General features: G+C 41.1%; 52 protein-coding genes and 2 pseudogenes (1 of these 54 running past the window's edge). 9 read left to right on the forward strand and 45 right to left on the reverse strand.

The window, feature by feature from the left end:
- Positions 1-225: 225 nt before the first annotated feature.
- Positions 226-723: a GrpB family protein gene (locus G4V62_RS11930; protein ID WP_165202507.1), complete on the reverse strand. Its 498-nt coding sequence runs from the start codon at positions 721-723 to the stop codon at positions 226-228.
- 471 nt (positions 724-1,194) lie between these two features.
- Between G4V62_RS11930 and G4V62_RS11935 the strand changes: the two genes are divergently transcribed.
- The gene (locus G4V62_RS11935; RefSeq protein ID WP_165202509.1) at positions 1,195-2,499 is read left to right on the forward strand and encodes a DUF5068 domain-containing protein; all 1,305 of its coding nucleotides are present in this window, start codon (positions 1,195-1,197) and stop codon (positions 2,497-2,499) included.
- Between the two features lie 98 nt (positions 2,500-2,597).
- Here the strand turns inward: G4V62_RS11935 and G4V62_RS11940 are convergent, their stop codons facing one another.
- Positions 2,598-2,996, reverse strand: coding sequence for a hypothetical protein (locus G4V62_RS11940; protein ID WP_165202511.1), 399 nt, complete (start codon positions 2,994-2,996; stop codon positions 2,598-2,600).
- 196 nt (positions 2,997-3,192) lie between these two features.
- On the opposite strand from G4V62_RS11940, the gene G4V62_RS11945 reads away from it, so the two are divergent.
- Together G4V62_RS11945 and G4V62_RS11950 are read left to right on the forward strand one after the other, a co-directional pair.
- A complete protein-coding gene (locus tag G4V62_RS11945) occupies positions 3,193-3,768 on the forward strand; it encodes a TetR/AcrR family transcriptional regulator (RefSeq protein WP_165202513.1) in 576 nt (191 codons plus the stop codon).
- 50 nt (positions 3,769-3,818) lie between these two features.
- A complete protein-coding gene (locus G4V62_RS11950) occupies positions 3,819-5,639 on the forward strand; it encodes an alpha/beta fold hydrolase (protein ID WP_165202515.1) in 1,821 nt (606 codons plus the stop codon).
- A gap of 170 nt (positions 5,640-5,809) precedes the next feature.
- Here the strand turns inward: G4V62_RS11950 and G4V62_RS11955 are convergent, their stop codons facing one another.
- Positions 5,810-6,367, reverse strand: coding sequence for a TetR/AcrR family transcriptional regulator (locus G4V62_RS11955; RefSeq protein WP_165202517.1), 558 nt, complete (start codon positions 6,365-6,367; stop codon positions 5,810-5,812).
- Positions 6,368-6,516: 149 nt separating this feature from the next.
- Between G4V62_RS11955 and G4V62_RS11960 the strand changes: the two genes are divergently transcribed.
- Together G4V62_RS11960 and G4V62_RS11965 are read left to right on the forward strand one after the other, a co-directional pair.
- Complete coding sequence (locus G4V62_RS11960) at positions 6,517-7,074, forward strand: NADPH-dependent FMN reductase (protein WP_165202519.1); 558 nt, start codon at positions 6,517-6,519, stop codon at positions 7,072-7,074.
- Between the two features lie 31 nt (positions 7,075-7,105).
- Entirely contained in the window at positions 7,106-8,032 is a 927-nt protein-coding gene (locus G4V62_RS11965; RefSeq protein ID WP_165202521.1) for a DsbA family protein, read from the forward strand.
- A 94-nt stretch (positions 8,033-8,126) separates the two neighbouring features.
- On the opposite strand, the gene G4V62_RS11970 is transcribed toward G4V62_RS11965, so the two are convergent.
- From G4V62_RS11970 to G4V62_RS12125, 33 genes and pseudogenes are all read right to left on the reverse strand, one after another.
- Positions 8,127-9,182, reverse strand: coding sequence for an NAD(P)/FAD-dependent oxidoreductase (locus G4V62_RS11970; RefSeq protein WP_165202523.1), 1,056 nt, complete (start codon positions 9,180-9,182; stop codon positions 8,127-8,129).
- A 130-nt stretch (positions 9,183-9,312) separates the two neighbouring features.
- Positions 9,313-10,104, reverse strand: coding sequence for an ABC transporter ATP-binding protein (locus G4V62_RS11975; RefSeq protein ID WP_165202525.1), 792 nt, complete (start codon positions 10,102-10,104; stop codon positions 9,313-9,315).
- Between the two features lie 222 nt (positions 10,105-10,326).
- Complete coding sequence (locus G4V62_RS11980) at positions 10,327-11,037, reverse strand: class I SAM-dependent methyltransferase (RefSeq protein ID WP_165202527.1); 711 nt, start codon at positions 11,035-11,037, stop codon at positions 10,327-10,329.
- A gap of 332 nt (positions 11,038-11,369) precedes the next feature.
- Entirely contained in the window at positions 11,370-13,547 is a 2,178-nt protein-coding gene (locus G4V62_RS11985; protein WP_165202529.1) for an extracellular solute-binding protein, read from the reverse strand.
- Positions 13,548-13,779: 232 nt separating this feature from the next.
- On the reverse strand, positions 13,780-14,610 hold the full coding sequence (locus G4V62_RS11990) for a glycerophosphodiester phosphodiesterase family protein (protein ID WP_165202531.1): 831 nt from the start codon (positions 14,608-14,610) through the stop codon (positions 13,780-13,782).
- Between the two features lie 15 nt (positions 14,611-14,625).
- Positions 14,626-16,347: an ABC transporter permease gene (locus G4V62_RS11995; protein ID WP_165202533.1), complete on the reverse strand. Its 1,722-nt coding sequence runs from the start codon at positions 16,345-16,347 to the stop codon at positions 14,626-14,628.
- A gap of 5 nt (positions 16,348-16,352) precedes the next feature.
- Positions 16,353-17,366 carry an ABC transporter ATP-binding protein gene (locus tag G4V62_RS12000; protein ID WP_165202535.1) on the reverse strand — a complete coding sequence of 338 codons (1,014 nt, stop codon included), beginning with the start codon at positions 17,364-17,366 and terminating at the stop codon, positions 16,353-16,355.
- Between the two features lie 175 nt (positions 17,367-17,541).
- Positions 17,542-18,597, reverse strand: coding sequence for an extracellular solute-binding protein (locus tag G4V62_RS12005; RefSeq protein WP_246218416.1), 1,056 nt, complete (start codon positions 18,595-18,597; stop codon positions 17,542-17,544).
- Positions 18,598-19,465: 868 nt separating this feature from the next.
- Positions 19,466-19,714: a hypothetical protein gene (locus tag G4V62_RS12010; RefSeq protein WP_165202537.1), complete on the reverse strand. Its 249-nt coding sequence runs from the start codon at positions 19,712-19,714 to the stop codon at positions 19,466-19,468.
- A gap of 47 nt (positions 19,715-19,761) precedes the next feature.
- Entirely contained in the window at positions 19,762-19,980 is a 219-nt protein-coding gene (locus tag G4V62_RS12015) for a hypothetical protein (protein ID WP_165202539.1), read from the reverse strand.
- A 61-nt stretch (positions 19,981-20,041) separates the two neighbouring features.
- A complete protein-coding gene (locus G4V62_RS12020) occupies positions 20,042-20,998 on the reverse strand; it encodes a helix-turn-helix transcriptional regulator (RefSeq protein ID WP_165202541.1) in 957 nt (318 codons plus the stop codon).
- A 362-nt stretch (positions 20,999-21,360) separates the two neighbouring features.
- Positions 21,361-22,086, reverse strand: coding sequence for a MurR/RpiR family transcriptional regulator (locus tag G4V62_RS12025; RefSeq protein WP_165202543.1), 726 nt, complete (start codon positions 22,084-22,086; stop codon positions 21,361-21,363).
- A gap of 326 nt (positions 22,087-22,412) precedes the next feature.
- Positions 22,413-23,717, reverse strand: a complete 1,305-nt coding sequence (locus tag G4V62_RS12030) for an MFS transporter (protein ID WP_165202545.1) — start codon at positions 23,715-23,717, stop codon at positions 22,413-22,415.
- A 16-nt stretch (positions 23,718-23,733) separates the two neighbouring features.
- Positions 23,734-25,173: an FGGY-family carbohydrate kinase gene (locus G4V62_RS12035; RefSeq protein ID WP_246218417.1), complete on the reverse strand. Its 1,440-nt coding sequence runs from the start codon at positions 25,171-25,173 to the stop codon at positions 23,734-23,736.
- Positions 25,174-25,313: 140 nt separating this feature from the next.
- A complete protein-coding gene (locus G4V62_RS12040; RefSeq protein ID WP_165202547.1) occupies positions 25,314-26,789 on the reverse strand; it encodes an FAD-binding oxidoreductase in 1,476 nt (491 codons plus the stop codon).
- 36 nt (positions 26,790-26,825) lie between these two features.
- The gene (locus tag G4V62_RS12045; protein ID WP_212508763.1) at positions 26,826-27,620 is read right to left on the reverse strand and encodes an SDR family oxidoreductase; all 795 of its coding nucleotides are present in this window, start codon (positions 27,618-27,620) and stop codon (positions 26,826-26,828) included.
- A 560-nt stretch (positions 27,621-28,180) separates the two neighbouring features.
- Entirely contained in the window at positions 28,181-29,365 is a 1,185-nt protein-coding gene (locus tag G4V62_RS12050) for a sensor histidine kinase (protein WP_165202549.1), read from the reverse strand.
- The gene (locus G4V62_RS12055; protein ID WP_165202551.1) at positions 29,346-30,020 is read right to left on the reverse strand and encodes a response regulator transcription factor; all 675 of its coding nucleotides are present in this window, start codon (positions 30,018-30,020) and stop codon (positions 29,346-29,348) included. The genes G4V62_RS12050 and G4V62_RS12055 overlap by 20 nt, the downstream gene beginning before the upstream one ends.
- 168 nt (positions 30,021-30,188) lie before the next feature.
- Entirely contained in the window at positions 30,189-30,683 is a 495-nt protein-coding gene (locus G4V62_RS12060) for a hypothetical protein (protein WP_165202553.1), read from the reverse strand.
- A 158-nt stretch (positions 30,684-30,841) separates the two neighbouring features.
- A complete protein-coding gene (locus tag G4V62_RS12065) occupies positions 30,842-31,267 on the reverse strand; it encodes a DUF1801 domain-containing protein (RefSeq protein WP_165202555.1) in 426 nt (141 codons plus the stop codon).
- Between the two features lie 215 nt (positions 31,268-31,482).
- Positions 31,483-31,614 (reverse strand): annotated as a pseudogene (locus tag G4V62_RS19930) (IS200/IS605 family element RNA-guided endonuclease TnpB); the annotation flags it as partial.
- A gap of 3 nt (positions 31,615-31,617) precedes the next feature.
- The gene (locus tag G4V62_RS12075; protein ID WP_165202557.1) at positions 31,618-31,938 is read right to left on the reverse strand and encodes a hypothetical protein; all 321 of its coding nucleotides are present in this window, start codon (positions 31,936-31,938) and stop codon (positions 31,618-31,620) included.
- A gap of 300 nt (positions 31,939-32,238) precedes the next feature.
- The gene (locus G4V62_RS12080) at positions 32,239-33,351 is read right to left on the reverse strand and encodes a C45 family autoproteolytic acyltransferase/hydrolase (protein ID WP_165202559.1); all 1,113 of its coding nucleotides are present in this window, start codon (positions 33,349-33,351) and stop codon (positions 32,239-32,241) included.
- 84 nt (positions 33,352-33,435) lie between these two features.
- Complete coding sequence (locus G4V62_RS12085) at positions 33,436-34,299, reverse strand: MerR family transcriptional regulator (protein ID WP_165202561.1); 864 nt, start codon at positions 34,297-34,299, stop codon at positions 33,436-33,438.
- Between the two features lie 420 nt (positions 34,300-34,719).
- The gene (locus G4V62_RS12090; RefSeq protein WP_165202563.1) at positions 34,720-35,355 is read right to left on the reverse strand and encodes a Vat family streptogramin A O-acetyltransferase; all 636 of its coding nucleotides are present in this window, start codon (positions 35,353-35,355) and stop codon (positions 34,720-34,722) included.
- 1,020 nt (positions 35,356-36,375) lie between these two features.
- Positions 36,376-36,711, reverse strand: a complete 336-nt coding sequence (locus G4V62_RS12095) for a DUF4387 domain-containing protein (protein ID WP_165202565.1) — start codon at positions 36,709-36,711, stop codon at positions 36,376-36,378.
- Positions 36,704-38,077 (reverse strand): acyclic terpene utilization AtuA family protein, encoded by a 1,374-nt coding sequence (locus G4V62_RS12100; RefSeq protein ID WP_165202567.1) that lies wholly within the window; start codon positions 38,075-38,077, stop codon positions 36,704-36,706. The genes G4V62_RS12095 and G4V62_RS12100 overlap by 8 nt, the downstream gene beginning before the upstream one ends.
- Positions 38,078-38,137: 60 nt before the next feature.
- Entirely contained in the window at positions 38,138-38,656 is a 519-nt protein-coding gene (locus G4V62_RS20620) for a 2-hydroxycarboxylate transporter family protein (RefSeq protein WP_312855488.1), read from the reverse strand.
- 5 nt (positions 38,657-38,661) lie between these two features.
- Positions 38,662-39,444 carry a 2-hydroxycarboxylate transporter family protein gene (locus G4V62_RS20625; RefSeq protein ID WP_312855489.1) on the reverse strand — a complete coding sequence of 261 codons (783 nt, stop codon included), beginning with the start codon at positions 39,442-39,444 and terminating at the stop codon, positions 38,662-38,664.
- Between the two features lie 156 nt (positions 39,445-39,600).
- Entirely contained in the window at positions 39,601-40,257 is a 657-nt protein-coding gene (locus G4V62_RS12110; RefSeq protein ID WP_165202569.1) for a GntR family transcriptional regulator, read from the reverse strand.
- Positions 40,258-40,413: 156 nt separating this feature from the next.
- The gene (locus tag G4V62_RS12115) at positions 40,414-41,658 is read right to left on the reverse strand and encodes an MFS transporter (protein WP_312855490.1); all 1,245 of its coding nucleotides are present in this window, start codon (positions 41,656-41,658) and stop codon (positions 40,414-40,416) included.
- Positions 41,659-41,818: 160 nt separating this feature from the next.
- Positions 41,819-43,192 (reverse strand): FAD-dependent oxidoreductase, encoded by a 1,374-nt coding sequence (locus G4V62_RS12120; protein WP_165202573.1) that lies wholly within the window; start codon positions 43,190-43,192, stop codon positions 41,819-41,821.
- 210 nt (positions 43,193-43,402) lie between these two features.
- Positions 43,403-43,852: a MarR family winged helix-turn-helix transcriptional regulator gene (locus G4V62_RS12125; RefSeq protein ID WP_165202575.1), complete on the reverse strand. Its 450-nt coding sequence runs from the start codon at positions 43,850-43,852 to the stop codon at positions 43,403-43,405.
- Between the two features lie 108 nt (positions 43,853-43,960).
- Between G4V62_RS12125 and greA the strand changes: the two genes are divergently transcribed.
- Positions 43,961-44,428: a transcription elongation factor GreA gene (gene greA, locus G4V62_RS12130; protein WP_165202577.1), complete on the forward strand. Its 468-nt coding sequence runs from the start codon at positions 43,961-43,963 to the stop codon at positions 44,426-44,428.
- Between the two features lie 94 nt (positions 44,429-44,522).
- Here the strand turns inward: greA and G4V62_RS12135 are convergent, their stop codons facing one another.
- A complete protein-coding gene (locus G4V62_RS12135) occupies positions 44,523-45,650 on the reverse strand; it encodes a histone deacetylase-like amidohydrolase (protein ID WP_165202579.1) in 1,128 nt (375 codons plus the stop codon).
- Between the two features lie 206 nt (positions 45,651-45,856).
- On the opposite strand from G4V62_RS12135, the gene G4V62_RS12140 reads away from it, so the two are divergent.
- Both G4V62_RS12140 and G4V62_RS12145 read left to right on the forward strand, forming a co-directional pair.
- Entirely contained in the window at positions 45,857-46,876 is a 1,020-nt protein-coding gene (locus G4V62_RS12140; RefSeq protein WP_165202581.1) for a response regulator transcription factor, read from the forward strand.
- A 421-nt stretch (positions 46,877-47,297) separates the two neighbouring features.
- Complete coding sequence (locus G4V62_RS12145) at positions 47,298-47,888, forward strand: GNAT family N-acetyltransferase (protein WP_165202583.1); 591 nt, start codon at positions 47,298-47,300, stop codon at positions 47,886-47,888.
- Positions 47,889-48,043: 155 nt separating this feature from the next.
- On the opposite strand, the gene G4V62_RS12150 is transcribed toward G4V62_RS12145, so the two are convergent.
- The 5 genes from G4V62_RS12150 to G4V62_RS12170 form a co-directional block, all read right to left on the reverse strand.
- Positions 48,044-48,283 carry a copper ion binding protein gene (locus G4V62_RS12150; protein ID WP_165202585.1) on the reverse strand — a complete coding sequence of 80 codons (240 nt, stop codon included), beginning with the start codon at positions 48,281-48,283 and terminating at the stop codon, positions 48,044-48,046.
- Between the two features lie 127 nt (positions 48,284-48,410).
- Entirely contained in the window at positions 48,411-48,689 is a 279-nt protein-coding gene (locus tag G4V62_RS12155; protein WP_165202587.1) for a glutaredoxin family protein, read from the reverse strand.
- Between the two features lie 15 nt (positions 48,690-48,704).
- Positions 48,705-51,164 carry a heavy metal translocating P-type ATPase gene (locus G4V62_RS12160; protein ID WP_165202589.1) on the reverse strand — a complete coding sequence of 820 codons (2,460 nt, stop codon included), beginning with the start codon at positions 51,162-51,164 and terminating at the stop codon, positions 48,705-48,707.
- Entirely contained in the window at positions 51,165-51,392 is a 228-nt protein-coding gene (gene copZ / locus G4V62_RS12165) for a copper chaperone CopZ (protein WP_165202591.1), read from the reverse strand.
- Between the two features lie 38 nt (positions 51,393-51,430).
- On the reverse strand, positions 51,431-51,883 hold the full coding sequence (locus G4V62_RS12170; RefSeq protein WP_212508764.1) for a CopY/TcrY family copper transport repressor: 453 nt from the start codon (positions 51,881-51,883) through the stop codon (positions 51,431-51,433).
- A 765-nt stretch (positions 51,884-52,648) separates the two neighbouring features.
- On the opposite strand from G4V62_RS12170, the gene G4V62_RS12180 reads away from it, so the two are divergent.
- The gene (locus G4V62_RS12180; RefSeq protein ID WP_165202595.1) at positions 52,649-53,662 is read left to right on the forward strand and encodes a serine hydrolase domain-containing protein; all 1,014 of its coding nucleotides are present in this window, start codon (positions 52,649-52,651) and stop codon (positions 53,660-53,662) included.
- 221 nt (positions 53,663-53,883) lie between these two features.
- Here G4V62_RS12180 and G4V62_RS12185 read toward each other — a convergent pair.
- The 3 genes and pseudogenes from G4V62_RS12185 to glmM form a co-directional block, all read right to left on the reverse strand.
- Positions 53,884-54,415, reverse strand: a pseudogene (locus tag G4V62_RS12185) (GNAT family N-acetyltransferase).
- A gap of 429 nt (positions 54,416-54,844) precedes the next feature.
- Positions 54,845-56,647, reverse strand: a complete 1,803-nt coding sequence (glmS, locus tag G4V62_RS12190; protein ID WP_165202597.1) for a glutamine--fructose-6-phosphate transaminase (isomerizing) — start codon at positions 56,645-56,647, stop codon at positions 54,845-54,847.
- 378 nt (positions 56,648-57,025) lie between these two features.
- Positions 57,026-57,671 carry the final stretch of a phosphoglucosamine mutase gene (gene glmM / locus G4V62_RS12195; protein WP_165202599.1) on the reverse strand. 704 nt of this gene lie beyond the right edge of the window, so the window shows 646 of its 1,350 coding nt (coding positions 705-1,350); its start codon lies off the right edge, out of view; it ends in the stop codon at positions 57,026-57,028.

Consider the following 57,671-nt stretch of genomic DNA (forward strand, 5'->3'; position numbering starts at 1 on the left):
AAAAAGAGACAGCTTTTTGAATCACGCCTAACCGACATTCATCTCCCACTTACTCGTTGGACAACGTCCTAACAGTCCTTGATGTGGGAGTCTTCTGTCAGAAAACGATAAAGTTGTTTAATTCTTGTTCAACTAAAGCCCCTGTTTGTTTAAGTGCAATATTTAACAAATTCTATTATCATTTGAACTTAAAATAGTAATACAGGAAATCATCATATTAAACGATTAAAGCTTTTTAAATTCGGGAGTATTCATTAGTTTATTAAAAAAAATATTTTTATGATTCCTATACTCATCCATATCTTTTCCTTCAAATTCCCTCTTTAAGTCATCATATTCGATTCTATAAACTTCATTAAGTAATAAAACATCCCGAAATTTCCAAAAGAAATCATATTCAGAGCCGATTACTGTCAATTGAATTCCTAAAGGAGGATTGGTCAAATCATTTTTGAAGGCTCTAAAACAATCCGTTTTCACACTACCGTCATTACTTTCATACAACGATGAAAGTATCTGTACTGCCTTTGAGAAGTGTTCAGATGTGACACGTACTTGTATATCCAAATCACCTTTGGTCAAACTGTTAGGTATCGCAGTACTTCCAACGTGCTGAACATCGGCTTCTGGAAGATATTCTTTAATCATCTTTTTATGTACTTGAAAAGTTTTCTCTACATCTGCCGAAAAAAGACTACTTTCAAAAAATTCAACTTGTTCCATAGTACCTCCCCAGACATAATTACTCAACGAAAACTACATTTGAGTTAATAGCTCGTTTATGAGCATATCTATTTCATCAGCTTCATGATGTCTATTCTCTGGAATTTCTAAAATGATTACACTATCACTTTTAATATGGTGCACACCAACTCTTTGTAATGTTGAAGCAGTTTATCCATTTCATTTCACTCCTTCTTATACAATTCTTTACTTCCTTCAAATTTCCTTCTAGAGCTAACCTGCCCGTTAGCGGTTTATTATCTCTGCACATATATTGATGTCCAAGCACTCTTCACTAGAACATTTTACCTATCTGACCAACTTTCGACTAAAACTATCATGATTTTCAAAAAATAAACACAGGACCATAAGCGTTAACCATTTATGAAAATAGGTAACATTTCATATATGAAAATAATTCCAATATAGTAGTATAGTATCCAATTCTAATGTTTGGAGGTTCAATGAAAGATGCGCAAATCCATTTATCTGCTCTTCACCGCACTATTCTTGACGATCGTCATCAGTGGTTGCGGAAGTGAAACAAATAATGAGAGCGAGTCTACAGACACAAACGAAGAAACGGAACAGCAAGAAGATACAGAAAATGAAACCGACGAAAGCGATTCGGATTCAGATCATACAGAGTCAGAGGAAGCTGAAGAAGCAACCGCTTCCGACAATTCGAGCTCAGGTAGCTTTGCCGATGCCATCAGCTTTATGGAAGAACAAACTGAAGGTACAGCAAGCGTCATGTTTGAAAGTGCTGAACCACAATCCCATGACATGGAAGGTGTAACAGTCACTTTAGACGAATATGCCCTCGTCGAATTAACGGATTTCCATACGGACTTCAGTATTAAGTTTGACGACCAGACGAATGGCGGCGTGATTTTAGCGAAATATACCGTAAACAACGGTACCGACAGTGATGCTTATTACATGCCGATGCTTGACGCTTCTTACGTCGGCGGAGATCAGTTTGTTGGCAACTATAAAGATCTCCTTCCTGAAGAAGAACAGCTACCGACGAAGCTCTCACCGTCCAATGATTACTTAATCAAAGCCGGTGAGGAAGTCACTGGATACTACGCTTATCCATTTGGGGAAGAGCAATTGAACACAATAATGAGTCAAGGCAGCATCGATATTCAAGTCACTGAACCCCAGTCCGATAAAGACGATTTTGGATCTGTCTTCGGAGAAAAAGGTCTCTTTACCATTAGCCTTGACCAAGCAAGTGCAGACAAAGCCGAAGCAACAGCGAGTGAAGGCTTCTATGCTGACCGAATCACGTCCCAAAATATGGGCGAAAAAACGATGATTACCAACAAAGAAGGTATCGGTGACAGCCAAACCATCGGTGATTTCACTGTCGCATTAGACGGATATCAATTTACTGACTTCACACCGAACGAAGACGAAGCGCCACGCTTTGAGTCGTTTAACAATGGCATCGTCCTCTTAACGGTGAAATTTAATATTGATAACCAAAGCGACACAGAAGTCGCACATTCTTCTCTGACGTCTAAGCTCACAATGAACGACGGCTCGCAATATACGTTAAATGAAGGCATGCTTATGCCGTATTCCAACGATAAAATGATTGAGCCAGGTTCATCTGGTGAATTGCTCCAAGTGTACCCACTGGACAAAGAGCAATACGATAAAATTTGGAAAGACAAAGCCTTTGAAGTCGAGCTTGGACCGATGAAAGACAAAGAAGCAAATGACATTTCTAAAGGTAAAACAGCAACGTTTACATTGCCGAAGTAACAATAAGGAAAGCCTGCCCTTGAAATGAAAGGGGCAGGCTTTTATTTCTTTGATTTGGCACGTGAAAATTCAAACTGATGTGATTCCCTTTTCCTCTTCTACTTCTCAGCAAATGACGTTTGAATATATGTAAACCGCTCGTCCAGCATGTCGTGTGGCTGAATGTTTTTCGATTGCGCTGCCTTCGCTGCAAAGCTCGCAAAATTCAACCCTGCCCCAAACATCTGTAAAGCCCCATCGGCGCAATTCCCTTGCTTTATGGCTGCAATGCCATCCTCTAAGAAACTGTTGCTTTCATCCAGATGGCAATCCGCAATATACTTATTGCCTTCATGGAATAATTTCAAGTTTTCAATGATTTGCCGCGCTGTTTTTTCCGAAATATCCGCATCGATCTCCATCAGCATGTCATTGATCGGCTTGACGAGCTGTCCGTATAAGCTATTATATTGCTCGCAGCTTTCGTTGATTTTTTCTCTCCATTCTTTTGCATTCATTGTGTGCCCTCCTTTTGATCTCTTCCTGTACTATGATTTTAAACCACCTTTCGTAAATTTTACATTTTTCACTCTTTTGTTCGTATTTTTTCTTCTCTTCTGCTAGAGCAGGTATAGAACCTATTGAAGTCCGTCGTACACAAACCTTTAAATTAATCATTGACATCACATTGTTTAGTACTATATAGTTCTAAATATGAAAACGAATAAACAATCAAACAAAGATCACGTCATTCACACTGCCGCTGAGTTATTTATGAAACATGGTTACCATGTGACAAGCATGGATGAAGTCGTGAAAGTCAGTCAGGTGTCTAAGTCAAATATCTACTATCACTTCAAAACAAAAGAAAAGCTGGCTGTTGGAGTATTACAATGGCGCATGTCCCAATATGAACAACAATTTATCGACATTGTCACCGCATCCCACCAAACGTTTCATGAGAAATTAGAAAAAGTGTTTGATGACATTGTGAATCCAATGGGGGCAAAAGGAGGATGCCCGTTCATTTCGCTGTATCTTCAAGCTGCCGAACAGTCTGAAGAAATTAGGTCACTCGTCAGCCGTTTTTTACACGAGCAAATTCCATTGACAGAAAGGTTATTACAAGAAGCAATCGACAACAGGCAATTAAACAATCATATCAACATACAAAAAACAGCAAAGCTCATTGTCTCAAGCATTGAAGGTGCCCTAATGATGGCAGCCATTACGAATGACCCTTGCTATATTGCCGACTGCAAAGACTCATTACTGTTCTTCATGGAATAATTTTTTTTAACCTAAATTAGTACTTATTAGTACTAAAAGGAGTGAGACAGATGGCAAATATTTTTATGACCGGTGCAACAGGATTTATTGGCTATGAAGTTTTACAAGAACTACTTAAAGGCGATCATACAATTTACGCTCTAGTTCGGTCTCTTCGGGAGTTTGATGTTCTCAAAGGAAAATTGCCAAGTGGGCGCGGGCAAGTGCTCCCAGTGATAGGCGATTTACAAAAAGAGGCCCTAGGGATCAATGACCTCGGGATGCTACGTGACGTTGACACTATTATTCACGCGGGTGGGCCAATGGATATTGGCATGGATATGCAAACGGCTAAAACCTCATTCCTTCACGGAGCAAATGAAATGATGAAGGTCTCTGACGATCTTGTACAGCACGGGTCTCTTCGGCATTTTATTCATGTCGTCGGATACAAAAGCCCGTTTAATGAGGACAATTGGCGCGAAGGTCAGCAGCAGTGGACAGAGGAAAACTTTCTACCCTTAGAAGAGCCTTATGAACGAATGAAATTTTTAGCGGATTTAGTGGTACGGCAGCGAGCAGAAAAACTGCGGCTTCTCCTCTCCGTCGTCAACCCTTCAACTGTTATTGGTGACAAGCGTACAGGTGAAACAGAACAAACGAGTGGGCTTGGGATGCTTGTCGAGGGGGTACGGAAAAAACAAATGCTCTTCGTCCCGGGAGGACATGCGTACCGGCTTCCTTTAGTTACAAAGACCGATCTCGCATTATTGATCGCTCATCTTGTAACGACACAGCCAGCAAACAGTGATACATACTATGTATTGGCCAGCAAAGCTCATAGCCCTAATAATCAAGAACTCATTTCATCAATCGCCAAAGAGCTCCGAACGTTACAGCCAATAGGAAAACTATCGATTCGCTTCTTAGAAAGATTAGTGAACGCAGGGATAGGGAATAAACTAGGTATTCCAAAAGGGTCGTTAAATTTTTTTGTGAATGAAGAGTTTTCAACAGCTTCCGTGCAACGGTTTAGAGCAGAACCGTTTGCGGTCAAAGATATTTTGCCATACGTTATTGCAGACATCGACTTTCGTCTTTCTCATCCGAATCATCATTCTCCGCTGCAACGAAACCGAAGAGGAAAACTCGCTACAATTGAAAATATATTACCCGATGCAAAACAAACCGTTCTGTTGATTCACGGATTATTCAGCAGTGCCGACATGTGGACGCCCATCATCAAGGACATGCCCCACGTAAACTCGATCGCTGTTGACCTACCCGGATTTGGCCGATCACCTTACCACCACCAGCAAGACGCCTTACAGGGCATGGTGGATGCCATCATCGAGATCATTCAAGAACTCAATACCCCGGTGACGCTGATTGGCCATTCAATTGGCGGTTTTATCGCAGCTCGAGTACATGAAAAAATGCCACATCATATCAAACGGCTTATTTTATTGCAGCCTACGCTCCAAAAGGCAGCAAACAAGACGCCTTATTATCAATCGCCAGGACTTCTCGCACTCGGCCTTGGCTTTATGAAAGACAAGCAAATAAAAAACGTGCTTGTCAAACAACATTCGTTTAAAAATACTGCTGACATCCCCGAAGAATATGTGCAATTCGTTCGGCAAGACTTACAATCTTCAAGAATGAGGAAAACAACTGCTGAGATGATCGCTCTGCTCCATCAAACAAAAACGTTTGCAAAAGGTGTTCAATTGGACAAAGACAAAACATCCATCATTTGGGGAGAGTTTGATCAAACGTATTCCATCGAAGGGTTTCGAGATCAAGCAAACGTCACCTTATTACCGCTATTCCATTCTTTTCCGATCTCGCAACCGAAAGAAACCGCCGCTCGACTTAAAGACTTTATTTAAGAAAAGCAAAAAGCCGATGATTCCGCAATGAACTGCTCCGGAAGTCGGCTTTTTGCTGTTGTATTCCTCTTCGCATGCAAATCCCTCAAACGACCTCGTATATTTCAAAGTCCATAGCCATAAGAGCACCTTAATGAAGCGGATTGAACCGCTGTAGACGAACTGCACTCCTAGTGATCCGAACCAATTCCTTTTGTAAGAAATGGTAATACCGATTGAATATACGCTTCCGGCTGTAAGGTGCTCTCCTGTTTCCATTTAACTGAAGCGCCGTAAAGCCCCCAGCTCAGCACAACAGCAAGTGTGTTCAGCGCTTCTTCATCATCGGAATATTGCCTTTTCAGTATATCAAATAGAATGACTTCTAATTGCTCACGGATGATGCGGGCGATCGTTTCTTCATAACCGCGATGACACCGATTGGACAACGACTTTTGAAAGTTGGTGATCGCGACAAACATTGCTGTCAGCGTTTCTGCATTCAATGCTCTATCGGCAAAGTCAGCACCGTTCAAATTGACAAGTAAGACCTCAGACAATGCTTTTTCCAAAAGGTCGTAAATATCGGCAAAATGATAGTAAAACGTTGCACGGTTAATCATGGCCTCAGTTGTAATATCTTTCACTGTAATATCTCTAAATTCTTTCTCTCCGGACAGCTCAATAAACGCATCCATAATGAGTCTTCGTGTGCGCTGGACGCGCGGGTCGACCTTCGTTTCTTCCATGCTGTACCCCCTCCCGACATTTTCAACAATTGTGCCCATGTGTTGGATAAGCAACAGAAGCGCCGCTCTATTGGTATGAAGTAGTTCCATTATGTATTAAAATATCATCGTAAGGCAACGAACCAAAAACAACAAGAGGAGATATACACATGATCAAGATCGGAATTATTACTGGCAGTACACGAGATGCAAGGGTCAATCTTCAAGTCGCTGAGTGGGTCAAATCGATTGGAGACAAACGATCCGATGCTCAAGTTGAGGTTGTTGACATTAAAGATTATCAATTGCCTCCATACAATGAGCCAATGCCTGCTTTATTTTCACAAGGTTTCAAAGCACCGGAAGCGAAAGCTTGGTCGGAAAAAATAAATGAACTCGACGGATTTGTGTTTGTGACACCGGAATATAACCGCGGGATTACCTCAGCGCTAAAAGATGCCATTGATTACCTTTATACCGAGTGGAACAATAAAGCCGCTGGTATTGTGAGCTACGGTTCTTCAGGAGGAGTGACCGCGGCGCAATCGTTACGATTGATCCTAACTGTTCCTCAAATCGCGACTGTCGGAACGCAGCCGGCCTTAAACTTATTTACGGATTTTGTAGAGATGACGACCTTTCAGCCAGCAGACTTTCACGAAGAAACCGTACAAACGATGCTCAACCAAGTCGTGGCGTGGTCGACTGCTCTCAAAACCATTCGCTAACCGTTTGCCAAATCACTGAGGAGGATTGAGGATGACAAATAAGAACATGATGTGTGACCTTGAAACAGGGGTTTGTGGTCCAGCTGATGAGGAAGGGATGCAGATGATCGATTTCAATGAGCCGGTAAAAACGATCGACCTTTATTACGTCACTGACCCGATCTGTTCTCATTGTTGGGCACTGGAGCCTGTCCTACGTCGGTTTACAGCGCAATACGGTCATTATGTGAATGTCCACACCGTGATGGGCGGCTTGCTGGAAAAGTGGAGTGATACGCCTGTCGACCGGGCCAATGGCATTTCCAAGCCAGCAGACGTTGCGGCACATTGGCGTGAGGTGGGCGAGCATAGCCGCATGCCAATTGACGGGGGCTTATGGTATGACGATCCAGTACAATCATCCTTCCCCCCTTCACGTGTATATAAAGTGATTCAAAGCGAACACGGCGCCGAGCAAGCTGATGCCTTTTTACGACGTCTGCGCGAGGAGCTGTTTGCCTTTAACAACAACGTTATTCATTTTAACAAAATGAAAGATCTCGTAGATCAGCTCGGACTCGACGGAGAAGCGATGATCACTGCGTCTGAAGCCGAAAAAGCCCATCGTCTGCTCGATGAAGATTTCGCACTTCGGGGAAAACTCGGGGCACGAGGTTTTCCAACGGTTGTCATGATGAATGAGCACAAGCAAGGTGTAAAGATTGTCGGAGCTCGCTCCCTAGAGAACTATGTGGATGGCCTAAAGCAAATCATGAACACCGAAGCGCTTGAGCCGAAGCTGCAGCCAATGCTGTCCGATCTGTTAAAGAAGGAGAAACGGTTGTTTGCGAAAGAGATTGAAGTGATGTATGACATCCAGCCGAGCGAGGTTAAAAAGTTGATAGAGAAAGAGCTCACACCGCATACGTATCACGTCGGAGACATTCTTGGTGAAATATACGTGAGTGAAGCCGAATAACCTAGCTTTCCCACGAAAAACAGAGGTGACTGCAAACGAATTGCGGCTCACCTCTGTTTGATGTAACCTCTTTTTACTTCTAAGCAACAGTAGCTCATTCAGCCAGCGCACCATAAAGATATTTTTTATTCTTCTCAGCGAAAATGTGGTTGTGCGACGACACAAGCCCACGTTGATTGGCTTCTGGATCTAAATATTGTTTGGCGCAGTTGACCGCATTGACCGCGTCCTGGTAGGCACCCGCAATAAGGTTGAGCTTGCCTTCATGACTCAAAATATCGCCAGCACCGTAAAGGCCGGGGATACTCGACTCGCCATTTGGTGTCCCTTGAATAAAGTAACCATCCTTTAAGTCGATGTCTAGCTGACTTTCACGCAGCAGCGTTTGATCACGCTTATAGCCATGGTTGACGAGAACAGCATCGACAGCGATAGAAGTTGTTTCTTCGGTTTGGCTATTCAGCAATGTCGCCGCATGAATGTGCTGACCTTCTCCAACACATTCTACGATCTCTGTATGGGTCAAGAACTCAACCCCGTTTTTGCCTAGCTTCGTAATATCGGCCTCATGTGCCTTCAATGCATCTCCCCGATAAATGAGCGTCACTTGCTTCGCAATCGGCGCAAGCATATTCGCCCAATCGACAGCTGAACCGCTACCGCCTGAAATCAGTACACGCTTGTCTTTAAACGCTTGCATTTTCTTGACGCTATAATATAAATTACCGTGTTCATAAGCGTCAGCACCTTCCAGCTCCAGCTTTATGGGGTCGAGAATTCCACCGCCAACGGCAAGCATTAACGTTTTGGCATAGTGGACGTTATTTTGACTTGTTTCTATTTGAAAGACCCCAGCGTCATTTTTATCAATTTGAGTCACGGTCTCGCTTAATGACACAGTGGGATTAAACGTCAACCCTTGCTCGATCATTTGCTCAATCAGCTGCTGCCCTGTCACAGGCGTAAGCCCGCCGATATCCCAAATCATCTTCTCAGGATACACATGCACCTTTCCCCCGAGTCGTGGCTGACTTTCGATAATTTTCACGCTCATTTCACGCAGCCCTGCATAAAACGCAGCAAATAATCCCGCCGGACCGCTCCCGACAATGATCATGTCATACACTTCTTCATCGTGCTTTTTTATCATAGAAAGTGCCTCCTTTTTTATCCCCAGCATGATAGATACCAGAGGGCTAGCTCCTCTGTTGTGACAAAGCAAGCCAGGAACCTAGAAAAGTGTAAAAAAACCCCTTAGCCGAATCGTAGCGAAAACAAGATTAGGCAAACTTGCAAAGTTGGTACGATAAGCAAATTGGATGTGTGCTATACGGACAAACGGCTAAATCTGCATTGATCTGAAAGACGTTCTCAAGATTCTCTTGCGTCATGACAGCATGCGGATCGCCTTCTGTTAAAATCTTTCCTTCCCTCATCGCCACCATATAATCTGAAAAGCGGGAGGCATGGTTTAAATCGTGCAGCACCATGACAATGGTTTTTCCTTCTTCTTTGTTTAAGCGCTGTAACAACATTAAGATATCTAATTGGTGCGCTAAATCGAGATACGTCGTCGGCTCATCCAATATCAGCATATCCGTCCCTTGAGCGAGCGCCATGGCTATCCACACCCGTTGTCGCTGACCGCCTGAAAGCTCAGAAACGGGACGATCCTTTAAATCATTCAACCCCGTCACTTCTATCGCCCAGTTCATTTGTTCATAATCTTTTTCCGTTAACGATCCTATTCCTTTTCGATACGGAAAGCGTCCGTATGAAACCAATTCGGTCACGGTTAAACCCTCAGGCGCCTGTGCGGTTTGGGGTAAGATCGCCATCCGCTTGGCTACAGCTTTCGTATCCATTGAATGAATCGCTTTCCCCTCAAGAAACACTGCGCCATAGTTCGTCTTCAATATACGGGCAATGGTTTTAATCAAAGTAGACTTTCCACAACCATTTGGCCCAATAATCGTTGTCATTTTATTTTTGGGGATCGCCACACTTAAATCCTCAATAATTAAATCATTCATGTAGCCAACACCGATTTTATCTACGTTAAGAGCATCCACGACGGATTCTCCTTTCAATATAACGATCAAATAAACATATAAGCTGATATTTTCCAGAAGTTGATAATGGTTATCAATACAAAACTCATTATAATGATATTGATTCTCAATGTCAATTTCATATTGTAACTCATTCAGCTGCACAATCCCTTTCTCAAAAACAAAAAACCCACCTTCTCACGCGAAAGGCAGGCATTGCTTTGCTACACGGACCAATTGAACTTATTTTTTTGAACTCGCTTTGATGATCAAGAAATGCGGATGGGTCATTAAGTAATCATACGCTCGTTCGTTCACATCGTTCATTTTCGCTACTGGCTGCGGCTCTATCATTTCTTCTAAATAAAATATTTGGTTGGTATCGTTCACGATGTCTTGCATCGGCCTTCTGTAAAAATCTACATCAATGGTGATCGTCGGCTTCGTCCACGTATCTGTTAAAGGCTGCGTCTGAAAATAGCTGTCTCCGGAAAATTTTGTAAAGTCCATGAAAGGATGATGTACAGAATAGAGGAACGTCCCCCCTTTTTTCAACACACGGTTAAACTCTTGAAACACCTGTCCCCAATCCTCGATATAATGAAGCGTTAACGAGCTGACAATTAAATCAAATGAACTGTCGGCAAAAGGTAACGGCTCCTGAAGATCACAACATTCAAATGACGCATGAGCTCCACAGCGCGCTTTTGCAACCTTGATCATGTCGGGGCTGACATCAATCCCTGTGACGTCAGCCCCTCTCTTGGACAACTGTTCCGAGTACCAACCGGCAGCACAGCCCGCATCGAGCACGCTCATTTGATGGATCTGATTTGGGAGCTGGGCGAGCATCGCTGGACGTTCATATAAAGCATTGTAATGACTCGCCTCGTCTACATCCATTTTATATGTATTGGCTAACCGATTAAATGTTTCTCGAGTGTGCTGTGCCATAAAGAGCCTCCTTGACAACATATTTTAGTTTGTATTCACTCCTGCCGACGCTGTCTTCATATCATATCGCATCCATTTTCAAAAAGCTTTGAACTGTAGCAAATTTTCTCTACCTCGTAAACAGCGCGCTCAAAATTCAGCTTGCGACCGTCCTTAGATTAAATATTTTTGAAGTTCATCCGTTAATTATCTATGTACTTGTTGATGCGAGACATATTTGTGAACGGACTTTATCTTTCCCCATATTCTTTCTAATGATGATGCGAAAAAAGCTCTATTTTAAAGCTGCGATTACCCACAGCACTTAAAATAAAGCTTGGCTTCTCTCATATTCACATTTGCGTAATCAAGTCTGCCTGTTTGACTTGCAGCTCTTCATTCACCTTCTCGACATACCTTTCAAATTCAGGTTGCTCATCTGCTAACATGCTTAAAATATGTTTGCCGATAATTTCTTCGGCTTGTTTAATATCAATGCTTTCACCATTCTCAAACGCACTTTCCCTTTTTCCATTCATCATCGTTTTCTTTGCTTTATTTAACCACGGATACATCGAATGGACGACGGAACTGTTTGATAGAAAGTAACTCGACGTATTTCCGCCTAATAACGTGATCTGCTCGGAGATTTCATTGCTATTCAGCCAATTTAAAAATTCGATGCTTTCGTCTCGTTTATCCGTTGTTTTTGTGATTCCTAAAATGCCTCCCCCTAATAAAGGTGTATCTCCCGGCACATTCGCAATGCCAATGGAATCCCTAATACTGCTTTGCGAAACAATTGATAAGTGGTTCATAAAGCCAATAACCATGGCCGCCTTTCCCTCAACAAAATCTTTCACTTCTTCTCCCCACCAATTGCTTGAAACAACTTTCGAATGTTGATAATTGTCATATAGTAATGCCATCGCCTCCGTCGCAAGAGCAGGGTCTAGCTTGATCTCACCATCATTTAACAGGGCGCCCTTCAATGAGTAATAGCGCAGCAAATACTCTGCGACGATCGTTTCTGCTTTACCGGTAATCATCGAAGCACCATGAATTCCATTGACGAGATCAAAATCACTTTCATTAAAAAAAGTGAGAATTTGATTATACGTATGAAAATCGGTTGGGATTTTCAGCTCAGATTTCGTTTTCTCAAAATATTTCCGTTTGATCATCTCATTTTCAAAAAGATCTTTTCGATAAAAGAGCATTTGGATACTAATATCAAATGGCAAGGCATACGTAACATCATTAATGTTGGCATAGTCATCCTTTAGAAAATAAGGGAGCTGAGCTAAAACATGATCAAGCTGATCATCTAAGCCTTGCAAATATTGAAAGATTTTTTGCCCATACCAGGCTAAACCGACAACGTCTAAACGGATGATGTCGTAATTCTTCCACTGTTCATCATCTTTAATGACATCGAACAGCTCATCATTTCTGCACACATCCAGCTGAACACGTATCTTTGTATTTTTTTCAAAATGAGGGATGATTTTCTTTAATGCTCTTGTCGTTGGTGACTCAATTGTGAGTATCTTCAACTGCGTATCAGATGCTTGTTGATAGCTGACGACCTTATCTAAAAAACCTATGTTGCGGTAGGTTTTGGAATGGCTTTTATCTTTTAAATGTATATTAAGAATGACTTTTTTGACGGCATTTTCGCCTGCATAACCGTAATCTAAAAAATAGCGCTGAACTTCATTACTATATGTGTTTTGAAAAGGAGCTAAAGAGATGATAGGGGGTAAAGGCTCTGCTGCCCCATAGTGATATGCCTTAATGAGTTTTCCGGCTTTTGCAATGCTCGTCGTCACAATACAATCAAAAGAAGCGCGCTGGACCAACTCAAAGGAAGCTTCATACTCATGAGCCATATTGGACTGAGACATGACGAGGTGCTGATGATTCATTTGTTTTGCAAAAGAAGTGATAAAATCACGCTCGCTCGCGTAGTCTTCTTCATCCGTAAATAGACCTATTTTTTGAGCATCTAAGAGCATGACATATTCGGCAATATCTTCTCCAGCTTGCTTGAAATCAAATGTGATAAACTCTTCAGCATTTCTCGGCTGACGATTTACAAAAATAATATCACTCGGATACGTAGAAAGCTGATCATAATATTCGTTCGCATCCGCTAAAGAAGACACAGTAATAATGCCTGAAGGCCTCTCCTTAACAATCTCCTTAAGAATGTCTCGCTCTTTAAGCGGATTATCGTACGTGCAATACAATTTAATTTGATATTGTCTTGTAGATGATTCACGTAAGGCTCCTTCATAAAAAGCCGCATATTCATCTGCACAAATTGTCGGTAAAATCATAATAATCGTTTGACTTTTCCCTGAGCGTAACAGCTTGGCATTATTATTAAGGTTGTAGCCTAATTGTTCCGCAGCTTTTAAGACAAGCTCCATTTTTTTTGAGCTTACGTTTCCTTTGCCGTTTAATACGTTTGACACTGTTCCGTGTGAAACACCGGCCAGCTTAGCAATGTCTAAAATCGTCGCCATATTGTCCACTCCTAAAAACAAAAGGTCTTTTTCAGTTTATCAAACAACATTGACAGATTTAATGGTATTCGTAGTCGTTTGCTTAGTTTTTAAAGAGTCTTTTTAAAAAAACCTACCTTTATTACTGGTAGGCTCATGTGCAAAAAGACATACGGGTTCTAAATGCATTCTAATAGGATGCTGAAATACGCTTGTATGCGGAAAGTAATGACGACTCGTACCGAGACAGGTGTTACGTTGTAGACTTCATCCCTTCACGAAAATGGTACATCAGGCTTGGCCAATCGGTCTGGATGATATCCGCACCTTTGTCAATGAGCTGCTGCCAGCCATATTCCGGCCCCTCTATGATCGATGCGTCATCATCTCGTCCTGCAAATAAAATATTGTCGTCATCTAAACGAATCGCATTAAGCCAAATGAAGTAGCCATTGTCTTTAAAGGTTTGAATGGTTGTACTTTGAAACAACGGGCTCTCTTCGTTTCGGGCAATGAGCTCTAAACCGACCGTGTTCATGTCTTTGTATGTTTCCATCTCCTCTATGTCAGAAAGAGTATGAATAATGGGGATGAACGGATATTTGACCGGATGATCATTTAAGAGCGTTAACCATTCCTTTTTCACGGGCGACTTTAGTAGAATTTGCTCCTGCATATCAAATTGATCAAGATACGGTAGCAGTGTGTCCCAATATTCCCATGATCGATCTAAATTAATGATGACGTCGCCCTTAAAGGCAGAAAGTACATCTGCTAATTTCTCTACGTGGACATTAACGAGATGTCCAATATTGTTTCGATAGCGAAAAGCTTCAATTTCAGTTGAATGCATTGTTGTAATATTACGCTCAGCGCCTAAAAGCCTCTTTTCGTTGCCATCATGAAACACATAAAACTTACCGTCTGTTGAACGAACAACATCAATCTCTAACATATCGCCGCCGGATTGAACTGCTGCCTGAAAAGCAGGAATCGTATTTTCAACAATATTCCCCATACTGCTGCCTCGGTGGACAGCAATTAGAAATGGACTGTTTTGGAGTTTTTTTTGGATCAAGTTCATCGTCGAGTACCTCTTCTATAGTATATTTTTCTTACTGCTTCCTCTTCCATAAACAAAGTAAATGACCGCGGCTGAAATTACCATTAGGATGACCGAATAAACGAAGTTCATGGCTCTAGCATCAACGCCTGCGGTCGGATCGGTATTATTTCGAATGACAATCCCAAGTGGTTGAAAAAATGGATGATATAAAAAGACCGTCAAATCATAGTCTGCCAGTAAGCTATTAAAATTTAATGCGAGAATCGCAAGCGACGTCGGCAAGACAATCGGCAAAATGACCCGAATAAACGTATACAGCGGACGCGCCCCTAAATTTTTCGCCGCATCTTCAAGCGAGCTGTCGAAAGAATAATAGGCGGCTTTCATAATCCGTAGCGTAAACGGAATTTTGTCAATGATATAAGCGATTAACAGCAACACGAGCGTACCAGTTAACACGATATTACCCATAATCGGCATCGGCTTATCGTAAGTAATAATTAAACCTAAAGCCATTAAAATGCCTGGAATTAACCATGGGATATGAAGTAAGTATTCTAACGTCGTCGTTAAACGATTATTGTGCTTATGAATCAATCGGGCAATAAACAGCATCGCCAAAACGACAATAACAGCCGTTAAACCAGAATAAATGATACTAATAATAAAAGGCTCATATGCCGAAGCATCAAATAAAATTTTCCGATAATGATCTAATGTGAAATGCTCCCACGAAAGTGTTCCCGTACTAATACTATACGTATCGGTAAATGAGAAAATAATGACAGCTGCAATTGGTAATACATAAATGGCAAATAGCAGATACGCAAGCACATGAACGAAGACATTAACGAACTTATTGTTGATTTTTTGCTTAACAATTTTCGTTTTCACTTTGGACACCGACATATAAAAGCCTTTTTTCTCTGCCCTCGTAATGAAGTAGAGCAAGGTGATTTGTGACACCCCTAGGAAAATTGCCAGTAAAGCGGCTAAATCTCTTGAGCCTATACTATTGGCAAACGACAAAATCATCGGACTGATCGTCTGAAAACTTTCTCCTCCAACAATTAAAGGTGCAGAAAGAGCGCCAAGCCCCGTCGCAAACAACAACACCGACAGTGTCGTTAATACCGGTCGTAACACAGGAAATACCACTTGGCGAAGAATAGTCCAAGGCGATGCCCCCATATTCTTTGCGGCTTCCACTGTTTGAAAATCAATGCTTTTTACTGCATTAGAAAGAAAGAGAATATGATTCGTCGTACAGGCAAAGGTCATGACAAACAACACCGCGGGATAACCGATAAACCAATCTTCGTTCATCCCCGGAAAGATTGGCGCGAGAAAAGACGTTAACAAGCCATTGCTTCCATATATAAACTGGTAGCCAGCAACTAGAATCAATCCACCGTAAATTAAAGTCGTGAAATAACCGAGTTTTAACAGCTTCGCGCCTTTAATATCAAAATAATCGGTAACGAGGACTAAAAAAACCCCCACAATATTGACCGTAATGACTAAAGAAACGGCAAGGACAAAACTATTTAATAAGCTTTTCATCGCTCGCTCAGAAGATAATAGCTTTTCAAACGGCTCTAGTGAAAATGCACCGTCGACAAAAAAGGTCGTAGAAAGGATATTAATATTTGGCACGATGAGAAAGGCGGTGATAAACCAAGTCAGTAGAATACCTATGAGCCAAAGGGACAGCTTGTTATGAAGATGTGTTTTAAATATTTTATTCATCGTCATATCCCCTAATATTGCAAAATGTCTTTTGGATGTATATATAACGTCACATCGTCGCCAACCGCGTACTGAAAATTGCCATCTTCTTTCTCAATATTCGTAAGCAATGCGCCCATCACTTCGTACGTATATTGAGAATATGTGCCGTAAAATTCCTTTGAGATGACTTTTGCCGGCAAAGCGACCGATTGTTGGTCATCTTCACGAACGCTCGTCTTCAGCTTCTCTGTGCGGATATAGGAATTTTTTTCTAAATCGAGCGCAATCACCGATTTTTGCGCAATGGCTTGCACCATCTCTTGATTCATTTCATTGGCTTCTCCAATAAAATTACAAACAAACTCGGTTTTCGACTGATTGTAAATCTCCTCCGGTGTACCGACCTGTTCGACAATCCCATTATTAAAAACGGCCACACGGTCGGATAGCGTCAACGCCTCTTCCTGATCATGCGTGACATACACCGTTGTAATGCCTTGCTCCAGCTGCAGTTTCTTAAGCTCTTTGCGTAATTGCTTTCTCAGCTTCGCATCAAGGTTTGACAATGGTTCATCAAGCACGATAATTTTAGGTGCCAAAGCGAGCGCACGAGCAATCGCCACTCGCTGCTGCTGTCCACCGGATAGTTCTGAGACATTTTTCTGCAACTGCTCCTCTTTAAGATCAACGACTTGCGAAATTTCCTCCACGCGCTTTGGAATCGCCTCTTTTTTATACTTTTGCACCTTCAACCCGAAAGCGATATTTTCATAGACCGACATTGTCGGAAATAAAGCATAGCTTTGAAAGACCATGCCAATTTGCCGCTGTTCAATCGCCGTATTTGTAATATCTTCACCGTCGACGATAATTTTTCCATTCGCAGGGGTAATAAAGCCGACTAACGTACGCAAAGTCGTCGTTTTACCGCATCCAGATGGACCGAGAAACGTAAAAAACTCGCCTTCGTTAATGTGTAAATTCAACTGCTGGATCGCCACAAAGTCTGCAAACTTCACTTGAATATCTTGAAATGTGATCAATGGTCTTCCTCCTTTGGAAACCTTCTTTCTCGAGCGGCAGCCTTTACGTTTAATGTCCTGCCTTTTTAGACAGGCCTAACCAGAAGGCTGTCTATAAGGGGATTCCACTTCACCTTCTGATTAGGCCTGCCTTGATGAACGAAAGGCTCATCAAGGCACAAGCTGCTTTTTAAAACTATAAAATCTGCAATTCGATTTTTTCCACCCATTCGTCAATTTGCTCTGAAATGAACTGATAATCCATGTCTTGAATGGTCGTACTCTCAGCAATATCTTTCATACGGTCTGAAGCATTTTCAAGTGCCTTTGTATTTACTGGTAATGTGCCAAACTCTTCTGCCCAAGCACCTTGAATTTCTGCACTTCCGAACCAGTTAATAAATTCCTCAGCGACAGCCGTGTCTTTGTCGCCACCTTTGTTAATTATCCCAACCTGCTCTACAGTGGTTGGTACACCGATTTCCGGAGAAACGACGGCTGCTTCAAAGCCAAATTCTTCTTCTACACCAGGCAGTCCACTAGACCAAATATATGAGATCGGCACCTCTCCAGAGGCAAGATTTGCGTTGGCGTCTTCACCTTCTGGCGTCTTGTATCCATTGTCAAAAAACGTCTCGATTTGTTTCCAGCCTTCTTCAGAGATACCTAAGTCTCCATTTTCATCGACATGCCTCATAAGAATCCCGTAAACAATTGCACGGTTTGTTGCGCCACCGAGATCCGCTGGAACGTTGTATTTTCCTTTAAATTTTTCGTTTTCGATCAGGTCCGTCCAATCCTTGGGAGCAGTTTCTTCAGTAAACACGTCTTGGTTATACAGCATAATAATTCTCTGCTCTACAAGCGGATGAAAATAATTTTCCCTGTCACTTGTCCCTTCAGGAAGCTCGCTCATCCACGTTGGTTCGTAAGGAACGAGCAAGTCGTTTGACTTTAACGTTGCAAAATTCATTTGATTCAGACCAAAAACAACGTCTGCTAGCGGATTGTTCTTTTCTGACATAATCCGGTTAAATAACTCTCCGCCACCTGCTTCCACAATTTCAAGGTCAAACCCAGCTTCTGTGGCTTTCTCAGCTAACCAATCGCCACGGCCGTCAGATGCAGAATTCGTATATACGACGAGGGACTTTGAATCATCATTTGCTGAATTGCCGCCCATACAACCGGCTAAAATACTTACGACAAACATGAGTGACATGGTCAATAGGAATGATTTGTTTAATCTCATGACGTTTCTCCTTTTTGTAAGCAATTTGGTTGTTTCTCCGTTGTCAGTTTACTATCAGCATTAATACCAACAATTGTAATATTTCCTCCAGTCCCCCTTTTGTTTTTTTGGAACGTGTCAATTTTTTATTTCGGAATCATTATATGCCTCGTTAGTGGGCACGTCAACGACATTTACATAAGATTTACATGAATTTACACGACGAAAAAAGTGAGCAAATGATATTACTTTTGCAACGCGCGATCATGGTATAGCTAGCACCATCAATGTTTTACATAAAAAAGCTTGCCTCTGACATCACTTGTTTACGAGATGTCAGAGGCAAGCTGAGGAAATTATATATTTACATTTTGCAACCAGGTGACCTCTTTCTCTATTTGTGGTTCATACGCCTTCCCGCTCGGCATCCTCACCTTCATTCGATCCCCTAAATGGAATGTCCGATGATCATGTCCGCCCTGTTCAACCGGTTGGATGTCTAACGCCTTCCACTGGGGGAACTGCGTTGCAATTCATTTTTTAACGACCGCCACATCTATCTTCATCAAATCCTCCTGGCAAGTGATTTTGGTGTTCTCACAAATCTTAAAACCCCTTTTTGTTTTTAAAAAGGGAGACAATAATGAAGACAAGTCACGGTTATGGCAGACAGCGTATGCTCCGTTTGCGGGTTCAAAACATACGTATACTTTAGAACTTTATCGGCGGTGTCTTCTTGACGAGGTTTGTCGAGCGGTCTCCCGAGGAAAATCCGCAGAGTTGCTGTTGGCAATGAAGATGTATTGTGTTGAGTTCTTGGAAGAGTCACTAAAAGCTACTTCACACTGTCCAACCCCCTCATATGGATAGCAAAAGGAAACCATCAACTTTAATCCTCCCAGTAAAATATCGCGTCCAAGATCAAATAAGCTTGCGGATCACGGTAAATGGTAGAGATGTGCGTTTGGAACGACAACGGTTGATTGATCATTTCAGCTTCTAACAGCTCATAATCAAACTCGTTTAATGCTTGTGTCAATGCCTCTGCGATGGACCGGCATTGCTCAGTCACCTGCAAACGATGTGGTCCGTCTAGTAAAGTCCCATGACCGCCAGCAACTGCCTTATTCGTATCCATGCAGATTGTTCTAACCCTGACATCTTCCCCCATAATGGCTACGGGGGCTAAACGACAAATGTCCAGTATGATCCCCTCGATCTCTTCCTCACGGCGCCCGTTCTTTTCTTTAACGACGGAAACATCCTCTTTTCGATAACAAAAAAATTTGTCGTGACCACACTCAGCCCTGCTAAAGTAAAGGAAGGAAGTTCCTCTATACGATTCGGTTGCTTGATACCACTCATTTCCTCATCTGTTCTTCTTAAATCATTTTGTTTCATCACAAATCACTCTCCTTTGTTTTGAGTAATTTGAGTATAAGCGAACAAACTTGACACCTGTCTGTCAGGTTGTCTCGTTGTTTCGATATTTTTTTGCAATCTGTTCAGCGCGATGAGCAATGATCTCCCGTAAATGAGGCGGCTCAACGACTTCCGCATGGTGCGAGAGGCTGAGAATGAAGCTATAGAGCCATTCATCTTCGCGATACGCCTTCTTCACTTGCCAAGTGCCGTCTTCCATTGGCATCATTTCCTCAATACCGAACCATTCTTCCGCCACATGACGACTGTCATCATGAAATCGTAAAACGAATTCGGTCATCTGCTGGGAAGTGTCATGTGAACTTTTGTCTGCCGCCTGTTCTTGAGATGGAAGCTCTCTGCGCGTGAATGTCCGTTCTGCATCAACTTCCAGCGCCTTCATTCGATGGAGCTTAAACAGCCGAAACTGCTCTTTCGCCACACAATACGCTTTGACGTACCAGCTTTTCCCTTTAAAGATTAAGATGTGCGGTTCGACGATACGGTCTGTCACTTCTCCTTCGGCATTAGAATAAATGAACTTTACGACGAGACAACGATCGATCGCGTCGTTTAAGAGCTGTAGTTTAGATCGCAATCGTTCGATGCCATCCCAAGGCGAATAGTCGATCAACACTCGATTCGTCTTATGCTGGAATTCCTCAGCGTATGCCGGTGGCACAACGCTACTCATTTTCTCCATCAATCTCGCATGCTGCTCGTTACCATATGAAGTGGAGATGCTGCGAAGGGCCGTAACGATCGCCGCCAGCTCGTCGTTATTCAATACATTTCGATCCAAACGATAACCTTCCGCCAGACCAATACCACCGTTCGTCCCCTGATAGGTGACAATCGGAATGCCCGCCCCATTGATGGCTTCAATATCTCGATAGATCGTCCGCGTCGACACCTCAAACTGCTCCGCGAGGTCTTTCGCCTGCACCATCCGACGGTTTAACAGCAGGATAATGATTGATAAGAGCCTTTCTAACTTCACGTGAAGCGCCCTCCATTTCTTAGATAACCAAAACCGTTTGTCATTCGCATCACCATTTTTCTTAAACTCCCTGTCGTGATGATGTTCTCATTTCTAGCTCACTTTCATGTAAAAAAGCTTCCGAGGCCGATGACTTTCACCATAACGACATGTTTATACGTCATCAGACGCATTAAAAATTCAAACACACAATCAGTCGCAAAGACCATCAGTATGCCAGGACAATAAATTTGCGTGAAGATAAAAAGACTCTAGTTCATACCAGAGTCACGTTCTCTTCTACCCCTATTTAACCAATTCTATCTATTTGCATCGAAAAGCTTGCGGTGATTTACATCTATAGGGTTTACCTATCGTGTCACTCAATTTTCCATTTCATCTGACTTACGGTTTAATTTAGTAATAATCTCCTCAATAAAGATAAAAAAGATCGTTCTCGTTTTTTCAAATGCCAATAAGTCATCGCTTTGGTTGTATTTTGATAAATAAAAAATGTAATCCGCTTGGGAATCCCTTGTATTGATTTGCTCTTCTAAAATTAACATCGCTTGGGCACCTTTACTTTTTGCTGCCGAAAATAAGTTCTCAAATGAGGCAAATTTTCCTGTCACTGAAAACACAATCAATAATGTATCTTCATCAGCCAAGCGCTCTGCATAGTCTTCATGGTGCGTGACAAAGACATTTTTATCTGTGATCGTCGCAAGCTTATAGGCAAAATATTCCGCACTAATAAAGGAAGGACCAAGACCGAATAATATGACTTTGTTGAAGTTCTTAAAAACGGAAATAAAATGATCAACGATCTCTGGATCATAGTCCTCTAAGAATTGAATTAACCGTTCAATTTCGGTAGACTTCTGTCTAACCTCAACACTTGCTTGCTGACCACTAAAATATAACTTATATTGTTTAAAATTTTCAAAACCTAATTTCCGAACGAGCTTTGACACTTTAGATGGAGAAACGTCGCACAAATCTGCAGCTTCAATAATTTTTAGTTTACTATTCTCAGCAACAGCTTCTGACAAAGTGCTATGTATTTTCTTTTCTAATTCTGTTAAATTGTCCGTCCGTAATTTTAACATTGATTTATTCCTAACCCCTTGTCGTTTGCACTATTTGCAATACGCCTTTTGTTTCAAAACGTGTTTATATAAAAAGAGTACCATATTCTAACGCAAACTTCACATGGGGCTTTTATACAACACCCACGCGTAAGGACTGTTAACCCCCTCTCACATCACCGTACGACTCGTGATTTAATGGCAGGCTTCCCGAGGCGCTGACTTCGCGATCATTGCCTTGCGCTTTTTTAGTGGTTGGCAACCTCAGTCGTCGCTATCCTTGGCGCACGCAAAAAAACAACCAGCCCTTTATCATAAAGAACTGATTGTCCATAATGTACGATCACTTATTCAGTGACCGCATTCTTTTTGGCCGCCTGATTCTTTTTAACGATGCCTCCAAAAATAACTGTCAAGATGATTGCAATCACCCCGGCAATGGCGCTAAAGATAAAGTATGCATTGTACCCGCCTGTCTCTCCATATTGCGTCATTAACCCACTCACAATGAGCGGGAGAACGATATCTGGTAAATATCCGATAAATGACACAAAACCAATGGACAGCCCTAATACGTCTTCATCAATGTCACAATCACCTAGTAGTGCCCAATACAGACCGCGAATAGAGTAAACCGCTAGACCCATGAGTAGCACCAAGATCGTAAAATACATTTTCGGTACTTCTGAAGGTAACAGTGCCATGACAAATAACACAACCGTTCCAAGGACTAACGAGATACTTAATATTTTACTCTTACCAAATTTGTCTCCTAAATAACCGCCTAGGACACCGCCAATCGGACGCATCCATAGCATCGCTACAGTCACCGTCCCCACTGTCGCTGCGGTTACACCAATATTCGTTTGTAAAAATCCGCCGACGTAATACACCGTCCAGGCGACGATATAGGACATAAAGATAATACCGCCAAGCAGCAAGACAAATTTATTGGTAAACACTTTTTTGAAAGCGGTTAAATTTGTTTGCGTTTTTTTCTGCACCTTTTCCACTTTTTCTGCATTCTCCGCTTTTTCGGCGACCGGATCATCGACTTGGACAAAGATCATAATCAATATGGCTACGACGATGAGTACGCCTGAGTACATATAGATGATCGAAACTAACGCGTCTTGTTTATCGGCCGTCGCTGTACTTGCCCCTAATACTGCCGAAAATATCGTGACCGCGATACTCGCAAGAATGGCTTCAACAACACCTTTACCACCATCTAAAATCCCAAAGAAACGACCTTCTTCTTCTTTTTTGGAGATGAGCTTTACAAGCTTCAAGTGTGCCGACCAAAACGTGAGTACGGAGAATATGCCCCAAATAATGAAGATAATGATGACGTATGGATAGCTAGGAACTTGCGCAAACCAAATGCCCGCTAATCCGACCGCCAATAAAGATATAGAAAGCAATTTCTTCGCTGAAAAACGGTCAGCCATCCAGCCGCTCGGAAAATACCCAATGACATATGCAATTCCCAATGCAGAGAGAATAATATTTAAATCCGCTAATTGGAGCCCGTACACTTCGAGGATCGTCTCTTGGTAATTCGTTCTTAAATAAATCAGTGGAAATATCGAACCACCTGCTAAAACGATTAAAGCAAATTGAAAATATCGTTTAAAGTTGCTCGCTTGCATAGACTAACCTCTTTTCTTATTGGAATATAGGATAAGAACGCTTTAAAATCTCATCCGTGTACGTTCTAACGTGCTTCACGACGGTCTCATTGACATTGTTATAAAAATCGTGGTTACTTGCATCCGGGAAAAACGTTGTTTCATTTTTAACCAATTGATCGATGGCTTCGGAAAAATCATCATAAATATTCAAATAAGTGCATGCGCTAATGGCGGCGCCTAAACAAGCAACGCTACTTGCCTTTCTTCGATGCACAGGCAAGCCAAATAAATCTGCTAAAATTTGCATGATCACATCACTCTTCGATCCACCGCCTGTGACGACGACCTCATTGATGTCCGAATCGGTTTCGTTCAACAGATCATCAATATTGTTTTTGATGTTAAAAGCAATCGCTTCTAGGATAGAGCGATACATATGAAATTTCGTGTGCCTTTGATCAAAACCGATCATTACACCTTTTCGGTAAGGGACAGCAGGACTAGAAAGCCAGTCCAACATCGTAATGAGTCCATCACTTCCTGCTGGTACTTCCTCAGCTTTCTGATTTAAATACTCTTCTTCTGAAAGGCCGACACTGGATGCCTGCGAAACTAAGTCATCGCCAAGCAATTTTTTAAACCAGCTGACCGTCCACATTCCGCGCCTAATGCCGTTAGATTCGTACACATATTTGAAAGGAATCGCTGCAAGTGTTGGGAAGAAATTGTCAGCGTTTTCATAATCACTCTCCCTTAACGTCATCGCGGAAATATACGTACCTAGTGAGATCATCATCGCTTTTTCGTCTTTAATCCCTGAACCCAACACTTCAACCGCTTTATCATTCGCGGTGGCGACAACGGGAACGTCTTCCTGCAAACCGAATTGCTGCGCAAGCTCTTGACGTAGTGAGCCTAGCTTTTCCCCTGGCTTGACGAGGTTAAAAAGCATGTCTCTCGTTAAACCATTCGCTTCCATGACACTGTCATCTTTTGACCAATCTAATGTTTCCCGATCCAACGGCCAATTGACTTCATAATTGGCAGCAGTGTCATTCATTTCGCCAGTCATTTTAAATCCTAAATAGCCAGACGTTGATGTGACATATTTCACACGATCGTCTTCGTGCACATAAGGCTTTGCTAACCTGACATCCATCCAGCTCAACACTGGCTGCGCTAGCGAACCGTCTTCCTTAAGCAAGACGCGACAGCTACGAATCGTGCAGAGCCCAATCCCCTCAATGGCCTTCCGGTCACCAGTGAAGTGAGCCAAACAATTTTCAATCGCATGATACACGCTGTCCCATAAATCGTCATCAGGATGAACGACGACGCCAGGTTTAGGCGTTAATGGGTCTCGCAATGGACAAGAACCAAATGCAACTTCGTTCCCTTCAATGTCAAACAAAATGACTTTTGTACTTTGAGAACCATTATCAATGCCCATGATATATCTTTCTTTATTCATCATTACCAGGCCTTTCTCTTTTCGATAGGAATAGAGCCTCCTCGGCATTGACGTAAGTCAATTTTCATCGATGATTAGCTTTTACACCAACACCAAGGAGACCTGTTTGAATTGGATGACTTCCTATTACTAGTCCGTCTTATTTAGCTTCTGATATATTTCTTGATTTCATTTTCTTGTGGGAAAATGGTTCCGTGGTTCATAATACCTTTCGGATCAAAGGCTTCTTTTAATTTCTCAAGCATGTAATAAGCTGATCCATGCTCCTCTTTCGTCCACTCTGAACGATATTTTCCGATCCCGTGGTGGTGACACATTGAACCGCCCAATTTCAATGTTTCTTCAATGATAATTTGGTGGATCGGATGGTGATAGGTCATCATCTCATCTTCAGGTGCACAATTGATCGTGTAGTTATAAACAAAATACATATTCGTTCCGTTCAAGTAACTGTGAGACGAATGCCCACCGAGCATTGTTAATTCGTCGGCACGGTCAAACTCATTTCGAATTCTGTTGATCACATTGTTGTAAAGTACAGGGATGGTTTCCCAATCAGCGGAAACTTCTGTCGTAAACCCATCATGTGAATTATTTTTAACCATATCTTCAATTTCTTCATCAATGCGGCTTTGCTCCCAGTTTAAGTTGTTAAACCAGTTCTCGATGTGAGCAGGGTCTACTTTTTCAATCACGTGTGCGCTATATTTTTCAACAGCTTGTTCAATCGCTTCATTCGTCGCCTTGACAATGCCTTCTGGTCCCTCTGCCATGAAAATCAAGACACATTTATCTTTATAAAAATGGCTAAAATGTTGTCTTGCATCTTCTTCGGAATACAAGCGTGCAACGGACGGTCTAAAGCCGTTTACGATAACTTCTCTTAACATTTTAGTACCAGATTCAATGTCTTTGACGAGGTAACCGTGGAACGTATTATTTTCCGGAAAGAATTTAAAGATTTTCACAGTCACTTCTGTGATGTAGCACAACGCGCCTTCGTTACCGATGGCAATGTGACGAATATCTGGGCCTCCAGAACGTCTTGGAACATTTTTGATTTTCGAAACTTGTCCTTCTGGGAACACGCATTCCAAGCCGACAACCATATCTTCAATTGCACCGTAAAGTGTGGAAAATTGACCAATGCTTCGTGTAGCGACTAAGCCACCCATTTGCGCTACTGGCTTTGATTGTGGAGAATGCCCCGTCGTATAACCGACTTTACGAAGCTCGTCTTCCAATTGCTGTAATTTCACACCTGATTGGACAGTCGCTTGCATATTGTATGTGTCAATGTCAATGATGTCATTCATCTTTGACCCGTCGATGACGAGCGTCTTGTCTTTCCAGTTTTCCAATCCGCCTTCTGTAGCTGTTTTACCGCTACGAGGGATCACATTAATATCATTTTTATTACAGAACGTTAATAGCGACTGTACTTCCTCGGTCGAATAAGGAAACACAATGGCAAGTGGTGTAGGGACGTCGAGAACATTTTTTGCTTTCGCATATTTTTTATAACGGTCAGCCGCCGCATCATACAATGCTTCAGGATTTGTAATAATTTGTTCCTCGGAAATCATGGACTTGAGTTCTTCAATCATATGTGTACTCATCTTGATTCTCCTTTGTTTATCATTGCTATATTTGTTTTATCTAACGAGATAGCCACCGTCTACCGTGAGCAAGGTACCGTTTACATAATTGGCCGCGTCAGATGCTAAAAAGACCATAGCTCCCATTAAATCAAGCACATTTCCCCATCTATTTGCCGGAATATGATCAAGCACGCGCTGATTAGTGACCGGATTTGCTCGCGTTTCCTTTGTCACGTCTGTTGCGAAATAGCCAGGCGCAATGCCGTTTACTTGAATATTGAATTGTGCCAATTCGTCACAATACGCTTTCGTGAAACCTGCCAGACCATGCTTTGTGGCTGCATACGCTGGTGACCATTGTCCACCTAAAAAAGAAAAGAGAGAGCATGTGTTAATAATTTTTCCGCTTTTTTGTGGAATCATATGTTTAGCCACTTCACTAGCCATTTCAAAAGGGGCAGTTAAGTTGACAGCAACCATTTTATCCCACTGTACACGAGTGAATTTTGTTACATCTGGTTCATTGATTCCGATCCCGGCGTTATTGAGCAAAATATCGATTTTACCAAATGTTTCAATGCACTCATCGACAATTTGTTTACAAACGCCGTCTTTCGTAATATCGCCAAGTGCTAAATGGTACCTCACGCCTTCTGCTTCAATCAGGTTTTTCGTTTCGTCATTATCCTCAGCCATACTTACTGCGAAAATGTCCGCTCCAGCTTTAGCAAGCGCAAGAGCAAACCCTTGACCTAAACCTGAATTTCCACCCGTAATCATTGCAACTTTACCCTTCAGATTAAAAAAATCCATATTAAAATCAGTTATTTTTGCTGCACCTTGACTCATCCTTACCACCCCTTCTGATGTATGAGTTTATTATTTCTTTAATTGAATCTTAATACGATACTAAACTAAAAAGCAAGCATTTTACAAGAAATTTTCCTAAATATATTTAAATAAATCGCTTACGAGGAAAATTTTCTTATAATCCTTTTGTTTTTAGAATAAACAAAATAAATAAAATGATGCTACAGCGTTTAAAAACTAGCCGTCCTAGGGTTGGTTCCGAGCCAAGATTCGAAGAGACCATTGAAGGCGAACAGACGAATGAAAAGCGAGATGAAACAAACGATCACGTCTGTGTCATATGTGAGATTCAGTTTCAAGGTGAGCACATATTTCCTCAAAGATAACTGCGTCACATGAAAAGAAACGCGGTGGCTCGCGTTCATGATGTAAACCATTGTCTCTAAAGTTCAAAGGTATTATTAACAAGATGTACAATATAAATACATAAGGTCATGACTTTTAGCATTTTAGGAGACAACAAAAACAGCGCTCACGTTAAATCGCTATGACGTAAGCGCTGCTTTAGTTGATTTATTTCATTTTCTATACACATCGCCTTATGTTTGATAAGGAAGATAGACCCTTATCTTCGTCCCCTCTCCTTCTTTACTTTCAACCTCAATTCGTCCTTTCATATGATCAACGATTGTTTTTACAATGGATAATCCTAAACCACTTCCACTGATTTCTTTCGATCGTGAAGGATCGGCACGATAAAAAGGCTCGAAAATATGCCTAGACTTTTCCTCTGGAATACCTATACCAAAATCAGTCATTTCTAATATAACTTCGCTGTCATCGGTATGAAGCGCAACTGCGATGAGACCATTTGTATTGTTATATTTAATGGCATTGGACAAAATATTATCCACGAGGCTTGTCATTAATATTGGGTTCCCTTGCATCTCAACTCGCTCAAGGTTTTGCTGCAAACGAATATTTCTCTCTTTGATTGATACTTCAGCCTGTTGAATACGGTCATGAATGAGCTCATCCAGTTGGATGTTTTGTTTATTTTCTATCTCTGGTGAAGACATCATCAGCAGCTGGTTGACAATCTCTATGAGCCTGTCAACATTTACTTTCATGACCTCTATGTTCTCCTTATACTCCTGCATCGTAGGATCCCCATCGATCTGCAAAACTTGCATGGATGATTTCATCGTCGTCAAAGGGGTTTTTAATTCGTGAGCGGCGTTGGTCGCAAAATGTTTTTGAATATCGAATGACGCTTTAAGACGAGAGAGCATTGAATTAAACGACGTCGTCAAACTCGCGACTTCATCGTTTGTTTGCGTTAGAGGAATTTGCGTATCCAAATGTTTTTCATCAATACGTTGTGTTGTTTGGCTTAAGTCCGTTAAGGGAGCTAAAGCCCTCCCCACAACGACATAAGTTAAAAATATACCAACTAAAGTAAGAATAACCATGGCCAGGATAATCTCTACCGTAAAACTACGACGTGCCTCAGTAATGATCGTTGCTTGAACGGGTTGAGCTTCAATCATCTCGCTCCTTGGTTGGTCTTCCTGCTGTCGTTCGTTATTTGCGTTTCTTTCAATATGACTGAATAATTCCTCATTGTCTTGTGAATTTTGCACTTCAAGCTGTGGGACGACAAAATGACGATCTTTCGCAATGACACTAATGGTTGTTAACCCTGCCGCAATTAATAGCAGCACCAAAGCTACGATTAGCGTAATCCTCATTCGTAATGATATTTTATTCATTAGTGGTGCCATGATTTAACTGATATCCCTTTCCACGAACATTTTTAATCATCCCTTTGACCCCAACTTTCTTTCGCAAAGAATGCATATGGACTTTGAACGAATTGGAGAATGGATCTATGTCGCTTTCCCAAACATGCTCAATCATCTCTTCGGCAGACACAAAACGATCTTTGTTTAGTGCCAAATACTGCAAAATCCCATACTCTTTATTCGTCAAATCCAATAGCTCATTGTCTATCGTCACTATTTTTGCGGCTGTATCAATGTGCAAACGACCACAAGAAATCGTCGTATCCGTTTGAATAAAAGATCGTCTTAACAGGTTCCGAATTCGCGCAGCCAGCTCTAAAAAATCAAACGGTTTTTCAAGATAGTCGTTGGCCCCTAAGTCTAACCCGTGGACTTTATCGACAACATCATTTCGCGCCGATAATATTAACACTTTGAGCTCATCATCTGTTTCTCTAATCCGTTTCAGCACATCGATTCCGTCTATTTTAGGTAAGTTAAGGTCTAATATGACTAGGTCATAACTATTGATCTCAAGAAGCTCTAGTGCTTCCTCGCCATCAAACGCTGTGTCAATCGCATATGACATTTTTTTTAGTCCATTTTTTATAATATGTGCCAGCTGTTTTTCATCTTCCACTAATAAGATTTTCACAAGGTCACCTCGTTTGCACACTGCGTAAATGAATGCGGTGTTCTTCATGATCAACATACTTTTCCATGTTATATCATCCGTGACACCGTGAGACGGCTTCCGAATACACCTTACTTCAGAACTGATTAAGCTGCACACCTAGGCGATGTGCAGCTTAATGATTTCTTGTTATTGACTCGATTTTACAGTCGCTTCATTCAATTCAACTGCTTTTATATCTGTCATCGGTTCGGAAGCTTCAATGACTTCATCATCTCCCTGTTCACTCAGTTGCCTTTGAATTAGCGTCATGTTTTCTTGAATATCACTTAATTGCAACGCCTCAGTGAGAGGGATTACTTTAATAAGCATGTCTGATGCTGTGAGCTCAATTGCTTCTGTTGCTTTCATTATGTTGGAAGCTTCAATGACTTCATCATCTCCCTGTTCACTCGGTTGCTTTTGGATTAGCGTCATGTTTTCTTGAATGTCACTGAATGGCACTGCTTTGTATAATTCAATGGCTACTTTATCTCCTGCTTCAATTGATTCCAACGTTGACACTGAAATACTTTCACCGACTTTAGATGCTTGAGCAGCATCAGCACCTTCAACAGCAACCATCGACCCACCAAACGCCATAGCACCGACCATCACAGTTGAAACAATAGATTTTAACCTCATCAAATCAACCTCCAAGTATTTTCATTAGGTAAATGACCTAATATCATCATAAATAACCCAAGGTTAGATGAAGGTTAGGTTTTGCAAATTTGAGAAAAACAACTGCTCTTTTTTATTCGGTCACTAAATAAAAAGGCTCTTATGCTAAAAGGAGACTTTTATACGACTTTATGATGCTCACGTAAAAACGCAATCGACTGCGTGATCAGCGCCTTTAAAACATCCTGATCAATATTGTCGGTATTCGTGACGTAGACGCAAGCCTTACCCGCTCGATGTTTACCTAATCGATCAAGCAAAGTCTGCCGTTTGTCATCACCTGTCGCGAAGTAGAGGCTAAAATGCTGCTTTCGTGGGGAAAAACCGACCAACATTGACTCCCCGCTATGTCCAGTCGGGTAAGTATATTGATATTTCCCAAACCCAATAATGGACGGTCCCCACATCACTGGCGGATAGCCGCTCGTCTCCGCAAAGAGCTGCAGCAGTTGATAAGACTGAGCACGCTTCCTCTCACTCAACGACAGCGATTCGATAAACTCATTGACATCCTGATCTGTCGGCTTTGTTTTTTGCTCGTACATGACGTCCCTCCTATGAGCAGCTATCGTGTAAACTCATCCATTTCAACGACAACCGCTTCATTCGTATTTTTCATGATCACATCAAAGTGTTGGTGCTAAAGGTGCATAAACAATTCGTATTGAATTCTGCGCTCATGATGAGGTTGCTTTAAATAATCAATGTCTATTCCTCTTTTAGAAACATCTCGATCACTTCTCCTGATGAACTCCGTTTAGTCTGTTCTTGCATTCGCTATTTTTTCGTGAATGGGCGCTACTTTACGTTTTTGCTTTTGATAGTTCTTTGCTTCAGCTAGTTTACATTTTCGTCTTAATGCTAATTCCTGTCGTCTAGACAGAATACGCTGTTCTTACTCATGGGAAAGTCCTACACATTCCTTGAAGTGGGAGGCTTCTGTCAGAATTTGATAGGCCAAAAGCATTTCTAAAATACCCAACCAAATAAAGTCAATATCATCCCAGTCGATAAAGCTGGTTAACTCCGTATCTGTTGTTTTAATCACGACTGCACCGATAAACCAACGGTCGTTACACTTTTTCATTTGGCTGTTCGCCACCTCAATCGTTAAACTGTCATGTTTTAAGGGCATAAAATCGGCTGGACTGATTTCTTTACTACATTCAAACGAATCCATCGTCTTCTTGCCAATGTATGAAGTAATCGTAAGCATCTTCGACTCCAATCATTTCAAATCTAAAACAATCCATTCGTATTTGTATTTAAGGGAGGAGGATCAAATGTCAAATCTTTTAATATTAACGTTCGCCTTTCTGCCTATCATTTCACTAATCATATCACTCTCCCTTCTCATCATAGGCTTAATGAAGAAAAAGAAGAAGGAAAATTATAAAAAATATTTCGTCATGTGTTTTCTATTTCTTATGATTCCTGTCTTCTTTATTCTGTTACTACTCATTCTTTGATTTTGCACTTCGATCCTATAGCACAGTAGAGCCCTACACGGTTCATTTTACGAATCTATCACGCTCCAAAAATCCGGCCCATAATCCGTATTCTCCATCAACACTTTAACATCGAAGTGAGGCAATGCTTCTCCAACTGTTAACTTGTACGTTTTGTTGTGTATCGGTGAGCCAAAGGAGAATTCGAGTTGTTTGGCGTCTAAATCAAACAATATCGAATGAACGGTTCCAAAATTTTGCTCATAATTGTGCACAGTTAATCCTTTAGGATACTCTTGTAACGTTACATCTTTTAGATGCTGCTTTGAAATCAGGTCGTTGCTGCTTAAATGGTTTTCCAAAAGACCGTAACGAACACAGGACTGTTCCAACTTTCCATTTTCCTTTCTTGCAATACTGGGAAACAGCCCATGGTTCGTTGCAATCATAAATTCTGACGTGCTATTGGTTCTTTCCACAGCCCTTTCGCCATCGTACGTTGATATTAAAGCCGCTTGACCATTGGCGTCTGTCAGAAGCAAATTCATATTCGTTCCAATCGGCATATTCTCTATATAAGAAATGCCTTCCTCAACGTTTTGACAATTCTCAAGTAAAGCTCTGACGATCACCATAAACTGTAGGCCGTTGATGATAGGCTTTTTCATTCCAGGATGCTTGCCTATAGGCATTCCGCAGGAGGCAAAGGCTACACAGAGCCCCTTTTCATTTAGGCCTTCACTGCGACCAAAATAACAAACGGAAAATCCGGTGTGGCTGTATTTCCCCTTAACCTTTGTTGTACAAAGTCTCATATCAGAAATGGTTGGTGACAAATCATAATTTCGCAGAACATACGTTTTACGATCCTTTGTTTTTGACGGTAAAACAGCACCCAGACTACATCCACCTGGTTGCAGCAAAGCTTCATCAAAGAAGTTCAGAGATCTCGGCGTAACATGCAGTGAATCTGCAAAGCCGCGTAATTCTTCGCTTAAACCTGGGCAATACTCGTTCATCATTTGTTCCATATCCTTAAACTTCGCCTCATCGATTGGCTCTTGTAATAAAACTTTATTGACTGCGTGAGGCATATTTTTTATTTCTTCTCCTTGCTTTCTGCCAATCTCATAGCTGCTACCCTCAAGAAAAGAAAAATAGGCTTGAGTTGAATGATTCATTTTTATCTCTCCCTAGTTCAGATTTTCACTTCGTATACAAAGAATAAACCCTCCAGCAGATGGAGAGTTTACCCTATATTCAAATTAATTTTGGCTGTCCTCATCGTTCTTGATGACCCGGATACATATTTTGGTGACGAACTCGGAGGGATGTTTGTTTAAGTCTGGTTGAATGTCTTTCATATTAAATTTGGACGAAACAAGCCCTATGTCGTAAATCTCGATCGCTTTTCCAACGGGGGTTAGATGCTGCTTGTTCACCCAATGGATTAATCTCTCATACCCTACACCTAATTCTGAATAAGGGCCTTTCACCGTTAAACATGCGTATGTGCCCCCTTTTAAGACCGCACAATCTTCTTTCTGGCTCGTACCTTTGATTGGTATAAGAAATTCTACATCTACCTCTTTTTGATCTAAATCTAGCTCATGAAAGATCGCCATGTGCTTTCCTGTAACTTCGAGATTAAAAGCATAAATCCGGTCAAATAACTTTTTGACGAGCTGATCAATAAATGTCACGTTGATTTTCTCACGTATCGTATAGACCAGTACTTCCTGTCGGTGTTCCATAAAACAGCTAGATACAAGAGGACCTGGAATGATAGAAGCTTCTTTTTCAATTTTTGCTTTTAACCGGCTCAGCTCTTCTATTTGTTGAGAAATCTGTTCTTTTTGATTGTTAAGCTCATCCATTTTATGTTCTAATATGCTTTGCCATTGTGTGTGATCAGGGCTCTCAATAAATTCCTTAATTGTAGCTAAGGAAAATTGACAGCTTTTTAGCAGCTTTATCTTTTTACTGATTTGAATTTTGTCATAGTTATAATACCGATAGTTTGTTACAGGATCTATATAAGAAGGATTGAGCAAACCAATTTCACTATAATAGCGTAATGTTTTCACAGGTATGTTACATATTTTAGAAAATTTTCCGATAGAGTACATTTTATGCGACCTTCGCTTTCTTAAGATAAGCGCCTTTTCTGAGAAAAACTTTTGTTCATAGACTATGACACGGATGACGTGATGTTGCTTTTTTTATGGAGAGGAAACGTGACCGTTAATGGAAGAGAAGGATTTGATCATATTCATGGGCAAGTGGTCAGATCGTTACTAAAATAATTTATTGACCTTCAGAGGGTCATTCACAAAAGTTACAGGACATCATGAAGAGGGATGTATGTATGTCTGTCGCCCATAAGCTTTGGGATCTTTCAGGACGAGCGAGCCAACGAGTGACGGCTGAAAGCGTTTGACAACAGGCTGAAGGTAGAGGCTCCCCTCTACCCATTCCTTTATTCAATAAAGAACCTGCGTTCATTTTTTTAAGGCGACCAAATGTATGTTTTCGCATAGGTTGCCATTTTAATTGATCGATTTAATTTCTTCTAAATCCGAACTGCATAGGATTTCTAAGTTAGAAAAAATCTTTTCGGGTGACCAGTCCCACCATTTTATTTTCAGTAAATGATCAATCAAGTCATCATCAAATCTTTTCTTAATGACCCGACCTGGATTTCCCCCGACAATATGGTAAGCAGGAACATCCTTCGCTACTACAGAATTTGCAGCGATCACCGCTCCATCTCCTATGTGAACACCAGGCATAATCGTCACATGTTGACCAATCCAAACATCATTGCCGACGACCGTATCCCCTTTATATGGTAGCTCGTCGAGTGATGGCGTCGCTTTTTCCCAACCATTGCCCATGATATTAAATGGATAGGTCGTTACCGAGCTCATCCGGTGATTTGCTCCATTCATAACAAATTCTACACCCTTTGCAATGGCACAAAACTTACCAATAATGAGCTGATCACCAATAACCTCATAATGATGTGTGACGTGTTCCTCAAATTTTTCTGCGCCATTCACATCATCATAATAGCTATAATCTCCTACGATAATATGAGGTCGAGTAATCGTATTCTTTATAAAACAAACACTTTTTGTTGCTGGATTGGGATAAATATCATTCGGGTTCGGACCGTATTGCATTCGTTTTTCCTCCCATTTTACGTTTTTTGAATGCCTCAGTGCCTTGCAGGCCTCATTATGAACCCTTTTCATTGCGTCTAAGGGGAAACAAAAAACCCCCATTCATTCAGAATTGGCGGCATTAAAAATAGAAGGGTACACAAAAAGAGACTAAACTCCTTTAGATCCAACTACAGAAAGCCAATCCTATTCTGAAAAACGACAATTAAAGGCATCATCAATGAAGCAGAGATTGTCTGCTAAGCACCTTAAATTGTTTGTTTTCATCAATAGGATTAATACTTCATGTAATTGGTTCACCCTTCCTCTTGTCTAAAGTTATTTCAAACTATACTTTGAATGCTATGCCATTGTCAACTGTTGGAATGACTCAATCTGAGAGTGGCGTTCCTGTAAGCTTTGCCTAGAAATCGCTCTAACTGAATCATCGCTTTTTACATACGTTCGTTCAGTAGTACCTTTCTTTCTACTCTTGAAAACCCATTATGTGACGAATGTCTGTAAAATTGTGCTCCACGCAAAACTGTATCGAACACTCTTGATTTGCATAGTGCCTTTCTCTTCGTTATGCTATTTTTGTAAATACTTGGTCATGGCTATCTCATCCTAAAATGAGGGATGAATATAAATTTCAAACAATTCCGACGTATCATCATGTGGATACTCTTAACATTCGGGGTAGGAATACTGATACTTATCCAAATCGTCAGTGGTAAAGGAATGACGGAATGGCAAGACCCCATGACACAAACTGTTTGCGTTTACTTAATTTTAGTTTTTATGTATAGCCTCGTTCTTAACGTTGTTCCAATGGTATGGAATCATTTCAAGAAAAAATGAATTGTCGTAACGAGTGCTCACTTAAGCGGACCAATGCTCCATTCAAGAAAAGTTAAAAACACATGGGGTTAACGGCATGTTCTTCCTAAGAAACGAAATTCATATTTCTGAGCAATCATAGCACAGACCGTACCGTGGCCTGTGCTACTAAGCTTATATCCGTTCTTCGTTCATTGGCTGTTATGAAGCATCCATTTCAAAACTTAAGTTTAATAACGGACCATGCTGCTGAGCCCCATAGACATCCGTTTCTCCTAAGTCACCTGCTACGCGAGGTCTTACAATCGTCGCTTTGATTGCATTTGCAGGCTCAAACTCGACGAGAGAGATCACCTGCTCAACTGGTATTTTGTATAACGAAGCAATGAGCTCTTTTGTGATCGTCTTACTTTCTTTCACCTGCGTAAAAATATGTTGATCCTTGAAGATGATATCTAGCGTTAATTCATAAGGTCCCGCGTTTTTGCTGCGAATGACACTCGCTAACTCTTTAATGTTTTTCATCGTTTTAGGCATGAATGTTCACCCCAATCAGCTGATATTCGACAGGAAAAATGTCATAAGGGTCATCTACCTCAAGTAAATGATGGACGTTGAATTGGTAAACGACTCCTGCTTGAAAGTCAGAAGGAGAATATGGAAAAGCCAAGTTTCCAGCTGTTGCAATTCGATCTGGATACCCGAAATGCAGCATGGTAGAGCGTGCAAAACTACAAACTGCATTTGCCATTTCTTCTGTATCTGCCACAGCTTCGATAATGATCCCTACTTCTGTCGGCTGAGCTTCCACTTCTGGCTCGAGCTCTTTCATGACGCCGCCTTTGCCATAAATGTTAAAAAGCAGCTCATAATGGACATCAATGGAGCTAAAATGATCGTTTACTTGCTCTCGTACTCCCGCGATAATGGCATCGAGTTGACTGATAAAAATAGGATCTCTGGCCCCTGCAATCGAAACCGTCCGGTAACCAATAGGTTTCGCTCCTTCTAATTTAACTGTATATTGTTGATCTTCAACATATTGACTACCGGATACTTTAACTACCCTGTCAGAATGCTGCTCAAATTTCGTTTCATGAAGGTCTAAATATCCCCCAGGACCAGGAAGAATATATGGGTTCGTTTTTTCATACAAAGTATGAGCAGCTACAGAGGTCGTTGTACACTTTCGATTTGGGTTTAATGGTTCAATTAAAAAGTGGTCTTGCCTCAAGTAACCCATCATGCAATCACTGCCACTGCCGGGGAGCGCAGCAATTGAAGCACATTCAAGGATTTTACCCATATGAATCGCTAAGCCTTTATCAAATCCCTCTTTAATAGCATTTGCTGAAAAAACCGTCGGATCGTACGCTCTGCCTGCAATGATGACCTCAGCCCCTTCATCAAGTGCCTTCATGATCGGTTCGACCCCAATTTGACCTACAATATGAGAACTTTGCTCGATGTCCTCAACACGAAGAGGATTGCCAGGCGGTAATACTTTTATTTTTTCTGCATTTATCTTTTCTTTTAAAACATTTTTATCCATTTGTGATTGGATTGTTGCCATCTTAAAATGAAGCTTTTTCTCATTTGCAATTTCGAGAACAATATCTACACACCATTGTAAGTGTGGTTCAGCGCCAGCTCCACCTGCTGTGCCGACGATGACAGGAATGTTTCTCTTTATCCCAGCCTCTAACATAAACGCTAAATCACGCTTGACTGCTGTGCGATCAGTAAATGACTGACCCGATCCAAGATAATAAGGGCCAGGGTCTATTGATCCTGCATCGACCGCAATCACGTGTGGGTTTTTTTCCAACCCAGCTTCAAATGATGAAGCTGGGAAACCGTAACCTAATATCGCCGTTGGTGATAATACTCTCATTTCATTCATTACGAGCACCTCCGTCTTGAATTTAATTATAAAGTCATAAGAATTTTATTTATAAGAAAACTACAAAAGTAAAGGGACAATTAATCCTGCAATTAATAGAATTAACGCACCACCTAAGCGTGATGAAATCTGCGCCAGAGGCATAAGCTCCATTCTTTTGGCCGCAGATAATACCGCGACATCACCAGTGCCTCCCATATTAGCCATACACAACCCTGCTGTGATCGAAGCTTCAATAGGATAAAATCCTACTAATCTCCCAATGGCTCCTGCTCCAATAATGGCACCAACAATAACCGCAGCTACAATCAGGATATATTGCAGTGTTAAAGCATTTAAGACTGCACTAAAATCGGTGTATGTGACTCCGACTCCTACTAGCAAAGGAAACGTCCAATTCTTAACGACAAATTGATACCATTGGCTTGCGGAGTCTTCTACGATTTGCGGGAGGAATCCAAATATTTTGGCAACCGCTACGGAGATGATCATTAACGCATATGCATGCAGAGGGATAAAGCCACTCAAGATTTGGCCAACAACGAAAAAGGCTACTGCCGCAAATAATCCCGCTCCCATCATTTTTATGTCATATTTTTTGGAACAGGCTGTTCATAATTAAAATCTTTCATTAACTGACCATTACCAGTTAAGCTCGGTCGTTTTTTCCCTAAGAGATTTAATAAACTGGCTGCAATAATTGCCATGACATTTCCTAGTGCCAGTGCAGGTACAAGTAAAGACATATAATATGAAGGGTCATTCCCTAAAAAGTCAGAGAATACTTGGGCCATAGGGACCGCACCAGCTCCTAAGCCCCCACCCATAATTGGAAGAGCGATAATCGTCATCGCATCAACTAAGCCAAACCCTATAAAAAAGCCAATGATTCCTGCCAAAGCTCCTGCTGCAACAACTGCACCGATGATTGGGACAAAATACCTTGCTCCTGCTTGAACAAGAAGCTTAGAGTTCATTCCTAAAATACTACCCGTAATCAGGGCTGCAATATAAAAATTTAGAAATCCACCATCAGCCATAAAGGTATCGACAACTGCGATCGTATTCTCGGGAAGTAGGTCAGCGTAGACTAAAAACGAAGACACAAAGATCGTTACGATAGCTCCCCCGCCTAAGTAAGATCTTATGATCGGTGTATGATCACCAAGTTTCCCTAAAATCTCTCCTAATACGATCATGATGAATAGTGCACCAATTAAACCAGAGGGTAGATTATCCGTATAAACAGCGATTAAAGCGATCAAGGAAAAAGCAATAAATATCGGCAATGGCGTGTGATACAAGAGACGCTTGTTTAAAAAGGTATTGCTAACTTGCTGAGGGTTCACCTTCGCTTCACTATTCACTTAACATTCCTCCTTAGAACATATGGTTGACTCTCAAAACAACTGAATCGGATATTGTATCCAATTATACTCGCAAAAATAAAACGCTTTCATTTTAACAAACGCTATTGGGACATGTCAGCTTAAAATCACCCCCTCATCTTTTTAAATCATGGCTTATCTACTATTCTTCGTTTTTATAAAGGTCATTAAGGATTTCCCTGTACGCGAAATATGCTCTTTAATGAGTCGGCCTGCTTTCTCTGAATCTTCAGCTTGAATGGCTAGCAGGATTTCCTTATGCTCTTGATTTGATTTTTCCATCTGCCCCTGTAGAAAGAATGGCGTATGCTGAGGATAACCATTCCATAGTGTTTGAATAAATTTTGAAAGCCTACTCCACGGACAACGTAATAATAATAGGTTATGAGATTCTTTGTTTAGCTCAACAAACTCTTCTGAGCTTTTGGTTTGATCCATTTCGCGCACTAATTCTTCGAGCCTTTTGACGTCCTCACGTGTTTTATAAGGTAAGCTTTTACGTATTGCTAAGCTTTCCATTTCTGATCTCAAAACATAATTCTCTTCAATGTCTTCTAAACTTAACTCCTTCACAAAGGCTCCGCGATAAGGCTCAACTTTCACTAACCCTTCATTTTCCAGCTGCCGCAGTGCCTCACGTATTGGCATTCTGCTAATGCCTAATTGTTTAGCTAACTGATCTTGCGTTAACTTCACACCAGGTTGTAACTCACCGCTAAAAATGGCTTTCCTTAAAGTATTACAAGTTTTTATATATAAGGAATCCTTGTCGTGTAGCTGTAACGATTTCACTATCATCACTTCCTTTTTCTTATTGGTAGTATATTGTATCCAATTTGGAATCGCAATATATTTCAGAATGTTTATCAAAATTTAAAGCAAAGAGGGATATCCCTTTGCCTCTACTAAATTATTGTTCCATTCATAACAATTTATCAAGTTATCAACTTAAATAGCTTTGTTGAACCCTTTCACTGATGCGTCTAACCTTCTTGATAAAACCGACCATATCATAGCTAACAGCAGGAGTATTATCCCACCACCCCAATATAAATGGGCAAAACCTGCCTGAAACTGTATGAATAAATAGCTCATTGCTGGACCTAAAGCTGCTCCTACATCTTGAGAGATGGCGTATACGGTAAGGAAGGACACAACATTTGTTGTTTTTGCTGTGTCTAGTGCAATTGTGTCTAGGAGTGTCGTTAAAATGGTAGCTCCAGCCATGACTAACAGCGTGATGACGATCCAGACTGCTAAAGGAAGCCTCAGCGATATCATTCCAAAGACAATTCCTGCAAACATTAATGACACAATAAACATTGGCAGTCTTCCTGTTGAGCCATCTGACCAGTGCCCAACAGCCCTGCCCAGAAAAGGTTCCCATGTCCATCTAACCGCTTGGATCGTGCCTGATAACAACGTAACACTCACTACCATATTCAAGATTGAAATACGCTCTCCATAAAAATGTGCAATCATAGCACTCAGCGTGGATGTTAATATTCCTTGATATAACATCGCTATGAGAAAACCTGAAACGATAATTGAGGCTTTATACCCCTTCTTACCAATGAAAGGTCTAGCTTTATTTGTTTCATTCTTCTTTTCAGTAGACTCATGATCGTGAGTCATATTAGCCTTGACAATGAAAGGAAGACCTAAAAGCGTGACAAAACCAAACCCAATAGCAACGGTACTCAAGCCAATTAGAGGAACTAACAAGCCTCCAATTAACATCCCTACTAAGCTTCCCGTTCGATAGAGTCCATTATATAAACCCATTGATTTTCCCCGTTTATTTTGATTGGCATATAGGGCAACAACCGATAATCCACCGATGCGGAAGAAAGACCAGGCAATCCCCCATAAAGCGCGCAGGAGTACCCAAGCGGCAAATCCTTCAAAAACGCCATAGCCAATTGTTGTAAACCCGCCTAATAAAACGGCAATAATGAGCCCAGTCTTTAACGAAATCTGTTTGTACACCCAGCCAATCAATGGATTAAAAGGCAATCTTATAAAGCGATTGATCGAAAGAAGAACACCAACTTGCCAAAGCGATTCAATACCTACACTTTGCCAATAGATGGGCAAGGCAATATACAGCATAGAATCTCCTAAGAGGCTTAAAGCTGTGACTAAGGCGACTATTGTAATCGTTTTTGAAGACATTTGCTCTTTTATAGTCACCAAGGTTCATCCTCCCAGGAATAAAATATTTATTGTTATTTGCTTAGTTCATTAAATTGTTTCAGCACGTATCTTTTTGTGATTCTAACCTGATTCATTATCAATGGTCCCCTAAAGATTTTGGGGGAAGCATAAGAGGCTCCCCCTTTTGTAAGTGTAATTAACTACAACAAGAAGACTCAGTTTCATCAAATGAATCGTTTTGATTTACGCTGCATACGCCTGTTTCAGGTAAATCAAGTTCTACTTTCTCAGCTGCATCTACATCGCCGCTTAAATATGCCGCCACTGATCTAACCTGTTCATATCCTGTAGCCATTAAGAATGTAGGCGCGCGCCCATAGCTTTTTGCTCCGACGATATATAAATTCTTTTCAGGCTGTCTCAACTCCTTTTCTCCGTGCGGACGAACAGTCCCGCAACTATGAATGTTCGGGTCAATTAATGGCGCTAAGGCTTCTACACTTTCTGTGACCGAATCGATCGCTGTACGCAGTTCATTGGTGATTGAGAAATCTGGACGGCTTCCTGTGTTTACGACAACTTCACCGACCCCCAGTGTGCTTTGCTTGCCATTCAAAGTGCCTATTAACTCAATGCCTGCTCCTGACTTTTTAACGGATTGGATACGAAAAGGGGTAATGACCTCGACTTGACCACGATCGACCAAATGATGAATTTTGCTCCCGAGCAGACCTCTTGCTTCAAGTGCGTCATTCTCTTCCCCTCCATAGGCATCTTCTACTCTTTGCCTCCTCATGACCCATACAATCTTCGTCTTGGGATGAGACTCTTTCAACCTTGCTAAATCTAATAAGGCATTAATGGCTGAATGACCTCCTCCGACTACGGCGACCTTTTTGTTCACATAGCGCTGCTTTTCTTTCCCTAAAATATGTGGAATGCCATAAAAGATTTTGTCATGAAGTGATTTCTCTTCGGCTAGCCAAATGCCACTTGAGACAGTTGGATTCGGATTCCCCCAAGTGCCCGTTGCATCGATCACAGCTTTCGCTTGAAAGGTTTGAAACTCCCCATTCGTCTCAGTATAGATAACAAATGGAACTTGTTCCCGATTTGCAGTTTTCATTTTATCGACATCTTTTCTGCCGATGGACAAAACCGTTGTATTGAGATGAATGAATGGTTTCATTTGGGGTAACCTCGACAACGGCTGCAAATATTGTTCCACCAATTCCTGACCAGTCGGTAAGCTTTCTAGATTTGGTTGCATCCAACCACTGGCATGTAATAAATCCTTAGCAGCTTTATCAACATTGTATCGCCAAGGTGAAAATAAGCGTACATGTCCCCACGATAAAATGTTCGCACCTATTTGCGCACCAGCTTCAAAAAGGACAAATGATATTCCTCTCTTTTTCAAATGGGATGCGGCTGCTAAACCGACCGGACCGCCACCTATAATGGCGACGGGTAATTCGCCTGTTTCATTCATTTTCGTACCACTTTGTGGAAAGTTGACATTTTTACTACAACACCCTTTTTCACCATGATTAAAATTTTCGTTCATCATCATTCATCCTCTTTTCTCGTTGAAATTTCAGTAAGATGCGTACTGAGAAAAAATCACAAAAAATCGATGAGTGTGAACTACAGCTACACCTATGAAAAGCGGCAGTGGCAAGGACGGCTACTTTGAATCAATAGCATCTATCACTAAAGTCGTCATGACAATAGCAATTAGCTCAATTAATTGCAATTTGCAAATAAATAACCAAGATAACTATCCCTGAATTGGTCTGCAGCACGCACTTGACTTTGACATCGCATGATTTAATAGGTCAATTGAACGGATGACTGTTTCCCTCTCAAATTCATTCATTTGCGAAAAAACCTCATTTAAAAATGAGTTCATTTGTTCATCAATGGTCGTTGCAATTTTTTTACCCTCTTCAGTGAGTGATAGAATACTAATCCGCTTGTCATCTGGATCTGGTGTTTTCTTAACTAAGTTCATTTTTATCATCGATTGAATTTGCCGGCTGAACGTAGTAATATCCGTTCCTAAAGTTTCTGCAGTCTGTTGCATAGATGGCTTATGTTGTTGATCAATTTCATAAAGAATGTGACTTTGAATAAGGGAAATATCGTAGCCACCAACATAGCAACAATTCTTATTGAGTAAACCAAACCGACGGGTCATCACTTGAAACATCCCACGAAGATTTTCCAACATGCTCACCTCACCCACATTTTATATAAATTACTTGTGAAATGCAAGTTATTCTTTGATCTGCGCTCCCATCTTATGTAGAGTTATATCTTAAGGAGTTGACTTTGTATGAAAAAGAAATATCCAATGACACGAGAAGGAAAACAGAAGCTTGAAGAAGAGTTGCAATATTTGAAGGAAGAAAGGCGAAAAGAATTAGATGAGCAGATAAAACAAGCGCGTAGTTTTTGTGATTTTTCGGAAGATGTTTCTTTCGGAGAAATGGTGAATGAACGAAGTGCTTTGGAAGCGCGAATGAACGTCATTGAAAATATGCTTTACAACGCCGATCTAATTACACGAGATAAAGCAACTTCAGTGATTTCGCTTGGACACTCCGTCACTTTTGTTGAACTTCCAAATGGAGAAGAAGAAACGTATACCATCGTTGGAATGACCGAGGCCGACCCAGCAAAAAATAAGATTTCAAGTGAATCTCCGATTGCCAAAAGTCTCCTTGGTCATAAAGAGAATGATATGGTGTCCATTCAAACGCCAGGTGATACAATTAAGGTGAGAATTGTCCGAGTTGATTAAACCGAGACTATGTCACAAAAAAGCATGTAAATTCAAAAAGAAGGGAGCGATCACGATCACTCCCTGTTAGCTTAAATGCTCTGTCTTATTAAGGTTATCTGACTACTCTATCAGCACTAAATTCCCAAAACTGCGATTGCTGGTCAATTACGGCTTGAACAGCACTTTCTTCGTGTGGAAATAATGTTTCTACTGGAGGACCAAAAGACTCCATAAATGGATCCTCTACCTCTGTCTGAATGCCGCTCATCGCTTCTACAATAGCCAATGAGCAGAATGGTACATATGCCGCACTGTACCCACCCTCGTGGCATAAAACTAAACGTCCATCACAGTGCCTTTCTGCTAACTTTTTCATAAATTCCGCAAATCTATAAAACCCATTCGCTGTCACCATCATTCGAGCTAGAGGATCAAAGAAGCTTGGATCTTGTCCGGCTGATACGATAATTAATTCGGGCTTGAATTGGTCAACGATTGGCTCAACAATGTTTTCAAATGCATGCATATATCCTGCATTCCCTGTGCCTGCTGGTAACGGGATATTGACATTGTACCCTTTCCCTTTTCCTTCACCACAATGTTCTACAAAACCTCGTTCTCTCGGAAATAATCGATCTTGATGAATCGAGATAAATAGCGTACTATCATCCTCGTAAAACGCCTGTTCTGTTCCATTACCATGATGTACATCCCAATCAAGCACCAAAATCCGGTCTAAATTATATTTCCTCTTTGCGTGTTTTGCTGCAATTGCAACGTTATTAAATATGCAAAAGCCCATGCCTTCTTCTGCCTCTGCGTGATGACCTGGTGGCCTCGTTAGAGCGTAGATATTTTCAACCTCGCCGTCCATTACGGCATCAACAGCTGTGATTGCTCCGCCTGCAGATAGAAGGGCAATTTCATATGATCCTCTTCCTACAATCGCAATCTGACCTGCATCGCCACCATCGGCATCACTTAATTTTTTCACTTTATCTACATAGCTAGGAATATGAAATTGTTCAACTTCTTCCCGTGTTGCCCGACGCGGTGTAATCGATTTGAGTTTAGGTGTAAACCCACTAATATCAAGTAAATTTTTAAACCTTCTCTTTGTTTCCGGGTCCTCACCGTAGGTATGACTTTGCACCCAGCCACCTGCAGCTAAATGTAAAGCCCCAGAACCGTTATCATGCCAAAAGTAACTCTCATCATAAAGAAATCCTGTTTTTTTCATTTAGCTTCCTCCTTAAAAAGATCATATCGTTATTATTGCAAGCGCTTACTTAAATGACAATTACCCAAAAGGATTATTTTTATAAAGTTATGAACAATTATAATGATCTATATTTTGTGATATAGTGAAAGAAACCTTTAATCGCTTGTAATGGAGGGTTAACCATTAGTTTATCTAAAGCTGATTATAAGAAAATAATATGCTTTATGAATAGTACTCTTCCTACTTCATCTAACACTTCTAACAAAATTCAACTTCTGCTTTCAATGCTGTTTCATTTTAATCATTCCATGTTTTGGCGAGCCGATGCACAGGGGAACATGTATAATCTAGAATTTTTTAATTTTGCTGATCATATAATTTTAGATTACACAGAAACATACAGTGATAAGGATATCATGCACCCGAAAAAACAATTATCGAAAGTCGTTAGCAGTCAGAAAAATGTGTTAACGATCAAAGAAATTACTACGCCCAATGCTTTTGTGAATTCAATATATTATCAATTTGTTCAAAAGCACCAAATGATTGATCAAATGGTCTTGTATTTTGCAAATACGTCCATTATTTATGGTGGCATTGGCTTTGCCCGCTTTCAAGGAGAGAAAGCATTTTCAGAAAAGGAGAAAGAAATACTGCAAACGCTTTCCGCGCACATTAACCATTTAGTAAACCACACACTTGTGATGGAAGAAATTGAAGCAGAGAAACTGTTTCTAAAAAAGGTGGACAATGACGAACTCGGCATTATTCAAGTAAATCATAAACTAAACATATCGTTTTATAATGTGACAGCCCAAAATATCATTCAAACCATTAACCCCAGTTCAACGGTTGAGGAATTCTTTCAAACTTCCATTAACCCAAACATACCCCTTTATTTAGCAAAAAAAGAAAGTCCTTATGATTTCCATATGGATGAATGGAAAATAAAAATAATCGCTCATGAAAAAGTTAATTCAGATCCCAGGTCTAATCAATATACAATTTACCTATATCGTCAAGGAGATAAAAACCCTGGAAGCGAGAAAAAAGCATTACTATCAAAACGAGAACTAGACATCTATCATCTCTTATTAAAAGGTTATACAAATGAACAAATCTCTGTACATCTTTCGATCAGTATAAACACTGTCAAAAAACACCTGAGAAATATGTACAATAAATTCGGCGTTTCAAGCAGAACACAATTAATATCGAAATTAGAAATGAACGAAAGCTTATAAAGCACCATTAATCACATTGTAGTGCCTGAAAAACAATCATATATAAACATACGTAGCTTTGAGAGTCTATTGCCTGCTGGTGATAGGCTTTTTGAGAATGCCGTAACCAATTGACTTTAACCTCTTTTTACAGTATGTTTATTCAGAATAATCAAACCTAAATTCGCTTTGGCTGTACCCTTAGGCGTCTGTCGCTTTCTTCGGCATTGGATCTAATGTAAATGCTTCCATAGTCAGAAAGACTTCTTAGGTAACCATTTGTAAATGGTATCAAGCTTTTGTTCATTTAAGAAAGATACATATCTTCTATTGCGAGCTGGTTTGATGAAATGTTTAACGTGAAACAGGCAGGACTGAAGAACGTTTGGAAAGATTGTAAAAATGGCGGATATGATGCACGACATCAAAGGAGGAAAGTTTGTTGGAAAATAAAACTTTTAAAATAGATTATAGTCATTATTTTTGGCAAGACGATAAAGTTAGATTTCGCTCGATCCATCCAGACGACTGGGAATCGGATTATACTGAGAAATTTGATACGCCTGCACGTCGTCTTTTAGAATGCTCGACGGAACTACCACCTACAGTGACAGATTCCAAGAAATTCACAGAGGAAAATACTGATTTTTCTTCAACGAACGGAAGAATCATGTTTACCCTTGAAAATTTAGGAGGGGAAAACGTTGGTGGTATTAACTTGAATAGTATTGATGAGAGAAATGGTACGTTTAGTATTGGCATCGTTATAGATAAAAAGCATCGCGGTCAAGGTTATGGTACGAATGCTATGAAAATTCTTTTAAAGTACGCCTTTCTTGAACGAAGACTTCATAAATTTAATGACTATGTTCTTGAAGGAAATGAAGCCTCAGCTCAAATGTTGAGAAAACTTGGGTGTCTACAAGAAGGCGTCCGTCGACAAGTTGCTTATATCAATGGACAACATATGGATTTTATTTTGTTTGGAATGACCAAAGACGAATTTATTGCAAAGGAAAAGGGAGGTAAATAATGTTACCTTCTGTATTCTATTTATAAACTTTAGATCATATCATTCTTTTGACATAAAAATGCCAAACATCATTTTTTTTGAAGCATTAAACTTCGCTAGTGCAAAAAAGCGTAAAAAAAGGTTGTGCTCAAAATCAGCACAACCTTTTTCTTAAATTACTGGCAGCATGAACGGTCTTTTTCAGTAGGTCCTTCTACTACCTCGTATCCTGCGTCTTGAATCGCACGTTGAATGTCTGCTAGTTGAATAATTTTTTCGTCAAAGGATACATCCACTTTCTCATCAGCTAGAATGACCTTAACAGATTCGACGCCATTTAGCTTACCGAGCTGGCCCTCAATTTTTTTCACGCAAGATCCGCATGACATCCCTTTTACGTTGATTAACTGCTGCATACCAATACCTTCCTCTCTTTACGTTCATGATTTTGATTAAACGAATTATTATACTATACCTAGGTAGGGTATATGATTGACTTAAAAAAATAGCTGTTATTCTTTTAAACACCTCCTTAAAGTGCATTTATTTTTTTAACATACTTACGATTTCCTGTTTGTTTTGATTAAACCCGATGAAATGCTTGACGAGCTTTCGTTGACCGAGTAATCCTTTTTTATAAAAAGCAAGCATCGGAACGACTCGAGTGCCAGATATCTTTTTTAATTCTTCCTCTAAGCTCAGATCTTTGCTTACATCTTTATCGGTATAATGGACGCTGTTTGAAGTTAGATATGTTTTAGCGTCCTGGCAATCTGAACATGTTGGTCTCGTATATAATTCAAGTTCCAGCTGATCTTTCATGCTAACCTCTCCCTTTTATTGAATCGGTGATGGTTTAAATCGTTTCAAACGTAAGGCATTGACTAATACTGAAACAGAACTTAGACTCATGGCAGCTCCAGCAAGCATCGGATTTAATAATGGACCCCCTAAGAGATAGACAACGCCCATCGCAAACGGTATGCCTAGAACGTTATAAGCAAATGCCCAAAATAAGTTTTGTTTAATATTTCTGATCGTAGACTTACTTAATTCCACAGCTGTTGGAACGTCCATTAAATCACTTCTCATTAACACAATGTCTGCAGATTCTATCGCAACATCTGTACCTGAACCAATCGCTATGCCAATATCCGCTTGGGCGAGGGCGGGTGCATCATTGATTCCATCGCCAACCATGGCCACTTTCTTACCTTCTGCTTGAAGTTTTGTCACTTCGTTTGCTTTATCTTCTGGCAATACTTCACTTAACACGCGATCGATCCCGACTTGCTTCGCAATCGCCTCGGCGGTACCTCTATTGTCCCCTGTAATCATCGCCACTTCGATTCCCATGCGATGAAGTTTTTCAATCGCTTTTACGCTATTTTCCTTGACGGTATCAGCAACTGCAATGATGCCAGCGATTTGCTGATTGATCGCAATGTACATAGGCGTTTTCCCTTGACGAGCTAACCTATCCGATGTGCTGGCTAATGTACTTAAGGAAATGTTGCGATTATCCATTAATTTTTTGTTGCCTGCGAGCAATGTTTTTCCGTTGATCGTTACTTCAATGCCATGTCCTGGGATCGCATCGAAGCTGTCTAGCTTCATCAATGCGAGTCCTTGATCTTCTGCACCTCTAACAATGGCTTCACCGAGTGGGTGCTCAGAACCTTTTTCAGCAGAGGCTGTTAATTGTAATAGTTCTTCCTCAGTGATTCCATTTACAGAGATAACGTCGGTCACTTTAGGTTTACCCTCTGTAATCGTACCTGTTTTATCAAATACAATCGTTTGCACTTTATGGGTTGTTTCAAGTGCGCCACCGCTCTTAATTAAGACGCCGTTTTCTGCTCCCTTACCCGTACCAACCATAATCGCCGTTGGCGTCGCTAAACCAAGAGCACATGGACAGGCAATCACTAGGACGGAAATGGCAATGGTTAGGGCAAAGAGACCTGTCTGTCCGGCGAAATACCACGCTATCCCAGACAGAATAGCAATGACAATAACGATTGGAACAAAATATCCTGAAATAATGTCAGCCATTTTCGCAATTGGTGCTCTAGATCCTTGGGCATCCTCTACCAGTTTAATGATTTGTGACAAAGCTGTATCTTTTCCTACTTTGGTTGCTTGATAGCTGATTGTCCCATTCTTATTCATACTTGCACCGATGACATTGTCGCCTGTATTTTTTTCAACTGGAATACTCTCACCTGTTAACATGGATTCGTCAATCGAGGTAACTCCTGCGATGACAACGCCGTCCACTGGTATTTTTTCACCAGGTTTAACAATGACGATGTCTCCTTCAACGACTTCATTAACAGAAACCTCTACTTCTATTCCATTTCTTACAACGGTTGCTTTCTTTGGGGCTAGCCCCATTAGTTTTTCAATGGCTTCGGATGTTTTACCCATGGAACGAACTTCAAGGTATTTCCCCAATGTGATGAGGGTAAGAATGACCGCTGCGGACTCATAATACAGATTTCCTGCATAACTAGAATGCCTAAACCAAATAGCGATTGTAGCTCCCGAACTGTAGACGAAGGCAGCACCCGTCCCTAACGCAACCAATGAGTCCATGTTGGGATGTCCTCGAAATAACGTCTTAAAACCAACCGAGAAAAACTTTCCACCAAAAACCATCACAGGCAACGTTAAAATGAATTGTACTAGTGAAAACCATTCAGGGTTCACCATTGGATCGATCATCTCTGGCAGTGGCAAGCCTACCATGTGCCCCATCGCAATATAGAACAATGGAATCGTGAAAACTGCTGAACCTACAAATCGTGTCCACATCGATTTTATTTTCTTCTGTTTTTTATCTTTGTCTTCATTGGTAGAGGCTGATGTTTCTCTATCTTCTTCCGCTTTATATCCTGCATTTGCTACTGCCTCTGTAATGTCTGACACAGAAACGACTGTTGGCTGATACTCAATGGTCATTTTTTCTGTCGCCAGATTGACATTAGCGCTCATTACACCTTCTAATTTCCTTGTTGCTTTTTCAATGCTTTGTACACAGGAGGCACAAGTCATCCCCGTGATTGTAAATGTTTTCTGCTCAGTAGCTGTGAACGCCTGATATCCGGCCTTATTCACAGCAGCTTGAATGTCTTCTACGGATACTTCGTTTTCATCAAAACGGATATTCAACTTTTCAGTGGCCAAGTTTACATTAGATTGTTGTACGCCAGGCAATTTCTTAGTTGCTTTTTCAACGGTCTGTACACAAGACGCACAAGTCATCCCTTCTATATTAAATGTTTGTGTTGTCATTCATTTCACCCCCTGTTGAATTGGTTTAGCTTCATATCCAACTGCCTTTATCGCTTCTGTTAAGTGATTTAATGTGTGAATGGTGGCGTCATATTTAACCGTGGCGATCTCTTTTTTTAAGTTTACTTTTGCCTTCACTACACCTTGAAGGTCTTGCAGTGCTGTCTCAATTTTATTTACACAATGAGCGCAGCTCATCCCTGTCATTTTTAAGGTTGTTTTTTCCATGATTTTTACTCCTTTTTCATGTTGCTGTTCTGTTATGTTTAGTGTCTTGTTGAACAATTGTGACACTTACACTGACCAGGAACACAACTGCACGGGACGACGTCAACGGCATCCTTTTTCTTCATTTCGAGAACTTTTTCTAGGCTTTCTATATCCTGAAAGCTTAACGTTGATTTTGAAATGAAGTCCACGATGATCTGACCAACGTCTTGATTACAGATATTAGCGAAAGTTTCATCTAAAGTACTTTTGACAAATTCATGTTCATTGATATTGGCGGAATAAATGTACTTATTGCCCTCTGTTTCTGTATGAAGCATTCCTTTTTTGACAAGTCGCCCAATAAACGTTTTGGTCGTCGCAGCTTTCCAATCCCTTTTTTGCTGTAAAACGTCTCTAATGTCTTTACTAGTTGCTTTATCTTGTGCCCATACGACACGCATAATTTCCCATTCAGCATCTGTAATTTTAGAATCTATATCCGTGTTCATCATCTCACTCCTTTTAATGTTTACAAATGTAGTCGATTTACTTAATTAAAGTTTACAAATGTAGTCGTTTTTTGTCAAGCCTATTTTCACTTTTTTTATTATTGTGCTGACATTATGATTTATGAGCGAACTACTGTTTAGAGGTTATGTGAAGAAAGTTGCGGGACCAACACAACGTTTTCTCAGCAGAAATGTACCGAGGAAAAGAGGAAGAAGGGAAAATTTGACGTGAGATGCACACGTTATTCAGACATAAAAATGCCCCCTTTAAGTAGCTAGGTTTTAATTTTGACCTGTCTGCTTAAACGGGAGCATGTCATCGTTTTAAAGCTGCTAATGATTGTAGCTTCAAAATAAAGTTGACCAAAATAATCCCTATTTTTTAGTAAATGATACTTGGAGTATTGAATTTATAGGTGCTATTCCTAACTTTCACAATCAGTATCAAAAATATGATAATTTGAAAAAATATTTGAGTTTTGAAGTCTATAGCTATTCCCTCAATCTTGAACTAAAATTAGAAGATGATAACAAACAACTTAGAGAGCAATTGAAGGTTGCTTATGCAGAGGTATATAAAAAAGTTTAGTTTATGGTAAGAATGGTGCTCTCCATCCCTGCTTGTTCAACAAACGGGCCATTTTCTGAAGTAAGAAAGGAAATGAGACGGTACATCTTGAATTTAAAGTCATGTCAATAAAGGGCAGTTAAGTTGAAGAAGGACGTTCTCTCATATAAAGAATAGTTGATAGGTGGGTGTAAAAATTGAAGAGAAGAACAACCATAGATTTTGATAGCTTGATTTCACACCTGGAAGAGACGCAAAGGTCCATATCCTCGTCTGCGGTGGCTTCTGTAATAATGCAAGGTGGAGAAATTGTGTGGGAGTGGTACTCGGGATACCACAGTTATCGATCTGGAGCAAAAAAAGTTGATGTGAATTCACAATTTAACGTAGCATCATGTAGGAAAACCTACATAGCTTTTGCTGTTGCATATGCTTTATTTCATGGGAAAATAAACAGTATTGATGACAAAGTTGATGATTACATACAAGGTTTGAACGGAATCAAAAGTGTAACGATTAGACACCTTCTCACCCATTGTCATGGTCTTCAAGAACAAGACGGAAAAATCGTTCAACTCTTTTCCCCGGGTACTAACTGGAAATACAACAATACAGGGATTAACCTTTTGATAAAAATTGTGGAACGTACGACTAACAAAACAATATCAGAAATCTTGCAGGAGAATGCTTTTAATCCTATGGGATTCACAGGAACAGGGTGGAGGACTCAAAAGGAAGAAAATTTGATTTTCAATGTACATGAGGATACAGACATTTTAGGACCCAACGACAGTTCAAGAGGGGATCAAAGTAATCTGTTTACGAGCGCTCGAGAGTTCGCCTTTTGGGGAAATTTATATTTGAATAAAGGGAAATTCAATGGACATCAACTGTTATCTGCTTCTTTGTTCGACCAAATAACGACTATACAGAGTCCAGAGAGTTTACCCAGTAACTTGCCAACACAAGGTTACTTGTGGTGGGTACAAGGTGACAATAATTCTCCAATGAGTGAAATTGGAGGACGGGTTCCCCTTAGTTCATTTCAAGTATTAGGCTACACAGGATGTGCCTGCTTAGTAATCCCTGCTTATAATGTGGTTTCTGTTAGGATGCTAAATCAAACGGGACAAGATCAACATCCTGATTTTAATTACTTAACTGAAATACGGCAGTTTGGTGATGTGGTCAAAACTTTGTTTACAGGCTGAATTTCTTGAACGGGGCAGTATCGCCGTAACACAGGTGTTGTAGAACGGTATACCACAATCGGGCGCGATTGCGGAAAAAGTAGTAAAGAGTTATACATATTATACATGACTAATATGTATAACTCTTTATTTTTATGACTTTTTACGATTCAGGTCTTGATAAATTTCAAAAGTTTGATCATTGTATGTCACTAACAACTGTACAGATTTACTGTTATAATTCATAGAGTTTTGCCAACATAACCTTCGTAAAGTATGCTCATAATGATTTCATCAGAATATTCGTTCTTCATATGGAGGATTGCCTTAATACTCTTTCTTTTTTGAACCCAGCTTTTTCGTAAGATTTTATACCACGAACGTTATGAGAGAAAACTTGCAGCTCTAATCGATTCAGATGTAACTCTTCAAAAGTAAATCTTTGAGCAAGTTTAGCAGCCTCAGTACCATAACCTTTTCCATAATTATTCTTGCTATGCAAAGCTATTCGGAACATCGCTTTTTATTTTCTAGATCTATTTCACTAATCGCTAAGTCACCTATCATTTGACCGTTCTCTACCAAACAAATAGCAAGATCATGGCGGGTTGAATCTTCGATGAATTTTTTATATGCTTTGCGAACCTCTTCCTTAGTTAACACCTTTCGAGTGCCAGTCATATATAGTCCTTCTTCATCCTGAAAACTCATAGATATACCTTCTATATCATTTTCGTTAATTGGCCTTAAATATACAGATTTTCCCCTGATCATATAAAAACCCCCTCAAATGTGATTGCCTACATGACAGACACTTATAAACTTCATTTCTTATTTAAAGGGATTTTATAAAATAATGATATACATAAAACAGTTAAGAAATGTAAGGTGGCAAAGCCAATTTTATAAAAATGACTTCCTAGGCAAATGATGAAATTCGCCCCATGCAAAGTTTTGCCATTTCAAAAATTGGCTTTGCATGGGTTAATTCCGAATCTAGCAATCGATCATGTTTGAACACTGAAATCCCTCCTCACTCATTCACTTATCTATCAATAGTGTATAATAATTTAATCATATTTGCAGTGTTTCAAAGTTTTGTTAATAGAAAAACACACGATGGATTACTATTTTGTAATCGTTAACGTGTGTTTTTCAAACAATTCATTGTCACTCAGCTCAAGATCTATCCAAAACCGCTCCCTACTCCACGGTCACGCTCTTCGCTAAGTTCCTCGGCTTATCGACGTCGCAGCCTCTGTGGAGGGCGGCGTAGTAGGCGAGGAGCTGGAATGGGACGACGCTGGCGAGTGGGCTGTAGTGCGGATGCACTTCGGGCAGCACGTGGGCGTCGTTCGTTGTGGCGAGGTCGTGGGTGACGATTGTGCACGTGTGGGCTCCGCGGGCGGCGACTTCCTGTAAGTTGCCGCGCAGGTGACCTGCGACGTGCGGTTGGCTGATGAGACCGAACACAGGTGTTCCATCTTCAATTAAGGCAATGGTTCCGTGCTTTAGCTCTCCGGCGGCGAAGCCTTCCGCTTGAATATAAGAGATTTCCTTGAGCTTTAGGGCGGCTTCCATGACGACGTAGTAGTCGACGGCACGGCCGATAAAGAAGGCGTTTCTCGTGTCGGACAGGTAGTCACGGGCCATTTGCTCGTAGTCATCTTTCTCATCGCACAGCACTTCCATCGCATTGGCGACGATGGCAAGCTCTTTCAGTGGGTCAAAGTCGAGCGTTGCGCCTTTCCCTTGGGCGACGTCTACTGCCAAAATGGAGAGCAGTGCGATTTGAGCGGTATAGGCTTTTGTTGATGCGACAGCGATCTCAGGACCTGCGTGGAGCAGCAGCGTGTGATCAGCTTCGCGCGACAGCGTTGAGCCTGGTGAATTCGTAATGGTGAGCGTTGAGTGGCCGAGCTGCTTGACGTCGACGAGGACGCTGCGGCAGTCTGCGGTTTCTCCGCTCTGTGAAATAAATACAAACAGCGGGCGTTCAGACAGGAGTGGCCTGTTATAGCTAAACTCGCTTGCGATATGGACTTCGGTCGGTACTCCGGCAATATTTTCTAAAAACTGCTTCCCAACCAAGCCGGCATGCCAGCTCGTGCCACAGGCGACAATATAGAGACGATCTGCCAATTTGACGGCTTGGCGCACGCCTTCGTCGACCTTCAGCCGTCCGGCGTCGTCTTGGTAGTGCTGGATAATGCGGCGCATGACGAGCGGCTGTTCATCAATTTCCTTTAGCATAAAATGAGGATACGTGCCTTTTTCGATATCCGTCGCATCCAGCTCTGCGGTGTAGGGCGCTCTTGACACAGGAGTGCCGTCGAGGGCTGAAATGTTGACCTCACCCTTCGTAAGAATGACGACCTCCCCGTCCATCATTTCCACGTATTGATCGGTTAAGGCGAGTGTCGCCATGGCGTCGCTTGCAACGACGTTGCCATGCGAACTAAGCCCAATGAGCAGCGGGCTTTTTTGTTTGGCGACGAGAATGCGCTCAGGGGCTTCCTTGTCTAACAAACCGATTGCGTAGGAGCCTTGTAACAAGCCGAGTGTCTTCCGGAACGCAGTCTCGGCAGACAGACCTTCACTGGCAAACTGCTCGATGAGTTGAACAATGACTTCTGTATCTGTCTCACTTTTCATGCCGACATCGAGTAAATAGGCTTCTTTGAGCTCTTGATCGTTTTCGATGACACCGTTATGCACAAGGGTAAAGCGGCCTGATGTGCTTTGGTGAGGGTGGGCATTTTCCTGACTTGGCACACCGTGGGTCGCCCACCGTGTGTGTCCGATGCCTGTCGTACCTTCTGCTTCTTCGGCGACAGCCCCTCGCAGCTTCGCAATCCGTCCTTTTTCCTTGTATACTTCAACATTTGTAGCGTTCATCAGAGCGATGCCTGCTGAATCGTAGCCTCTGTACTCCAGCCGCTCCAAACCGTTCAATAAGATGTCTTTTGCTTGCTCTGTTCCGATATATCCTACAATTCCGCACATACGCTTTCATCCTCCCAAAATTGGCGGGGGCGATGAAAGCGGGAAGCTTCTCGCCCCCGCTGTTTGTGTCTTATGAAAGCTGATCATTTATGCTTTTGGACAAAAGTCGCCTTTTTGGTTTACGCATAAATATAACGACCGACGCTTTTCGCGGCCGGGAGGCATCCGCCGATACGCTCGATAAACCTCCTCCTCGTCAACTAAACATCGCTTGTTTAGTCCAGGCGCTATCAATTTAAAAACCTCACGATCCTCACTTTCTATTCTTGAATGAAGCCATCATACACCGGCAAAGGATTTCTCGTCAATCCTCTGCCGCCATCTGATGTACTTGGATATCTTTATGCATGGATCAACATTTTTGTGAAGGCTCGTCGATTATGCCTTGATCCCGATTTCTTCCATAACGACATCAACAACGCGTTTCACGTAAGCCTCGCACTCTTCTTCCGTCGGCGCTTCAGCCATCACGCGAACGAGCGGCTCTGTTCCTGACGGTCGCACGAGAATACGTCCATCATCGCCCATATCCTTTTGTACAGCTTCGATCGCTTCTAGAATGCGCTGATTTGTATTCACACTGTTTTTATCAATCACTCTTACATTGACTAGGCTTTGCGGGAACTTTTCCATCCCTGCTGTGAGCTCAGAGAGCGGCTTTCCAGTCGATTTTAAAATATTTACGAGCTGTAGCGCACTTAACAGACCATCTCCGGTCGTATTGTAATCTAAGAAAATGATATGACCCGACTGCTCACCGCCAAGGTTGTAGCCGTTCTTGCGCATTTCCTCCATGACGTAGCGGTCGCCGACAGACGTCTTCACACTGCCAATGCCATCCTCTTCAAGCGCTTTGTAAAAGCCAATATTACTCATGATGGTGCTGACAACTGTGTTATTTTTGAGACGGTTTTCCTCGTGTAATGCTTTAGCACAAACGTACAAAATATAGTCACCGTCAATGACGCGTCCTTTTTCGTCAACTGCAATCAGACGATCGCCATCGCCGTCAAATGCTAGACCG

Origin of the sequence: Litoribacterium kuwaitense (genome assembly GCF_011058155.1) — a bacterium.
Classification (GTDB): domain Bacteria; phylum Bacillota; class Bacilli; order Bacillales; family DSM-28697; genus Litoribacterium; species Litoribacterium kuwaitense.

Coding starts and splice junctions, on each gene's coding strand:
- G4V62_RS11930 (WP_165202507.1), bottom strand. CDS start 723: ATGGAACAAGTTGAATTTTTTGAAAGTAGTCTTTTTTCGGCAGATGTA.
- G4V62_RS11935 (WP_165202509.1), top strand. CDS start 1,195: ATGCGCAAATCCATTTATCTGCTCTTCACCGCACTATTCTTGACGATC.
- G4V62_RS11940 (WP_165202511.1), bottom strand. CDS start 2,996: ATGAATGCAAAAGAATGGAGAGAAAAAATCAACGAAAGCTGCGAGCAA.
- G4V62_RS11945 (WP_165202513.1), top strand. CDS start 3,193: ATGAAAACGAATAAACAATCAAACAAAGATCACGTCATTCACACTGCC.
- G4V62_RS11950 (WP_165202515.1), top strand. CDS start 3,819: ATGGCAAATATTTTTATGACCGGTGCAACAGGATTTATTGGCTATGAA.
- G4V62_RS11955 (WP_165202517.1), bottom strand. CDS start 6,367: ATGGAAGAAACGAAGGTCGACCCGCGCGTCCAGCGCACACGAAGACTC.
- G4V62_RS11960 (WP_165202519.1), top strand. CDS start 6,517: ATGATCAAGATCGGAATTATTACTGGCAGTACACGAGATGCAAGGGTC.
- G4V62_RS11965 (WP_165202521.1), top strand. CDS start 7,106: ATGACAAATAAGAACATGATGTGTGACCTTGAAACAGGGGTTTGTGGT.
- G4V62_RS11970 (WP_165202523.1), bottom strand. CDS start 9,182: ATGATAAAAAAGCACGATGAAGAAGTGTATGACATGATCATTGTCGGG.
- G4V62_RS11980 (WP_165202527.1), bottom strand. CDS start 11,037: ATGGCACAGCACACTCGAGAAACATTTAATCGGTTAGCCAATACATAT.
- G4V62_RS11985 (WP_165202529.1), bottom strand. CDS start 13,547: ATGGCGACGATTTTAGACATTGCTAAGCTGGCCGGTGTTTCACACGGA.
- G4V62_RS11990 (WP_165202531.1), bottom strand. CDS start 14,610: ATGAACTTGATCCAAAAAAAACTCCAAAACAGTCCATTTCTAATTGCT.
- G4V62_RS11995 (WP_165202533.1), bottom strand. CDS start 16,347: ATGACGATGAATAAAATATTTAAAACACATCTTCATAACAAGCTGTCC.
- G4V62_RS12005 (WP_246218416.1), bottom strand. CDS start 18,597: ATGAGATTAAACAAATCATTCCTATTGACCATGTCACTCATGTTTGTC.
- G4V62_RS12010 (WP_165202537.1), bottom strand. CDS start 19,714: ATGGATACGAATAAGGCAGTTGCTGGCGGTCATGGGACTTTACTAGAC.
- G4V62_RS12025 (WP_165202543.1), bottom strand. CDS start 22,086: ATGTTAAAATTACGGACGGACAATTTAACAGAATTAGAAAAGAAAATA.
- G4V62_RS12030 (WP_165202545.1), bottom strand. CDS start 23,717: ATGCAAGCGAGCAACTTTAAACGATATTTTCAATTTGCTTTAATCGTT.
- G4V62_RS12035 (WP_246218417.1), bottom strand. CDS start 25,173: ATGATGAATAAAGAAAGATATATCATGGGCATTGATAATGGTTCTCAA.
- G4V62_RS12040 (WP_165202547.1), bottom strand. CDS start 26,789: ATGAGTACACATATGATTGAAGAACTCAAGTCCATGATTTCCGAGGAA.
- G4V62_RS12045 (WP_212508763.1), bottom strand. CDS start 27,620: ATGAGTCAAGGTGCAGCAAAAATAACTGATTTTAATATGGATTTTTTT.
- G4V62_RS12050 (WP_165202549.1), bottom strand. CDS start 29,365: ATGGCACCACTAATGAATAAAATATCATTACGAATGAGGATTACGCTA.
- G4V62_RS12060 (WP_165202553.1), bottom strand. CDS start 30,683: ATGAGGTTAAAATCTATTGTTTCAACTGTGATGGTCGGTGCTATGGCG.
- G4V62_RS12065 (WP_165202555.1), bottom strand. CDS start 31,267: ATGTACGAGCAAAAAACAAAGCCGACAGATCAGGATGTCAATGAGTTT.
- G4V62_RS12075 (WP_165202557.1), bottom strand. CDS start 31,938: ATGCTTACGATTACTTCATACATTGGCAAGAAGACGATGGATTCGTTT.
- G4V62_RS12080 (WP_165202559.1), bottom strand. CDS start 33,351: ATGAATCATTCAACTCAAGCCTATTTTTCTTTTCTTGAGGGTAGCAGC.
- G4V62_RS12085 (WP_165202561.1), bottom strand. CDS start 34,299: ATGTACTCTATCGGAAAATTTTCTAAAATATGTAACATACCTGTGAAA.
- G4V62_RS12090 (WP_165202563.1), bottom strand. CDS start 35,355: ATGCAATACGGTCCGAACCCGAATGATATTTATCCCAATCCAGCAACA.
- G4V62_RS12095 (WP_165202565.1), bottom strand. CDS start 36,711: ATGCCTAAAACGATGAAAAACATTAAAGAGTTAGCGAGTGTCATTCGC.
- G4V62_RS12100 (WP_165202567.1), bottom strand. CDS start 38,077: ATGAATGAAATGAGAGTATTATCACCAACGGCGATATTAGGTTACGGT.
- G4V62_RS20620 (WP_312855488.1), bottom strand. CDS start 38,656: ATGGGAGCGGGATTATTTGCGGCAGTAGCCTTTTTCGTTGTTGGCCAA.
- G4V62_RS12120 (WP_165202573.1), bottom strand. CDS start 43,192: ATGATGAACGAAAATTTTAATCATGGTGAAAAAGGGTGTTGTAGTAAA.
- greA (WP_165202577.1), top strand. CDS start 43,961: ATGAAAAAGAAATATCCAATGACACGAGAAGGAAAACAGAAGCTTGAA.
- G4V62_RS12135 (WP_165202579.1), bottom strand. CDS start 45,650: ATGAAAAAAACAGGATTTCTTTATGATGAGAGTTACTTTTGGCATGAT.
- G4V62_RS12140 (WP_165202581.1), top strand. CDS start 45,857: ATGAATAGTACTCTTCCTACTTCATCTAACACTTCTAACAAAATTCAA.
- G4V62_RS12150 (WP_165202585.1), bottom strand. CDS start 48,283: ATGCAGCAGTTAATCAACGTAAAAGGGATGTCATGCGGATCTTGCGTG.
- G4V62_RS12155 (WP_165202587.1), bottom strand. CDS start 48,689: ATGAAAGATCAGCTGGAACTTGAATTATATACGAGACCAACATGTTCA.
- G4V62_RS12160 (WP_165202589.1), bottom strand. CDS start 51,164: ATGACAACACAAACATTTAATATAGAAGGGATGACTTGTGCGTCTTGT.
- copZ (WP_165202591.1), bottom strand. CDS start 51,392: ATGGAAAAAACAACCTTAAAAATGACAGGGATGAGCTGCGCTCATTGT.
- G4V62_RS12170 (WP_212508764.1), bottom strand. CDS start 51,883: ATGAACACGGATATAGATTCTAAAATTACAGATGCTGAATGGGAAATT.
- glmS (WP_165202597.1), bottom strand. CDS start 56,647: ATGTGCGGAATTGTAGGATATATCGGAACAGAGCAAGCAAAAGACATC.